This is a genomic window from Vibrio mediterranei, from assembly GCF_900088415.1.
GTDB lineage: Bacteria > Pseudomonadota > Gammaproteobacteria > Enterobacterales > Vibrionaceae > Vibrio > Vibrio mediterranei.
Map to the genome: position 1 here is coordinate 633,509 of NZ_FLLQ01000002.1, position 57,671 is coordinate 691,179.

The following is a 57,671-nucleotide window of genomic DNA, read 5'->3' on the forward strand; positions in this document are numbered from 1 at the left end:
ATGAAAAGCCAATACCAGAGCGAGTACGTCGCGCGTATCTAGACTATCAATTCTTCGTCGACAGCCTGGCTTCCGACTAGCCTAGAACTCGCTATTCATCTTTGTGAGACATGAAATCAACAAGGCTTCTTGCTCCGGCTCGATATGCCTCGTTAAATCTTTAACTAAATCTAAATGCAACTGGTTATGATGACGATGAATCTCTTGCCCTTGCTGTGTTAGCGCCACCACGATGGCACGACGATCATTAGGGTGTGGCAAGCGTTCCATCAGGTTGGCAGCAACAAGTTTATCTACTTGAACCGTTAATGTGCCCGTAGTAATGCCGAGCTTGTCGGCAAGCTCTTTCATTCTCATAGCACCATGAATACCGAGCACTTCAATGGTGTGGACTTGTGCAAGGGAATAGCCTGTCTCTTTGACCACTGACTGTTCCCATGAAGACATCTTGTCGTAAAACTCGGTAAGCAACTGATTTAACGATTCTAAGTTTCGCATTATGTTGAATGTACTTCTAAAGTGAGATGGTCAATCTTATCAAACTTGCTTAGCTTTTGCTTATACTCATCCAATGAAATACCCGCTTGGTCTATAAGCGTAATTGCCGCTGCATGATGATGTCCACTCACCTTCCAAATATGTAAATCCGTAACAAGGGCTACTGGCGCAAGCTCATCTTGGATTGCCTTTCGATATTTATCATCGATATTTTCATCAAGCAGAATCGGGCTTGTTTGCTTGAGTAAGTTCAATGTCCACTTACTGATCACTAATGCACCGACCATGCCCATCACCGCATCGAGCCAATTCCAACCATAGAACTTCCCTAGTACCAAGGCCACAATTGCCATCACGGAAGTCAGCGCATCTGCTAGCACGTGTAAGTAGGCTGCTCGCAAATTATGATCATGGTGATGTGTATGTCCATGATGGTGTGAGTGCTCGTGATGATGAGCATCATCATGGCCATGGTGGTGATGGTCACCTAGCAGCAGCATACTGATGACGTTCACTGCCAAGCCAATACAAGCGACGATAATCGCTTCATTAAACTGAATCGACTGCGGATTAAGCAAGCGATGGACCGACTCAACCAACATTAATAACGCAACAATCCCAAGTGCAATAGCACTGGTGTAGCCACCAAGCACACTGACCTTTCCCGTACCAAACGAAAACCTATCATTACTCTGATGTTTTTTCGCATATCGGTAGGCAAACAAGGTAATGCAGAACGCTGCTGCATGTGTGCCCATATGCCAACCGTCTGCCAAAAGCGCCATAGAGCCATAGACCGTGCCCGCGACAATTTCGACTACCATCGTGGTCAGCGTAAGAAGCAGCACGTAAAACGTACGCTTTTCACCTTGATGATTGTGGCTAGAAAAATGGTGATGATGAGTCAGTGTGTCATTAGCTATTTTCATTATATTGTTTGATTATCAAATTATTTGATTTAAATTTAGTTTGATCATCAAACAATGTCAATCTTCGATTGCAGCAATAACAGCTTCCTTGTTATCGTCAGGATTCAAATCGTGAGGATGCACGACATAGCGACATAATGATTCCAAAACAGATGCCTTGAGTGATCATGGCGGTCCCACCATAGCTAAAGAAAGGCAAGGGGCTACCCATCACCGGTAATATCCCGCTCACCATGCCCGTGTTAATAAAAGCATATAGAAAGAAGCTTAATGCCAACGAGCCTGTCACCAGGCGGCTATATGCATGGTGGCAATGACAGGAAAGCCAGAGCGTACGCAGCGTGATGAATAAATAGAGCGATAGCAGCAGTACACTACCAATGAACCCCCACTCTTCTGCGTAGGCGGAAAAGATGAAGTCGGTATGACTTTCAGGAATAAAACCCAGCGAGCTTTGCGTTGCATTGGTCCAACCCTTACCCGTGATACCACCTGAGCCAATCGCAATATGTGACTGAATAATCTGATACCCAGAGCCCAATGGATCACTTTCGGGGTTAAGAAACTGTAGGATGCGCTTCTTTTGATAGCTCTCGATAACAAACCACCAAAGTATGGGGATCATTGTCGCGACCAAACCAATAAAACCGCCGATGATCTTCCAGCTCATTCCCGCGAAATAGAGTACGAATAGCATGTAAATCACACCAAATATCGCCCCATCCAAGTCTGGCTGAACAAAGATAAGCCCTGCGGGGATGGCGGTCAGTATCATGGCATACACAATCTTCATCCCTGTTGGTCTCTCGCCATCTTGCTGGATAAACCATGCCACCATCATAGGAATGGCTAATTTCACCAGTTCAGAAGGTTGAAAACGGAACCCAGCAATGCTCAACCAACGTTGGGAACCGTTAGTACTATCACCGGCAAATACGACTGCTACCAGAAGTGTTACCGTCAAGAAATACAGATATGGTGAGAAACGGCGGTAATGTTTGGCAGGAATCGACGACATAATCGCAAGACAAGACAGTGAAATAACACATCGAATCAGGTGGTTGGTGATAACGGCTTCGTTATAGCCACTGGCGCTCCATATCGTTAAGGTACTGAGTAACATCAAAGACAGAATCGCTAACACAATAGACAGGTCTATTTGTGGAATAAGGTACTTTTTCAAAATATAGCTCGGTAAAGTGACGCACAATATCGCCACTTGGATTGATAAAATGGTGAAAGGAACAACGAAGAAACCGCTCTCAATTAGTGTTTTTTAGCGGTTTGCCTAAATCCGCGAATAGCTTTACGCAGTCGCCATGTCATAAAGGTAAAAATCGCCGCAAACAGCGTTACAAAGGGAGCAGCCATTAAGACCATAGTGGTCACTCTGCTAATGGGCTCAGGCAACGAAGGTAAGAGAAATCCTACACCCGCCAACAAGCCAATCCACAGCGTGGCACTAAGCCATGAGAAATAGTGAAAGCGAGGAGCATCATGAACACGAATCCCCATAACCATTGGGACTAAAGAACGCACACCCGGCACAAAGCGAGCACAGAACAAAGCGACAAGCCCATGGCGACAAAGTAAATTGTCCACCAAACGCATATTGCTCTCAGGAACTTTCGCTAACCAACCACGAACAATAGGAAGCTTGTTAAGCCACTTACCTTGTAGATAGGCGAGCCAACTACCACCAGCCGCAGCAACGATGAGTAGTGGAAACGCGATAAATGGACTGAGAACACCGACTGCCGACAACGTCCCAACTAAAACGACGACACTGTCGCAAGGTAAGGGGGCAGCTGGAAGAAAGCTACTTTCTAACCCGATAAAAAATGTCACCAACACATAAATTAAAATGGCGCTCTCTGGTGCAAGCAGCGCATTAAAGTCCTGATTCCAAATAGCAATCAAGACATCCTGAGTAGCTTCAAACATAACGACTCCAAAAACCAACAGTTAACTAAGGAAATAACAGCAGGAATGAGGCGTACTTAACGAGAATGGATAAACCGATATTGAAGGTTACTGTCCTGCCATCCGGCTAAGCGTCGACTGTCTGAAAACAAGTAACTTCGTGGCGTGTAACGGGCTCCCCAGCAAGTAGTTATCAGACATGCGAACGCGGCAACGACAAGCAGCCACGGCAGGACTTCTTTTGAGGCTGGCTGTGCTTTGGGAATAGGTATTCGAAACGTCGAGCTGCGCAGCAACTGGTTATCATTAGCAAGGTCAGGAGTACGATCAGGAGTGATGACCGTCGCTTGATATTGAGGCAAATCCACTTCCATAGCATTAACGATCCCGCCCAACAGCAGTATCGGTAACAAGGTCGCAATCAGTGGAAAAAGCTCAATGAGTCGCTTCAAAGAAAAAGCCCAGTAGTGGAATCTGCTTATATGTACTGCTATCCATGCTAAAAAGCAATCTTTGTTATCACTAGACGACAATACACCCAGTTAACTCTCTATTTTCGATAGCTTATTTTTCATCAGATCCAATTGCGTGAAATCTTCGTACCTGATATTTATCCACTCATTGAAATATGGCATTTCCTGCATATTGCTCTATAACTACGAGTAATGGTTTTGCACACACTCAATGGCTGGGCAGTCACACTGTCTCGACCTGGTTTCTAAGGAATCAATATGAAAAAAATCCCTCTTGCTATCATTACCTCACTCATTCTTTCAACCTCTGCTTTCGCTGCTCAAAGCACGATTAATCAAGAAGCTATGGAAACGACAACGGGTGGGTTTCAAGGACCGTCAGCAGAAGACTCTTTAAACACTGTTCAGGAAATCATGGATGCGGGCTGGTTAACCGACGGTAACAAGGTCACCATCGTGGGCTATTTGGTAAAATCAATGGGTCATGAAGTGTATATGTTTAAAGATGATACTGGTGAAATGCCGGTAGAAATCGACGCCGACCAATGGGCAGGACAAACCATCACGCCAAAAGACAAAGTAAAAATCTATGGCGAGATTGAAAAAGGTGACAGTGATGTTGCTGTAGAGGCGGAATCAATTCGAATTATCAAGTAGTCCGTCTAATACATGAATCTTTACGTACTCAGCGCCGATGTACATCGGCGCTATTTATTTTCCTTTTAAATAAAACACTTGCTCGACAGCGCACTCCTTATCATCTCCCCTTCTTATCTCAGTACATCTCTGTTCTAATCCACTTATCTCAACGATAAAAGAGAACCGAACCATGTTTGAATACAGTCAAAAACTCATTTCTGCACTCGATACACTTTTTAAAGCCAATCAATCTCAGATTACTCAATCTTCTCAGCTTTTCGCTGATGCTATTGTCGGCGATAACATGATTCACATCCTTGGCACCGGACATTCGCATATGGTGGGGTTGGAAGGCTTTATCCGAGCTGGAGGGCTTGGTAATGTGAATGCCATCTTAGATTCAACCGTACTGACTTCAGATGGTGCCTTGCGAGGTTCAAAGCTCGAAAAGCTAGAAGGTCTTGCGCAGATCTTATGGGAGGAGCAGAACATTTCGAGTGGTGACGTCATCATGGTGGTATCAAACTCGGGAAGAAATGCGCTACCGGTCGAATTTGCTCAGTTAGCTAAGCAAAAAGGTCACCCTGTGATCGCTATTACCTCCGTCACCCAATCGTCTCAATACCCGAGCCGCCATAGCTCTGGATTAAAGCTGATGGACATCGCTGATATCGTGTTAGATAACCAAGTTCCAAGTGGCGATGGTCTATGCGAAATCAACCAACGCGTTACTGGTGCCTTTTCAAGCATCTCCGGTATGGCGCTGGTCAATACTATTACCACCGAGGCGCAAAAGCTTGCACTCGAGAAGGGGGTAGAGCCGCTGATATTCTCAAGTCAGAATGTCGACGGATTTAACAATGATGATGTCTATGCGCACTTTAAAGGTCGCCTCAAGTCCATGTAATACGGCGTCACATAGTCTATTTTGTCGAGAAGAAACCAACTCACTAATACATTCAAGCCACTGATGAAAAACAATAAATTACAAGACTTGACGATATAGTTATGTAAAATGACCGCACCTATATAAAAAGTTAGCACCAAGACTAACTCGCCTTAGGTATATCAGAATAACAATATAAAAAGGTATCAGTATGAATCGAGTTATTCATGTGCCCGCTCACTTTTGTGAAGTCGGCAAGCATGAAGCTGTCGACTATAGTGACACGCCTGTTTGGACCAAAACGGGTTACTCTAAGTCTGTCATTGACAGCGTTCGCCTCACAGAAGATCTTCAAAAAGCCGTAGAAACTCTTAACCACGACGGCTATGAAGTGATTTCGATTACACCCATTACCAGTGGTGACTATGATTTTAAAGCGCTCCTGGAGCCGGGAGGACGTGGTGATAGCGGATATGGCGGCTACGGTTATGGCTATGGCTTTAGCTATACCCAAGGGCTTATCGTCACCGCCAAACGTATTTCAAGTAATCAAGCACCGACACCCAAACCATACTAGTCATCTCAACTAGGTGAAAGCAGCCTCTGTTTATCGTAGGCTGTTTTGCTCACTCGCCACCAAGCACGTCGCATTGAGAGTTTTCACTTCAACTCTGTACTAGCAAATACTCGCTCAGTGAGAAAGTAGATTTTTAAAGCACGCGAGTTATCAGATACTTAGCCTCGTATATTCCATGCTATGAGTAACACTTGGTGAAGAAAGCGCTTCTTATCTCAGTACTGCTGTTATTTGGCTGTGCTAACCACACGAATCCTCCTGGATCTTCCACATCATCGAACACCCAAAAGCAAGTCATCAATCAACTTTTAAACTACGTGGCAGGTCAAGCCAAAGAAAAGTGGGGAGAGGACGAGTTTGTTCAGGCAGGTAAGCATCGCTACGTGAAATACCTAGACGGCTACCGAACACGAGCGCATATCGATTTTGACCGCGGGAAAATTTACGTATCCACGCTGTCTCAAAGTCACTCAAAACAACATCTGCAAAAAGCCATTGTACAAACGCTACTGATGCCGGCCGACCCAGAACATGCTGAGCTGTTTTCCGACAAACAAGTAGTTCTAAAGGGAAAGCCTTTTCTACTTGGTCAAGTACTCGACCATGATGGTAAGCCGATTGAATGGCAGTGGCGAGCCAATCGTTACGCCAAACATTTGATCGCTACCCAACTGCGCACCAAGCCAATTAAAAATGGCAACGCTTACTATGTCGAGATCTCTATGACGGACGATCACTTGCAGCAGCGCGAGTATCAATACGCGGAGCTGATCCAAAGCGCGGCAAAACGTTATGGCTTATCTGAAGATCTCATTTACTCGATCATAAAAACCGAAAGCAGCTTTAACCCATACGCGGTGAGTCACGCAGGTGCTTACGGTCTTATGCAGGTTATTCCAAAAACCGCAGGAGCGGACGTGTTCAATTTGGTCAAAAACAAACCCGGCATACCTACCAAAGAGTACCTTTTTGATCCTGCTAATAATATTGATACGGGCGCTGCCTATTTTTACATCCTAAAGAATCGTTACTTACGCGATGTAAAGCACCCTACATCTCTCCATTTCAGCATGATTTCGGCCTATAACGGTGGAACTGGTGGGGTACTGGCGACATTTGATAAAGATAGGAAACGAGCGATGAACAAATTAAACCAGATGGAACCAAAGCAAGTTTATACCGCTCTCACCACACAACATCCGAAAGATGAAGCGCGGCGCTATTTGCAAAAAGTTTTGTATTTTCAGAAGGACTTTAATGAGAATGTGTTAACCAAATAACGCTCTTTCTTACAACATTACTTAGTCTGCTCAACAAACGATCATAAGATTAACAAACCTATATTATTCATACAGTTAAAAATGAAAAATTAAAGAAAAAGGACACTGATACTTACAATATTTGTGTCCGAATTTTCTAGCAGTCCACGACCAGACTGATATGATCATCGCAAACCAATGAACCTCCAATTTTCGACATCCTATTTGTTGGTTAATAAGGCCTATCAGACTCAGCATCTAATAGGCCTTTTAGTTTTTGAGAGCTAGAATCGTAAGGGTTAATGAGTCACCAAAAACGCCTGTTTTGCTAGCTCTCTAACGATAATCCGATTAACCGCCAATGAGTGCAGGAATACCTGGTAGTTGACCAACGACCGCCAGCGAACCTACACAAACTACAAATGCCAATCCCGGAATCAGATACTTATCTTTAGCGGATAGTTCTTTTGCTCTCTCTCTATCACCGATAAAGCCCATGTTATCTAGCAGCATGGTAGTGGCCCATCCAAATACAGGATTAACAAACGCACAAGAGAAAATACAGATGCCAGCACTGAGTGAATCTTTGTGCTTATGAATCATCTGCATCCCTGCTTCAAGCAAAGGTAGGAAAACACCAACAATCAAAGCAACACGAAGTACCGGTTCCCACATCGCCAGATCCATTGGATAACCTAATACAGACGCTAAGATACACAAGATGCCAGTTAACAGTGCCCCTCCTGGAATCGGGCGTTTGGCGATAGCAGCAGGTATCATGTAAGTTCCCCAAGATGAGGCAAGATTTCCTCCTCCTAACAATGCCCCCACTCCTTGACGAATTGACGCACCCATCATGGTATCGTCAACATTCATCAATACACCTTTGGCATCTTTTGGATAGTTCAGCTCTTGGAACACTCGGTGACCAAGATAATCTGGCGACCACATTGCCACTGCTAACAAAGCAAAAGGAGTCACAGCAATATAGTGCTCAAGTGTAGGCCAGCCTAGTTGCCATCCCGTATCTTCACCCCACCAGTAGAAAGGACTCAAGTGCGGCAAGCCAGGCTCTGTCGTAAACGCAAACTCTGCCCCCATAATGAATGCTACAATCCCTGCTAATGCCGAGCAGAGAGGAATCGCTAACCAACGTTTATTGACCTTGGCAAGGTAAGCGTAGACCAACACGGTAATCCCAATTACTGCAAAAGAGATATAGCCATGTCCACTACTCGCAGCCCAAGCCTCAGTTTTATTAATCTGACTAATTAAACCAACCGCACCTAAATAAATCAGCAACCCTCCCCGAACACCGACTCCGGTGAGCGCCATCAATTTCGACCCTCCTTTGGTAAAGGCGAGAATCAACCCGAATAGACACACCATAAGACCCAATGCCAACGGATGCCCACCAGCCGCTGCAATGAGGGGAATCAAAGGTATCATCGGTCCATGTGTACCAGCTAAGTTGGCATTGGGGTTCAGAATGGCCGAGAACAAAATAACAAACAACGCACCCGCAATGAGCAGTTCATAACGAACATTTTCCGCAACAAACTCAGGGGACAGCCCAAACTGAGCTGCAAATGCGGCAACCATTGCGGTCACCATGACCACTTTACCTATGGTTGCTGCAATAGCAGGTACCCAATCTTCTATCTCAACACTGTAATCACGAAAGGGTAAGTGGATCCCCCAACGACGAAAGCTCATGATTCTTAGATCGTGGTCTAAAAACTCTTCCCTGCTTTCAAACTCCTGCGCTTTTCGGCGCATGTCCCTATAAAACGTCTTACTACTTCCAGACATACATCTCTTTCCTTATTGAGCATGAGGTCGCCCACCTGAAAAAAGTACATTCAACTTACGCTTGGTATATCAACCTTCAATTGATACGAGACGACATCCCAGCCGCTACCTAGCTTCTTCTTTTTGCGCCAGAAGAGTGAATCTACTGTTTGGGTTCCTCATTGGTGATAGTTAAAAAGCTCATGCGTTTTAACTGAATCCCTGTAACAACAATGGACAAAATGTAAGCAAAATTTACGACCTGTTTTTTGATTTGAATTAGCGTGAAGCCACTCTTAAAGCGGTAAGGTAGTGTTTTTGCAGTAGTTGTGACGAAGTGCACAATGAAATACTTTGTGTATCTTGTTGAAATGAAACAGATTTAATAGGGAGTCTATGAAGATATCGGAGCATGCTAATCGAACCGAAAAGCTGTATGGAATAAGAGCAGAAGATATTCATAAATGGATTGATGGCTTTTTTGACCACGACCGATTTGAGCATGCATTAAGCAAGGGCCGCGTCGCTAATAATGACCCCTACGATCACCGACAGTTTCGTCACTGCAAGGAAGCCTTAGCAGAGGCATATTCAGAGTTTGAAGGGAAATACAGCAGGCAAACTATCCGAGACGTATTCGAGGCTCATATCCGTGACGATTATGACGGATACCTCCCTTCGAGAGCCGACTTCAAAAACGACACATTTAAAGCCAAATACCACGAAGCACGTGAATCAGAAGAGTTACGCGCTGTGCTTAGCGCCAATGAACTCGCTGAGTACTTTGATGGTTTACACGCAAGTAGGCAAGAGAGTAATCGACTCTTTTCACGCTTTAGCTTGCGGATTGTTGCCCCATCTATAGTGGCACTAGTTCTGTTTGTATGCGCTACTTTTTTCATGGTTTTGCCATTTGTCGAAGAGTCGATGATGAATCAAAAACGGCAAATGTTAGAAGAGTTGACATCGTCAGCCGTTAGCATTGTTGATAGCTATATTGACCTCGAAAAGCGTGATGTCTTAACTTTGGAAGAGGCTCAATCTCGAGCAGCTACAGAAATTGCAGCCATGCGATATGGTACTGATAATAAAGATTATTTTTTTATTATAGACTTCCATCCTAACATGATTATGCACCCGTATCGACGAGATTTAACGGGTCAAGACCTCACTGATTATCAAGACAAAGATGGTGTCGCGATTTTTGTCGAATTTACTAAGTTGGTCGCCGCTAAACAGCATGGTTTTCTCGAATATCTCTGGCAATGGAACGACCGCACTAATACCACAGCGCCTAAGCTGACCTACGTGCAAGGGGTCGACGACTGGCAATGGATTATCGGAACAGGAGTCTATTTTGACGATGTTCAACAAGGGATTGATGATCTAAAGCACACATTAATGAAGATTTTTTCGGTCATTTTCTTCGGGCTTTTGGTTTGCCTCGGATTTATCTTATCGCAGAGCAAAGCGATAGAAAATCGCAAAAAAAGAGCTGAGTTAGCACTACATGAGGCGAAAGACCGCTATAGAGCATTGGTTGAGTCATCAAACGAGGGTTATATCTTGGAAACTGAAGGCAAGATAGTCTATTCCAATGATTGCCTGCAAAGAATAACAGGATACAGCGAAACGGAATTACAAGATCACTCTATTTGGAGCCAGCTCTTTCCTGAAAGTCCGCAAAATGTGCACGTACTCCAACACTTACTAGCACTGTTTAACAACGCCGTAGAACCTAATGAGTTCGAAGCACAGCTCCTCACTAAGAGTGGTAACATCGTCGACATTATCTTCAGCTCATCAAGAATTTTTCTATCTGAAAAGCAAGGTCATGTTCTGTCGTTCCGTCCAATCACACGTAAAATCTATAGTGGAAGCTTTGGACTTATTGAACAGGTTAGTCACTATCAAGAGCTAAGCAGTCAAATCGTCAGAGACATCGAGCAAAGTCAATCTCAAGGCCAAACGGTTGAAGCACTCAATCAACTGGCTGAGCTGATTCGAGAGATGATTCAAACGGGTTCTCGTCCCGAAATTTTGCGTCGCACTATTGGCACTGCTTACGACGCCGCTATCCGTCGATTTATCGAGTTAACCATTGATGAGCTCGGCGAACCACCTGTGCCGTTTTCTTTTATTTCTTTCGGCAGTAATGCACGCCATGATATGACGCTTTTTTCTGACCAAGACAATGCAATCGTCTTTGAAACGCCAGATACCGCTGACCTAAAAAGCGTGAGACGTTACTTTTTGCATTTGGCGGAAAGTGTCTGTGCCAAGCTAGATCAAGCTGGATATCGCTATTGTGAAGGGCTCATCATGGCCTCAAATCATCAGTGGTGCCTTAGCCAAAAAGAATGGAATGACAATTTCAGCCAGTGGATTCAATATGCCACCCCTAAGTCGATACTGGAGCTGAACGTCTTTTTTGATATTCGCTCCACCTATGGTGACGAACGTTTGGTCAATGCTATCCAAGATCATATTCAGGTCTTGCTCAAACAATATCCTGGATTTATGTCGGTTTATGCCAAAAACTGTTTAGCACACAAAGTACCTGTTACCCTAACCAAGCAGATAAAGACTGAAAGACAGCAAGGACAACTGACACTTAATCTAAAAGAGTGCTTACGACCTATGGAAATTTTCTGTCGGCTATATGCCCTAAAACATGATATTCGTGAGAGCAATACTGTCTATCGACTAAAGCAATTGGCGACAAAGCATGAAATTGATGCCCTCGCTCTTCGAGAAATGCTCTATGTTTTCGACCATATCTGGCAATTGCGCTTCATGAATCAGATTATTGAATATTCAGATCTGCGTAAGATCAACGACCAGATAGTATTACAAGACCTCACACCTATAGAACAACAGCACTTACAAAGCGTTCTTAACCGCATCGCTATCTTCCATCAAAAAGTACAACAAGATTTCCTATAACTCCCCTTGGTTAGTCTAGTTTTTTCGCTTCATCTGAATAACCTACTAGACTAACCCCTATGAATAGAAATCAGCTTATTATTCCTATACTACTTACGCTGAGTGTCATCTCCGCTGGGAGCTACTGGGTTTATACGTTTGTAAATCATGCTCAGCAAGAGAAGATGGTTCATGCTCAAGAAATCGCCTTTGATAAAGCTCGAGCTATAGAGCTTGAGTTAGCGCAAGCTTTATCTGTAACTAGGGTGCTTGCCTTATTGATATCTCAAGACCAAGGTAACGTCGAGGATTTCGAGTTCTACGCCCAAGGGTTGATAGCTCAACATCCACTCGTTGATAATATTCAGCTTGCCCCGGACGGCATTGTCCAACATATCTACCCGCTTAAGGGGCATGAAGCCGCCATTGGTCATAACTTACTACGGGATCCTGCAAGAAAAGTGGACGCACTACGTGCAATCTCAACCCGAAAATTAACCTTATCTGGTCCATTTCAACTCAAACAAGGTGGGGTAGCCGTAATTGGCAGGTTACCTATCTTTTCACCCCAACAAAAAGCATTCTGGGGCTTTGCATCAGCCTTAATCTACTTTGATACTATTTTGCTCAATGCGGGCCTGCCTTCAGCTGCTGATTCATACTATTCGTTCGATTTGTCCGCTATTGATACCACAACAAGTCAAGTGAAAAGTATTGCAGGGATTAAACTCCCATCTTCTGACCCACAAGATGTGACAACAACCTCCACCATTACCCTGCCAAACCAACAATGGCAATTAGCCATTACATTACCAACATCAAGATGGGAAAAGTTTTTCCCGATGGTGAGCTATCTTGTGATTATTTCTATCGGGATATGCTCCGGGTGGATAACCTGGAAATATTTACAACTTCCAGTTCAATTACAACAAGCGGTAAAGAAAAAAACCAAACAGTTGGAAAATCTGTCATTTACCGACAGCGTGACTGGCATTGGCAATCGTCGCTTCTTTATGAAGAAGTTAGTCGCGGCACAAGCTCACACGCAATCGACCTTAACTAAAGCGGTACTATTTATCGATCTCAATGACTTTAAGATCGTTAACGACAGATACGGACATCTATTTGGCGACAAGGTCCTTAAGCTTGTTTCTCAAAGACTCAAAGCCAATACCGCCCACTCTGATATTACCGCCCGAGTGGGTGGAGACGAATTTGGTCAGCTACTGTTTGATATAAAAAGTCGTCAACACCTACAAGACTATATTGAAGGTGTCATTACCTCGCTGAAAGAGCCTATGAACATCTCTGGTATCCAAGTGACTATCTCAGCATCGGTTGGCGTCGCGCTTACCCCTGAACATGGTCGTCGCGCTACTGAGTTACTTAAGGCTGCGGATATCGCTATGTACCATGCCAAACAGGAAAAATCTGGGTATCAGTGCTGCTTTTATGACTCCAACATGGCGCTAAAATTTCGCCAAATCCCCGACTTCAAGCGCGATTTTACTGAGGCACTTTTACACGAACAATTACGCCTCTATTACCAACCCATATACTGCTTACGCAGCCAACATATTGTGCACTACGAAGCTCTAGTTCGATGGCAGCACCCACAAAAAGGCTTGCTTCCACCCAGTGAATTTTTAGAACTCGCTGAACAGGTTAATTTGCTTGTTCAGCTCGAACAATGGGTGCTAAACAAAGCATGCGCTGATATTGCAGAACACCGTGATCTGCATGCTCAGGAAGTGTGTGTCGCTATCAACATGAGCCCTGGTTTTGTGACAGACTCTGATTTATTACAGCAAATTGATGATTTACTAGCGCTCTATGAACTTCCGACAAAAGCGATCAAACTAGAACTCACTGAGACCAGCGTACTGACAAATCATGACATAGCAATGAAGACCCTCTCTGCATTAGGAGCAAAAGGTATTGAAGTGGCTTTGGATGATTTTGGAACCGGCTATAGCTCATTTTCATTGCTACATGAACTTCCTATTCATACTTTAAAGCTCGATAAGAGCTTTATCGACAAACTACTCATCGATAGTAAAGATTACTGCGTGGTTGCCAGTATTATCGAACTCGCACATAAGCTAAACCTTAACGTCATCGCCGAGGGTATTGAGACAAAAGAACAACAAGACAAGCTAAATTCGTTAGGGTGCGATTACGGACAAGGGTATTATTTTTCTCTTCCTTTTCCTGCATTTAATACTGAATTACACCCTTCAAACTGCGAGCAACATGATTTGTGCGACAAACCTTGCATTCCGTCCCCTTCTCCTAAACAGCTAACCACGCCCATTCCTATATACACTGCCTTCAACAAAGCACAACGTAAGTAAACACTAGACGATAGGAAGACCTGTTAACGGGTTACCGCGAGCCCTTATAATGAAAAAACTTCTGAACTCCGCTGATCAATATGCTAGGATGGCCGACTTTTTATGACGCAGCTCACATTTTGCTCAGCAAAAATCGCGTCCAAATCCACATTGCTCGCTTAATCGCAGCATATAGTGAATAGTGATTATTTAATGCTAAATTCTAATACTGTTGAATCTACTTCAGCAGCTTCAAACTCAGCGTACGATGCTATCCATCCACCTGAACGACTGAGACAGCTCGCAGCCAAACTGGAAATGAACAATCCAGTGTTTTGGATTAGCGGCTCTTTTCTTACCCTATTTGTTCTACTTGCCCTTACCCATCCTGTTACTCTTTCTTCTCTGGTCGATTCTGGTTTCCAGCTAGCAACTCGTTATTTTGGTGCATTTTGGCAAATTTTGTTGTTAGCCAACTTCGTTATTGGCCTTGCACTCTGTTTTGGTCGTACCGGTGATGTTCGCTTAGGAGGTCTCAATACTCCTGATGTAACGAATTTCAAATGGCTATCGATAGTATTGTGTACACTGCTCGCAGGTGGCGGCGTGTTCTGGGCTGCTGCTGAGCCAATCGCACACTTTGTTTCACCTCCACCTTTATTTGGCTCTCAAGATGCCAAAACCAATGCCATCAACGCACTTTCTCAGTCTTTTGTTCATTGGGGTTTCTTAGCTTGGGCTGTTCTAGGTTGTTTATCTTCCATCGTGTTGATGCATCTGCATTACGACAAAGGCTTACCTCTAAAACCGAGAACCTTGCTATATCCGCTACTTGGGGAAAAAGCTATTAAAGGCGGAATCGGCAACACGGTAGATGCACTGAGTATTATCGCTGTTGCCGCCGGCACAATTGGTCCTATTGGTTTTCTGGGGCTGCAAATCAGCTATGCCATGCAAGAGTTGTTTGGCACTACGGACACCTTCATAACCCAAGCCATAGTAGTGGTCGTTGCGATGGTATTTTATACCCTCTCGGCATTAAGCGGAGTCAATCGCGGTATCCAGTTGGTGAGTCGCTATAACATTATTCTTACCGTGGCTCTTATCGTGTTTATTCTTTTTGCTGGTCCCACTGGCTTTATTATCGATAGCTATGTTCAAGGTTTAGGTCAAATGATTGACCAATTTGTTCCAATGGCACTGTATCGAGGAAACCCTGAGTGGTTAGGTTGGTGGACCGTGTTCTTTTGGGGTTGGTTTATTGGCTATGCTCCGATGATGGCGATTTTTATTGCCCGCATTTCCCGTGGCCGCACTATCCGCCAATTAGTACTTGCCATTAGTATCGCCGCACCACTAGTAACTTGCTTTTGGTTTACCATCGTCGGTGGTTCTGGGCTTGCCTTTGAATTGGAAAATCCTGGTGTGATTCAAGCAGGCTTTGAGGGATTCAATATGCCAGGAGCACTTTTAGCGATTACACAACAGTTGCCATTCCCGACGCTGATCTCCATTTTATTTTTGATTCTCACCACAACTTTTATTGTCACCACGGGTGACTCGATGACTTACACCATCACCATGGTGATCAGTGGAGACAAAGAACCAAACGCGACGATTCGTGCTTTCTGGGGAATCATTATGGGTGCCGTTGCCATTGTTCTGATTTCGTTAGGCAGCGGCGGGATCTCTGCCTTACAGTCATTTATTGTTATCACGGCAGTGCCAGCCTCCTTCATTATTGCGCCGAGTCTTTGGTATGCACCAAAAATTGCCAATCAGATGGCAAATCAGCAACGACTTTGACGCTATAACAAAGTCACTAGTAAGCTAAAACGATTTCACGGCAAGCACTTTACGCTTGCCGTTTTTCATTTCACTTATCTGTATTCCGCACTCCCTATTCATTACAAATATTTGCCCCCACTTTTGATACATTTCATCATTAGATACATCAGAGTTATGTCAACTTGTTTCACCTTATTACACCGCGTTCAACAGCATTCCATTAGTCTTTGTTAAATATGGAAAAATTTACCGGCTGTCTTTATTAACCGTCACTTAAACGTCTTTTAACTCAAACACATTTATCAGATACCTCCACCGCTTTAGGCTGCGCCCCCTCCGTTGCCAAAGGCTTGTTTAGGTTCTTGTCTAACCCCCTAGCACCTAAACATCTTTGGTAACGACCAATTTATTATTACTGCTTAGGGCTTGTTATGAATACCAAAACTAAAATCGCATTTCTTCTCGCTTCAGCGCTGACACTCAGTGGCTGTGTCGGTAGTAATGCTGTGACCGAAAAACTGATGGGCTTCAACGTTAAAGTCGTGGATAACCGTTACGCACGTGCAGGCGTTAACTTCCTGCTATCTCCTGTCTATGGTTTTACGCTAGTGGCTGACTTGTTCGTTGTGAACTCCATCGAATTCTGGTCTGGTACCAATCCAATTAACGGTAAGCCTCATGTGTTTGATACAAAGACAGAGACCTATTTAGAAGTGAATGACAAGGTGGATTCTAGTCTGCACGATGCACCGATTGATCCACTGACCATGAGCACGCCTAACTCAGGCACCATTCGTTACCTCGATGAAAATACGATTGAAATGGAAGTGACCTTGGCGGATGGTCAGCAATCGAAAGTGATAGGTGTAAAAGAAGGCGACAAGATCAGTTACTACATTGATGACCAACTAGTGTCTCAAACAACGCTTGATGCGCTAGAGCATGAGTTCTCAGAATCGTAGGAAATAATCTCTACCTTTCCTATAGTTAACTAAGTAACCATGGAAGGTTACCTACTTTAACTCACGGCAAATTCTATGACTCAATACAGTGACAAGATTGATTTAAACCTTTTTCGAACTTTTGCTACCGTGTACAAACATGACTCGATTAGTCGTGCAGCAGAAGAGCTCAACGTCACTCCAGCATCAGTAAGCCAATCAATCAAAAAGCTTTCCACTGAACTCAACACCTCGCTATTTATGCGTCGAGGCCGCGGTATAACTCCAACCCTACAAGCGCATCATTTAATAGAACGCATTGCCCCTCTGCTTCATGAATTCGATGTGATTACCAATGACTGCCTTTATGGTGTTCACCAATCAACACCACGAAAGGTGGTGGTGCAAGCACCTGAACCCATCATATTTGAGCACATAAAAAGCACAGAGCTTGCCAATCACACTGAAACTCGTTTTCGTCTCGAATGGTTGGATATCCTTTATAGTAATAGCGATAGCTACGAGACTTTAAAATTCAAACACGCCGATGCCATCATAGATATTTTCCAGCTCGCTGAACCGAACATTTGCAACGACCTATTATTTGAGGATGAAATTGTGGTGATCGCGTCGAAAAACCATCCACGAGTAGGCTCCACCATCTCACCAGAGCAGTTTGCCGAAGAGTCGCACATCATATTGAATTACCAATTTGGAGAGTCTTCGCTGTTTGAAATGCTATATAACTCACCGCCACCCAAACGACGTATCTTGAGCACGCAAACCTCTTTAACGTCCATGCTGTCGCTTACTTCAGAAAGTGAAGCACTGTGCCTCTGTACCAGACGATTCGCTGAGCAGCATGCGACTCGGCTACCCATCAAGATCTTGCCATTTCCGGGTCCGGTAGAACCTGTCAAATTCTGGCTTATCTACCCAGCCCAAAGCCGAGATTCACACGCGATAAAATGGCTTCACTCCACACTGGTTGATTGGATAAAGCAGTAATGAGCTCTGGTCATCAAACGGTGAGTTAACGCTGACTGAATTGTGCTTGTAAAAAGGGTAACAACAAAAGGCCGATGACAGCCGAACAGACCGATATCACCACAAAGAACCCAGTCCAATGGAACTGCTCTAATACCATCGCAAGTGGGTAGCCAGCAAGAGCTGCGCCCATATAGGCAAACAGTCCAACAAATCCTGTAGCCGCACCTGCTGAGTCTTTATGTGAACACTCAGCCGCCGCCATACCAATGAGCATCTGCGGTCCAAATACAAAGAAACCAATGGCAAAAAAACCAGCAGACTGAAACACAAAGTTGGTTAATGGCATTAACCAGAGCGCGGCAACAGACAGGAAAATCCCCATTGCGAAAATCAGGTTCATTGGTCCACGATTACCGCCAAATAGCTTGTCTGAGCCCCAGCCAGCTACTAAAGACCCCACAAAGCCGCCGACTTCAAACAAAGATACTGATGCATTGGCGTTGATTAAACTGTAATGATGCTGCTCAGTCAGATACAAGTTACCCCAGTCATTGATCGCCGTGCGCACGATGTAAACCAATACGTAGCTAAAAGCGAGCAACCAGATGTATTTATTGTTGAGAACATACGACCAGAGAATCTGCTTCGGCTTCAGCCCTACTCCGTCGTTTTCTTGAGCCAATTCTAACTTATCATTGCGCCATTGGCCTACGGTAGGCAATCCCATTGACGTGGGTTTATCACGCAGTCGCCAACAGAGAAATAAACCTATCAGCACGCTTATTACGCCCGGAATAATAAACCCCTCACGCCAACTATAATGAAAGGTTAGAAAGCCCACCAGCAAGGGAATCATCGCACCACCGACATTATGTGCCGTATTCCAAAGCGACCAGAAAAATCCTCTTTCGGTTCTGGAGTACCAGGTGGTCAAAAGCTTGGAACAGGACGGCCAGCCCCAACCTTGGAACCAAGCATTAAGAATCCATAAACTCGCGAGAACAAACAGCGAACTCGACAAACCAAAGACAATGTTTACCACTCCACTGGCAATAAGCCCGATACCCATAAAGTAACGAGGGTTGGAACGGTCTGAAATAATACCTGAGACAAATTTTGATAGCCCATACATCAAATAGAACATGGTGCCCATCATGCCGATGTCTCCCTTGTCTAAACCAAGGTCGGCAATAAGTGCAGGCGCGGTGTAATTGAAGGTTTTTCGGGTGAGATAAAAACCGGCATAGCCGAGATACATTCCCAGCATGATGTGAAAACGCCAGTACCGATAGCGAGTATCGACACTCGCGCTCTCTTGATGTTTCATCTGTTGTTCTGCTACTTTGACTGTCATGAACTACCCCGCTACACCAATGGAAGTCGTGCATCAATTTCGGTGCCACGTTGTGTTTCATCTCCGTCAACAACGCTGCGAATCTCAAACTGGCCACCTAACGCTTGAACACGCTCTTTCATGCCTTTAAGGCCAAACCCTTTTTGGCTATCTTGAAGCGGAAAGCCAATACCATCATCAGCAATCTTTAGCGTGATTGTCGCATCAATGACGAGCTCTATTCGCACCTGTTTGGCTTGAGCGTATTTGAGAATGTTATTCAGCGCTTCTTGGCATAAACGGAACAAAGTCACCTCCATCATATCCGAGAGCACTCGCTGGCTAACATTGTCGACAGTAAACTCAACTTCAATACCAAGCTGTTCAAACTCCATCTCACGCACCATTTGCTGAATGGCGGAGATCACGTCTAAATCATCCAAGGTTTTTGGTCTTAATCGAGTAAGCAGCCCTTTTGTGGTGTCATAGACATTCAGAGACAAGGATTCAATGGTATCAGCGCAACCAATGCTCAAATCAGGATTGTTGACGCGCTTAATAATGCTCGCTTGCGTTCGAATAGCAGTGATATTCTGACCAATTTCATCATGCAGTTCGCGAGCAATGTCCTTACGCACCGACTCTTCCGCTTGCACCAACTGTTTCGCTAAGTGCTTGTTGCGAGTAAGTTCAGAGCGAAGCTGATGGTTTAAATCGCGCTGTCTCTGCACCGCCATTCCCAGCAATATTCCCGTTAATGATTGAGCACTTATTGATAACAGTAGGTCCGTGACTTCCAGCTGTGACACCCCACTACGCGCCGCTATTAATGCACAACTATTAAGAAGCGTACCTAGCAGAGCACCCTGCCATCCATAACGAAACGCAAGCAAGATGATGGGTATTGCCAAACAAAACGGAGCAAAGCGCCTAAGCTCGTCAGGCAGCCCGACTTGCAGAGAAATGCTCACCGCAAACAGTGCAATGAACAGCAAAATGGGCTTATAGTGAAATTCGATTGGTTGATGGATGAGGTTAGATGTCAAAGGTCGCCACGTACTTTGAAATAGGTAATTCCAAATGAGGTAACAGCTCGGCACCAGCATAAGCCCCGCCGTAATACTCACCAAACCGACGAAACTCAGAGAGTCACTATGACTGCCGACAGCAAGCATATTAATCAGTGCGCAGGCAACAATCGCTGCGGCTTGAATAAGTAATCGTCGCCACTGAGCACCTTGATAATAACGCTCAGCAACCAAGGCAACAGGAATACTTAGCGCACTAGCAACCAAAATGGCCGACCACTGAGGCTGCGCAAGCAAAATAGCCAGAGAGATGGTTAAGCACCACTCAGCAGCATAAACGGCACCCCAGTATTTTTTAGCGGCATGCAGGGTAATCCCAAGCCTAAGAGCGAACGGGAAAAACAGAATTGCCAACTCAGCGTCGTTAACGAAGTAATAGGAAATCACCCATAAACAAAACCAACTGCACAGGGTTATCAGCCATGCACTGGCGCTGGCAACGAGGTAAGTTCGCATTACAACGTCGCTTCTGCCCTAAACAACTTGGCAAGTTCCACATTGTTTTTGACAGCAAGTTTATCCAGTGCATTAGCACGATGGACATGAACGGTTTTGTGACTTAATCCAAGTTCGGCCGCTACCGCCTTCACATCGAGTCCCGTCGCCAAGAGCTCTGACACTTCATATTCACGTTTAGTAAGTCGAGATAAGGCTTGTTGGAACGGTCTTGGAGAAGCAAGTTTCATGGCAATATCCGGGGTAAGATAGCAACCACCGTTGGCACTGGTTCGCACAGCTTGAATCAGTTCATCAGGACTGCAACGTTTGGTCAAATAACCAAGTGCACCTAATTCCAATGCCTTTTCCACCATAGCAGGAGAGTCATGCACACTGAGCATCACACAGGCAATGCCCTTGGGCATCGACTCTAGTAACGCGAGACCACTTTCGTCCGGCATCGAGATATCCAGAATACATACCTGCACACCACTGCCCGGCAGCCCTCTTTTAGCTTCTTCAACCGAGCTAAACTCACCGACTACATTAATGTCTTCCTCTAGATTGAGTAATTGAGCAAACCCAGAACGTACGATGATGTGGTCATCCACTAAAACAACATTGATCATGATGAAGTACCGACTAGAGAAAGGCGAAAAATGGGGTAACTTAACGCCGACGCATCGATTAAGCAAATAGCGTTTGGTTCTAAAAAAAGCGCTATCTATGATTCCAATGGCTCAGGCAAACCAAATGCGAAATCGTAGACAGCGCTTTTCAGGGGTATATTAAGCCGTAACTTGTTGTAACTGCTTCTTAGCTTTACGAATTTTCTTCTCTTCTGCGATAGCTACGAAGACAAGTAGACCGATACAAATCGCTGCAGATGTATCCAGTGCCGCAAAGGTACCTTTCCATCCTGTTAGGCCAAAGATAGGCGTACCATCGGCAATCATACCTAAACCTAACTTCGCGAAGCTGTCACCAATGAGGTAAGCAAACGTACCTTTCACGCCGTCGGCAACGCTGATGGCTTTCTTAGGCACGAAACCTACTGCCGCTACACCAATAAGTAGTTGAGGACCAAAGACTAGGAAACCTAAGACAAATAGCGATGCAAGATACATAAATTCACTTGTCGCATGTTGATAGAATTCCAAGCTTACGATGATTAGCGCTAATGACACACACGCAACCAGAGCGCGACGACCATTCGCCAAATCAGACAGATAACCCCAAAGTAAGGTACCCACTAACGCACCGACTTCGAATAAAGTGAAGCCAGAGATTGCCGTTTCTTTGGATAGACCAAGTTCTTGGTAGGCATAAACTGTTGACCATTGGTCGATACCGATACGCACGATATACAAGAAGATATTGGCAAAACACAGTAGCCAAATCACTTTGTTTTTAAGTACATACTCAACAAAGATTTCACGTTTGGTCATTTGGTTTTCTTCAGCGGCTTCGTCTTCTTCACTCACTGCTTCATCAAATAACTCTTCTACTTTACCTAGACCGTAAGCTTCTGGAGAGTCACTACCGTAACGAAGACCAAAGAAACCAACCACCAAAGCAATCAGAGATGGGAACACAAACATACCAATAACGTGTCCATCAAACAGGTAGTTAGCACCGAATAGCGCAACACCCGCCGCACCTGCACCACCTACGTTGTGCGACATGTTCCAAAGACCAAGGTATGAACCACGCTTGTTACGTGGCGTCCACTTAGTAATGGTTGAATAACTAGAAGGTCCACCGGTACTTTGGAAGAAACCACTTAGTGCATAAAACGCAATCATTAGGAATAGACTAACGCTGCCGCCACCCATACTGAAGCTGAAGCCAAGCATCGCAAGACCTGAAAGGATCAGCATAAACGGAAGGAACTGTTTGGTGTTCTTGCCATCGGCATAGTAGGACACCACGGTTTTACCAATACCGTAAGTGATGGAGAAACCAAGACCAATCAAACCAAGTTCAGTCATGGAAAGCCCATAGTTCGAAATCATATCGTTTTGCGCGATATTGAAGTTCTTACGAATCAGGTACATGGTCATGTAACCGATAAAAACCACTAAATAGGACTGTAAGAATGGTTTAAACCACATTTTGCGTCTTTGTTCGACGGGAAGATCCAACGTCGGCTTACGCACTTGCTCTAGAAATTTCAACATGATGAATCCTTAGACTCTCAACATAAGGGGCAGCACTACCCAAAGAGCGACCCATCGCCGGTCTTGGTATGGTGCAAAAAGTAAATTCGTTTGAGGATCAGCGCTAATAACGCTGAAAATCTATGAGCAAGAGTGTAAGAATTGGCCGAGATAATGGCTTGAGAGGCGGTCTTAGGAGTACTAGGAAAAATTCCTAGTACTCGCTAGTTATCAAAGAATACGTGAATCACATCACAGATGTAGGGTTATACTAAGGCGTGTTTAATGCAAGTAAGTGCACGTTGCAACGTAGTCTCTGGACAACCAAGGTTAAGGCGAACAAAGCCCGAACCTTCTTTACCAAAGGCCGTACCCATACTTGGCACCACGCCAGAGTCGATAAAGCGCTGCTCCAGATCGCTGTCAGTAAGGCCAAGTGCTCGGCAATCCAACCACGCTAAATAGCCCGCTTGAGGAGGTAAAAACTTCACCCCTGTACCTGAAAGCTCCAACTCTACAAAGCGTTGAAGTCGCTCGATATTTCGTTCTAGATACTGCTTTAATTGCTCCAACCATTCAGCACAATGCTGATAGGCAACGGTCGCGGCGACCATAGACAAGCTATTAAACACATCCATGCCATGAGCATCTAATCGCCTAACAAAGCACGCTCTCAGTTCCTCATTAGGAATAATGAAATTAGAGATACGCAGTGACGAAAGGCCAAAGGTCTTGCTCGCTGCCGTTGCCACTATCAAACGTTGATTTAGGCTTTGCGGCAGTTTCAGCGCCGAATAGTGTTGTTGGCCGGAAAGCGTAAGATCGCACCAAATTTCATCACTTAACAACCACACTTGATAGCGCTCGCAAAGCTCTGCAAGCTTTAGCACATCTTGCTGTGACCACACACGCCCCGTTGGGTTATGAGGATTACAAAAGATCATCGCCTTTGCACCTTGAGCAAAGCACTGCTCAAGGTGTTCAAAGTCAATACTGTACTCGCCATTCTCAAGCGTTAATGGATTTTCCTTCACTACTCGGTCGTTGAACTCAATGATTTTGCGAAAGGACCCGTAGCCCGGAGACTGCATGACAATCTGGTCACCAATATTGGTAAGCATTTGCAGTGCGATCGATAACCCAGGCAACACACCATGGACCGTTGTGACCCACTCCTTATCGATATGGGTGTCATGCTGAGTAACAAACCAGTCAATGATGGCTTGATAATAGTCAGCATCTCGCTCTGCATAGCCAAAGACACCATGCTCAGTGCGCTGCGTTAGCGCATCTAATACCACTTGTGGCGCTTTGAAATCATAGTCTGAGACCCACATAGGGAGTAAATCCGATTGATGCAATCCTAGCTTCTGACCCATAAAATCCCATTTAAGCGAGCCAGTGTTACGACGTTCTAACGTTTGGTCGAAGCAATTCATTCAGCAGTTACCTTATTTTGTTGGGGTAGCAACAGTTTGTAATTCTGTATTATCTGTTGATTCTGGCTTCGCTTTCGCAATACCAAAACCAGTAAAACCGTAAATAAGCGCGAAGATAACGCCGGTATAGCACTGAATCGCCCAAGGTAGATAATCAAGCGTTGCCACGCCTAGCGTGCCCGCCATGTAAATACCTGCAGCGGTCCAAGGCACTAGCGGTTCAATAATTGTGCCTGCATCTTCGATAGTACGAGAGAGGTTCTTGGTATCTAGACCCATTTTTCGGTAGGCGTTTTGGAACAGTTCTCCCGGAATCAATAGCGCTAATTTGCCGTCTGATGTCGTGAACACAACCGTAATCGTCGCGATAACCGTTGAAGTAATCAATTGACCCGTTGAGTGAATCAGATGCAGGAAGCGACCAAGCACCACGTTCAATGCGCCAGTTAAGCTTAAAATACCTGCGAAAGAGAAGGCACAGAATACCAACAAGATAGTGCTCATCATTGAGAACAGACCACCACGGTTAAGCAGCTTCGCTACATCCGGAATGATGCCTGATACTTCGTGGCCATTCGCTTCAAACATTGATAGATTAAAGCCATCAACATACGCTTGGAAACCTTGTTGTAGCGAGAAGCCTTGAAGCAGCATGCCAAGAGCTATAGCAATCGCCGACGCTGCAAGCATGAGCGGTAATACTGGCTTTTTAGTAAGAGCACCCCAAAGAATCATCACTGGTGGAATAATAAGAACAATGTTGAGGTTATAAAGGCTTTCAAGGCCCGCTAAGATCTCAACAACTTTCTCTGGTTCGCTCACTCCTGCCACATCGGCACTTTGACCAGCAAAGAAAAACACGGTTGCGGCAATCACAAAGCCTGGCAAGGTAGTGTAGAGCATATGTTGGATGTGTTCGTACAAGGTTGTGCCTGATACCACTGGAGCAAAGTTGGTTGAATCAGACAGTGGAGAGATTTTATCGCCGAAATAAGCGCCAGAAACTACTGCACCCGCAGCGGCTGCAAGCGACACATCTAGGCCAGCCGCAACACCCATTAGTGCAACACCAACAGTACCTGCTGAACCCCAGGATGTACCTGTACATACCGATACTACGCTAGTCACGAAAAAGGCAGCGATAAGGATGTATTCGGGACTGATCACTTTAAGTCCCCAATACACCATATAAGGGATCGTGCCGCTCACCATCCAACTGGCGATAAGGCCGCCAACAGAAACAAGAATTAGGATGACTGGCATCGCCTTGGCAAGCTTCTCAACAATAGCGCCAATAATGTCATCCCAGTTGTAGCCCATCTTCCAAGCGATGAAACCAGTAAATGCCGCAGAAATCAGCAGCAAGACTTCAATTCGTAGTCCTAGCGCTCCGTAGCCGATTGCCAAAAGCAAAAACATCACCGCGATAGGGGCGAGCGCTAAACCAAATGAGGGCAGAGGCTTTGAATTTGTCATAATGTATATCCTCAAAAACTGTGTAGGGTTTGTTCGCAGAGATAATATCCTTAGCCTCATTCCAAAATTGAGAACTAGATGACTGTTTCATGTAAGCGCTTACATGAGATTATCTGATGTGAACATTCTCACGTTTTTTCATTGATAATTACCTTTTTAACGACTTGACGGTCTGTCTTTCGACTAAATTGGCTTCAAAACGATGGTTATGGGGAGGAGTATAGGCTGATTTTTTGAGGTTCAGTGCTAGCTTCGCGGCATGCACCGACATCTCGTCGATAGGGTTGTGCATTGTGGTTAAACGAGGATAGAGATAGCGTGCCAACAACACATCATCAAAACCCACAATAGACATATCGTCAGGTACTACCACGCCTTGTTCGTAGAGACTTGCCATCAACCCCGCCGCCATGACATCATTAAACGTCACCACAGCAGTAACTTCTGGGCACCGCGCCATCAACGCCTTTCCTGCCGCTTCACCACCAGACTCACTGAAATTCTCGTTAATAATCCAGCTAGGCGGTACTTCAATGTTGGCGGATGACATGGCGTCTTTATAGCCTTGAAGGCGATCGGTTCTATCTTCTATCGGCAGATCGCTGGTGACGTAGGCTATCTTGCGATGACCTAAAGCAATCAAATGCTCCACCGAGACCTTTGCTCCAGCTCGATTATCCACCCATACCGAGCGATTCGAGATCTGTGGAATAGTGCGATTGAGTAGAACCATAGCGGGAGCTTGGGCAGCGTAGCGGAGCAAAGTGGCATCATCAAGCATTTTGGCATGCACAACCATAGCTTCGCAGCCTTGGCTAATAAGAAAGTCCAAGCCTTCTTTTTCACGTTCCGTATTGTGACCGCCACTCACCACTACCAGTTGATGGCCATTAAGACGTACCACCTCTTCGACATTTTTGGCGATTAGTGCAAAGAAGGGATCAGCCAAGTTACCTGTGAGTAGACCTAGTGTGTTATTGCTTCGTTTCGCTAACGCAGCGGCTCGAGGGTCACGACGATAGTTAAGCGTTTTAATCGCTTTCTCCACCCGCTCCAACGTTACTGGTTCTACGTAGTGAGAGCGGTTAATTACCCTCGATACTGTCGCTGTCGAAACCCCTGCTAACTCTGCTACGTCTTTCATGGTTGCCATGACTGCTTTCCTTAACGCTCTCTATTGCGAACTCGATGCTAACGTTTCTTGCTCTTGAATTGACTCGCACGGGTCTTTTTATTGGTGCGTCGATTGGCTTGCTTGTCTCGTTTAGGGCGCTTGCTTTCTCCTGTCGAGGGTTTATCCGTCACTGGAAAGTCAGCCAGCTCTTCCAACACTAAACTTCGTGATGTGAGTTGACGAATCGCCTCAAGATATTCGGTTTCACCATGGCAAACTAGCGACAATGCCTGTCCCGTTTTTCCTGCTCTGGCGGTGCGCCCAACTCGATGCACGTATACAGATGGGTCACTTGGCAACTCATAATTAATCACGACGGGAAGATCATCTACATGGATGCCTCGAGCTAAAATATCGGTAGCAATCAGTACTTGAATCTCACCTTGTTTGAAAGCCTGTAGGGTACGTTCACGCTCCGTTTGCTCTTTATTACCATGTAAGGCGCCACTAGTAATACCTGCTTTATTCAACTTCTTACAAAGCGCATCGGCATTGTCTCGTGCACCAATAAACACCAACACCTGAGGCCATTGATGCTCAGTAATTTGCTTAATCAGCACATTGGCTTTACTGCCTTTATTTACCAAATACAATGTCTCTGCAATCTGCTCCACCACACTATTGGTTTTATTGGCTACAACTCTGATTGGATTGTTAAGCAAAGTCGTGACTTTTGCTTCCAACTGTTCTGGTAGCGTTGCTGAGAACATTAAGGTTTGTTTTCTGTTGCTCAATCCATTGAGTATACTCTGAATGTCTGGCCAAAAACCCATGTCGAGTAAACGGTCAACTTCATCAAGCACAACAGTTTCAATACGTTGAGTGTCCACCAGCTGTTTATTCATGATATCGAGCAAACGTCCAGGTGTTGCCACTACAATCTCTGGAGCAGCATTAAGCTGACCCACCTGCGGCTCTACATCCTCGCCGCCGCAAACCACAGCGACTGAATAACCTAATAGAGCGACGATAGGATCGATGGTCTCTGTTACCTGTTTCGCCAATTCACGCGTAGGCACTAGTATCAAGGCTTGCTTTATCTCGTTGTTAAGCAACTGCTCTATCAGCCCAAGGCCAAAGGCTAAGGTCTTACCGCTGCCAGTTTGTGCAAGAGCCAAGACATCGTGCTGTGCGGTAATAGCAGGAATAGCGAGGGTTTGAATATGAGTAGCATGAGAGAATTCACTAGGAATGGCATCAATTAATGCCGAGCTTAACGTTAACTCAGAAAAAGACATGATAGGTTTACACGATCGCAGAAATATGTGCGGATGATAGGAGGAAAGCGTGTGGAACTCCAGTTTCTGTATCAATAAAAGTGTTGATCGTTGAAGTGTCAACGTTAGTAAGCGGCTAGCAAAAACGAGCCTGCTCGAGTCAATGAGCAGGCTCTGATAACTATTAAGACGCCGTTGCGTACTGTTCTAGTTCTGTGTGAGATGCCGTAGTAATGAACTCACCATCTAGGTAGAAATCAACCGAGTCTTTACCGCTCACACCTACAAGTGTGCGTGCCTTACCAGAATCATCAATGAAGTCCATCTGCGTTGTATTATCATCTAGCATGGATAACTTAACAGGTGCAGTAGAGAGCTTCTTACCTACCTTGTGATTTACTTTGATGTAAGCTTCAGCAGGAGTGTCCGCTACCGCCTTTTTCTTAGTTAGTGGGTTGGTACCAGTCCAAAACTCAATCGAGTTAATCACGAATAGATCCGCTGCCGCTGTAATGGCATAAACCGGTGACATCAAAGTGTATAGGCCAGCACGAGCATAACGGTTGTCCACACCTTTTAGGTTAACTTCATACATCACCATACTCGTTGTTGCCATCTGGCCAATACAGCCAGTTAGCATAGTAGACATTAGTGCAGCAGCAATCGTGGTTTTAATTAATTTCATTTGTTTCGCGATCCTCTCGCATCATCACAATAGATAAATGATGAGCAAGTTGATTAAAGTGGATTATTACAGGAGAGGCGCCAGGCGAGCGGCTCATCCCATTCACACCATTAATAAAATGGCGCGCGATTATAGCCAGACTTTAGAGCATCGCAAGCACTTAAAAACTAGAGATTTATTGATAAAAACAAAGGAATTAGAAAGAGAAGAGCCCAAACAGCCAAAACAATGTCAAATAGGATAAATTTACATTTATATTCAACTAATTAAAAAACAAAAAGGCTCAATTAAAACCTGGGGAAAAGGGAAGATTTTTCGTTTTAAAATCATAGGAAAAGAGGGTTGCAGTCCAATTCTTACAACCCTCTTAATGAAGACTTACAACATGACTAGGCTTGCGGTACCAAGGAACGCAAAGAAGCCGACCACATCGGTAACCGTCGTTAATATGACTGAACCCGCTAAAGCAGGATCAAGCTTGAGCTTATCCAGAACCAGAGGAATCAAGACACCGAACAGCGCTGCTGTGATGATATTGACGACGATAGCCAACGCTATGGTCGCACCAAGGATCGAAGACTGGAACCACAGTCCAGCCATCGCTCCTATGATGATCGCCCACAGTAGACCGTTAATTGCACCAATGCCCAACTCATTCTTGATAAGAGCAAATCGGTTACCGGAGGTAATCTGGTTGAGAGCCATAGAACGCACGATCAAAGTTAGTGTCTGGCTTCCTGCGATCCCCCCCATAGAACCGACAATAGGCATAAGGATCGCAAGGGCAACAACCTGCGAAATGACGTTTTCAAACAAGCCAATTGTCACTGAAGCTAAAATAGCGGTAAGCAAGTTAATCCCCAACCAAACCCCACGCTTTTGCGAACTTTTCAATACTGGTGCGAACAGGTCATCGCCTTCATCCATACCTGTACCGGCCATTAAACGCGTCTCGTAGATTTCTCGTTGCGTGCTAAGAGCAAACTTCCAGTCAATCTCCCCTACCAACAATTTACGTTCATCAAGAATAGGCAATGCACTGAAGGAGGAACGCTCCATTGCTTCCACCGATTCGGCCAATGTTAGCTTGGCACTAAGCGTGGTGACGTGCTCCAAAACCAATTGTTTGATTCGCGTTTTAGGATCACTTTTTAAGACATCGCTATAATCCACCATCCCACGAAAACGTTTTTGTTTATCAATTAGATAGATATGCTCTGGCTGCTCATAATTGTATTTATCAATCAACAGCTTGGCTCTGTCTACTGAGATACTAAAAGGAATCGTAATGACTTTCCTATCTGCCCAGCGGCCAATCTGATCTTCTTCATATTCATTGGCTTGGTCATAAAGCTCTAGCTCATCCTTTTCAAGTAAAGAGATAGCTTCGGCAATGATGTCATCAGGCAGTGAGTCCGCCCACTCGATAAGCGAAAGGTTATCCAACTTCGCCAGCGTAAGCTTAAGCTCAGTTTCCGATAACGCATCCAGAATAGAAACACGTACTTCCGCACGAGTCTCTGTGAGCACTTCGATATGCATTTCCAGCGGCAACTCACGCCACAAACGAACCCTTTGCTCTATAGGAAAGGCTTCCAATATCAATCCCACCGACGACGACTCCATCCCCTGCTCTATAAGTTCATTAAGCACACTTGGTTGCTCATGCTCCTCAGCTTGAGAGATTTGTTCGATTTGTATGGATAGATCTTGGAATTCGCTCACTCGTGGCTCCACATGGTGCTATACGTTGTTAGTCTCGTAAATTTGTTCGATAAATTAGCGCGTTAGAGTTGAAAAACTCTGTGATAAATGTGCTGAATAGAAAGAGGAAATCTTAGCTCGTCACAGATGAATAATCTAGCGTGCTCTTGATGAATTCAGAGGCATTATTGAACAATTAGACTTAAGAAGAGTAAAGGCATGTCGCTATCTATGAAATAACCACACGCCTTTGAAAGGATTACACTTGAGGCGTTAACTGATAACTGATTGATTGGCAAATAGCGACTAACTCGTTCTTTGTCGTTTCAATACTATCTACAGCATGATGAACTGCATCAGAGTCTAAAGTGACATATGGAACAGTCAACACAGCCAACATCTCACTGCCGGTAAAGATCGGCACACTGATATTAGTAATACCCGAAATTTGTGGACTGGGACCAATAAAGTAACCTTGATTCTTGGTCTGATTGAGTAAAGCGTTCGCTTGTTCTATTTCGTAATCAGTTGCACCACTCTGCTTAAGTATTTTCTCTCTTTTGAGCTCATCACTAAAGCTCAACAGTACGATTCCAGAGCCGGATGAACATACGTCTAACTTAGCGCCAATCTTGAGGCTAAAGCCCATCTTATATGGACTCTCTTCCCTTCCGATCACCACCAGATGCTGATTGTCATACCATGAAACGTGGCATGATTGATTGACTTTTTCACTCACCATTTTCATTAATGGCTTGGCGATATTTAGCAGTTGAGACTGAGGTGGATACTGATTAGCAACGGTAAACATCTGCATAGAAAACATATATTTACCGCTATCTTCATTAAAGGTCACATAACCACGACGAGCCAATACAGAGAGTACTCGGAAAATCTCTCCCACACTACGACCGACCATCTCTGCGATCTGTTTCTTTGACATGGGTTCAGCTGAACTTGCTAGCAACTCCAGTATATCCAACCCTTTCTCTAAGGCTGGGGCGTTATACTCCTGCCGAACAACTTTTTCCAAGTACCTGCTCCTTATTTCACTAAGCCCATCATTTGTGGGATCGTCATCGAAATTGCCGGGATATAAGTCACTGCCATTAGTACCAAAAATATCACCGCAAAGAATGGTAGCAGCGTTTTGATCACATGGTCAATTTTGATATCGCTAACCTTACAACCAGTAAATAGTATTGGTCCAACTGGAGGTGTTATGGTGCCAAGTGACAAGTTAAACACCAACAAAATACCAAACTGGACTGGATCCATACCCAAATTCATACAAATCGGTAGAAAGATGGGTGTGAAAATTAATACCGCTGGCGTGGGATCCATAAAGGTCCCTACAAATAATAAAATCACATTGATGATTAGAAGGATCACAATCGGGTTATCGGTTAACGACAACAAAGCATCGGCTATAGCTCCAGGAATTTGCGTAAACGCCATTACCCACGACATGATTGACGAAGCGGCTATCATAAAGATGACAATCGCAGTTAACTTGGCAGTCGACAACAAAATACTTGGGAGCTGCTCAACTTTCAGAGCCTTGTATATAAACCCAAGTGCCAAAGAGTAAACAACCGCAATAGCTGAAGCTTCTGTCGGTGTAAAGATACCTGCGAGAATACCTCCTATCACTACCACCACTAATGACAAACTAGGTATTGCATCAATGAATAGTTTGGCGCGCTCAGAAAGGCTCATCACATGTTTCGACATATATCCACGGCGATAGGCCATAAACCCTGCCACTAGCATAACGCCACCACCCCAGAGTAAGCCGGGCAAATAACCGCCCATAAAGAGTGCTGAAATAGATACCGAACCAGCGACAGTCGCATAAACAATTAACGTGTTACTTGGTGGAATCAACATTCCGGTTGGAGCAGATGCAATATTTACCGCTGTTCTAAATGGCGAGTCGTACCCTTCCTTCTCTTGAATAGGGTTCATAATGCCACCAATCGCCGCGGCCGAAGCAACGCCAGAGCCGCTGATTGAACCAAACAACATATTCGAGACCACATTAGTTTGGGCTAATGCTCCAGGAAAATAACCCGTTACTATGCGCGAGCAATTAATGAGTCGTATGGCTATGCCACCATTATTCATAATATTGCCCGCTAAGATGAAAAACGGTATCGCGAGCAATGCAAAACTATCCAAACCCGTGAACATACGTTGGGCGGCTGTCGTCGTAGCACCTGCTAATGGCAAAATACTGACCATGGCAACAAATGAAGGCAATCCAATACTAATACCTATCGGCGCACCTAAAACGAGTAGAATGATAGCGCCGCCAAACATAATAAGGGCAGCGAGGGTAGCAGCATCCATATGTCTATCCTTTTACACTAAGTTGCTGAAACTGATGTATTAGTTTCAGTTGGTTGATTACGAAATAAACAAGAATAAGCACTCCGGCAATAGGCAATGCCGAGTAAATAACACCCATTGGCACTTCTAAGGCCGAATCTAACTGCCACATTTGACGAACGGACGCTTTGAATCCGCCTTGCCACATAACCACGAAAGCAAATATAGCGATTGTCCATTCAGTGAAAATATCAACCAGTATGCCTATTTTCGGCGAGAACTTATCTCGTACATAGGTAATAGCCATATGTTCTCTCAAGCCAAACACATAAGCCCCACCAATCAGCACCAACCAGACAAACATGTATCGTGACAGTACTTCACTCACCGCACTTGGACTATTGAAGACATAACGAGTAACGACCTGATAAGTAACAAGAACTGTCAAGAATGCCATAATAGCGATACAAGCTCGTTCCACTACCCAATCGATGATTTTCTTGAACTTATCTGTCCAGACTAACAACTTTTCCACTAGACTTTTCCTTGCAAAAAAGGAGTTAGGCTTGGCGCCTAACTCCTTCTTAATTAGCTCAGTTCACTGATCGCCTTAGTTAATTCTTTCTGTGCGTCAGTTTTAATCAATTTTTGCTGTAGAGGTTTGCAGCTTTCCTGGAATTGTCTCACGTCGACATCAATAAAGGTCGCACCATTCTCCTCCGCTAACGCACGAGCTTTACCAATTTGAGCATTCCATTTAGCAAACTCGTCAACAGTCGACTCTTTAGCTAAACGGCGAATCGTCGCTTGGTCTTCCTTCGACATTGAATTGATGAAGTCGTCGCTGATAACAACTAAGTCAGGCACCATCAAGTGAGAAGTTTTGCTAAAGTAAGGAGCCACTTCATAGTGCTTCATATCGGCATAAGTAATTTCATTATTCTCACCGCCGTCAAGGACACCTTGTTGAACCGCGGTATACACTTCACCTTGACTCATCGGAACACCAGTGCCGCCCATGCACCCTAGCATCTCTACCATAGTATTCGACTGCATCACGCGGATTTTCTGACCTTTCATATCCTCGACGGACTTAACGTTATGCCCCTTGGTATAAACGTTACGAGAACCAGCGGTATAAGCCGTCAATACTTCAAAACCAAACTTTTTGGTAGAGGCAAATAGCTTGTCTAGAGCTCCGGAAGTAAACACTTTTTCTTGATGCTCAATACCGGTATAAGCGAAAGGCATGCCGATTGCAGTGAAGGTATTGTCATAGTTTTCTACCAACGGGTTTGCTACGACTGCCATTTGCACTGCGCCAGCTTGAACCAGCTCCAACGACGCACGTTGATCGCCGAGCAGTGCATTGGGATAAATAGTAACTTTGTAACGACCATCCGTTTCCGCTTCTAACTGTTTACCAAACTCTTCCAAAGCCAAATATTGAGGGTGCTTGTCAGATTGGTTAAATGCCGCTTTGATTTCCGTTGCTGCAAATGTCATTGATGATACTGTGACTGCTGCGCCCGCTACGGTAGTAAGAAGTACATTTTTCAGAGTTTTGTTCATGTTAATTTCCTATTAGTATCAACTAAGCCAATGTATCCATTGGAATAAAGTCCATATCGTCGAATGTTTGATTTTCACCTAACATTCCCCAAACAAAGCTATAGTTTTGCGTACCACACCCCGAATGAATCGACCAACTTGGTGACAGTACGAGTTGTTTATCTCTAACTAGAATGTGACGAGTTTCAGTAGGTTCGCCCATCATATGAAACACGGCTTGTTCCGGTTTGATATTGAAATACACATACGCTTCCATCCGACGTTCGTGAGTATGTGCAGGCATCGTGTTCCAAACGCTACCCGGTGCTAAATGAGTGATTCCTAAACATAGCTGACAGGTTTCTATCACATCCGGGTGTAGGTATTGGTTAATGACGCGCTGGTTTGCCGTCTCTATTGAACCAAGTTCTACCACGCGAGCCTCACTCTGAGGAATTACCCTTGTGGGTAGCGATTTGTGCGCTGGTGCACTTAATCCGTAAACTGTCGCGTCACCTTCTACTTTCTCTATCTCAATTGTCTTTGAGCCTAGGCCGACATAAAGCACATCCATAGCATTTAAATTGAACGTTTTTGTATCTACGGTTACTTTTACGGCCCCTTCTAAGCAAGCTAACCCAAGCTCTCTTCGTTCAAGAAAAAACTCGGTACCGAACGACTTACTATCTATCCACTCCTCTAAAATCAATGGGTTATCTTGAGGACAAATCCCTAAAGCAACCGCTCGGTCAATATGGCTATACGCCACCGATACCCGAGATGGTATGAATAGCTCGTCGATCAAGAACTCATCACGCAGTTGTGCAGTGGAGTACTTTTTCACGTCTCTGGGGTTCGCTGAATACTTCGTTAACATAACTTTCCTTAACCGTAATTTATGCTTTTAATAGTAACAGTCGTTCTTATATGATCAATATCATTCACATACGAACAACTATAGACGTGATCACTGATCCTTAAAATTGGAAAATTAACGGTTAAATCTTGAACTAGATCTGGTTTTGAAACTGCGTTTTAAAAACAAAAGGAGAGGCATTTGATGTGAGTAAATTAACTTTGAATGTTAAGCAGAGATGAACGCTATGGCGTGGCTGGCGAGAGCACAGCCACGTTACATTGATCATAAGAAGTGGAGATCGTAAATAGTTGAACTTACCAGTGACGCTGTCTTGGCTCAAATTGTGGCGATGTTTTCTTTTTCAAAGCCTGCTGTACACGAACGAAATTTCTCCCCAGCATAATGCGTATCTGGCTATAAGTTTCATACGCCAAAAGTTTCCATGCTGGTGCGGTCCAATAACGAGTGTACATATGCTTCATAGCGGCAGTCACATCCGGGGATTTTTGGGCGATTTGAGTGCAAAGTGCCAATGCCTCTTTCATAGGGTCATCGCTAACTTCAGTCACTAGTCCCATAGATAATGCTGTTTTAGCGTCAAGTTCTGTAGCACATATCGAGATTCGCATCGCTTTGTCCTTCGGCATGATTTCTCTAAGTGCAATGGACCCGGCCATATCTGAGGTTAATCCCATCCGCGACTCCATGATTGACAGGTTGGCATTAGGCGCACAGAATCTAAAATCGGCTCCCAGCGCGATTTGCATACCCGCTCCCCAGCAATATCCTTCGATTACAGCAATAACAGGAACGGATAGCTTTCGCCAATTACTGCTCACTTGTTGTGCACGATTTGATTGGCCAGGAAGCCACTTAAACAAGAGTCTTGCAGCAAAGCTCTTGTTTTTCATCATAGATTTGAAATCGAGTCCTGAGCTAAAGTTGCCTTCACTTCCCGTCAGGATAACTGCCCTCAGCGTTCGGTCGTTACGAAGCGCTTTGCTCACATGAATCAACTCATTAAACATAATCATGTCGACGCCATTAAGCTTATCCGCCCTGTTTAAGCTGACAATCACGACATGCTCGTCCCTAGTTACTTTAATGCGTTGATAATCCATCCTTGTATCCTCTGTCTAATCGTCTATCGCATCCGATATGCGAACTCTAATAGTTATCTCAAAGTGTAGTCGGCAAACCATTAGAATTAGAATCAATACTCTAAAATGAGAGATCATCACGAAAAAACTAGATACTTGGATCCATGTTGTTTATCGAGTAATTGTGAGCGAGGTTCATTCTTAACAATACTAATTGATAGAATTATGAGATTGCTCTAATTAGTCGTCGAGTATTCTTGTGAACTGCAACTACGATGTTTGAATGTCTTAGGCGTAACGGATAAATAGGAAACACCGTCCATGATTAAGGATAATCAACCACGTTCTGAACACCAATCTAAACCTAACAAGCTCTCTGAAAATAGCCGTGACCCTTTATGGCTTACTGTCAGCTACACCGTCTTTACCTACCTACTTCTTAGCTACGTACTACCTCATTATGTAGGAACAGAAACTGCTGTCGGCACGGCGCTTGTTGGGCTTCTTGCCGAATATGCACTGTATGTTTCTTCACTTTGGCTATTACCAGAGCTGATCGTTCTATTAAGATCTTTCAAATCAGAGTCCGACATAGAAACCGTACAGAAAACCATTTAACTCAAACGTTATATCACTCGCAAAAAACTATTTTAATGATTAAGTATTAACCAAATAAAAATAAGTTCGCACGTTTACAATAGGTTACGACTGGCACGTTAATAGCCCCAAAAAACTGTGAGCAAGATCAACTTGATCCTGTAAATTCATAGTGTTACTGTGGCTTCGATGACGAAAATATGACCACAAGGAGTGTGCTTTGCCGAATATTCAAGTGAGTCGTTGGCGTGTTGAATCCTGTCCAGAATCATTGGAACAGAAAATCATCTCTGCCGTCGCCTACCAAGAAATGAAGGGAACTATTTCTGATTTTGAGTTGTGTCAGATATTCGGAGAAACCGTTTGGAAGAGCGGAGAGAATTACCATACACATGCTGTTTCTGTGTTAATCAATGAAGCAGAAAGGTGCTGTCGAGTCATTCCAAGACTACCGGTTGGGTAGTCTGTATTGATAACCTAATGTATTGATATTAAAAAGGGTCTACCAACTGGTAGACCCTTTTTGTATTCTTGTTACTTATTATTAGCTCTGCGAATAGATAGCTTCCAATTTTTCATCTTTGCGCTTCCATACATCGTTGAGCCAATTGTGGAAGCGACGTTTGAAGACTTTGTCGTTGAAGTAATCACCGTTGAGGTTTTCGTCCATCTGATATACATCGATTTTAACGACAACTTTCGTCAACTTACCCTTCAACAAATCATTAAATGGGTCTTCTCGATTTTCTGGATACGCCAATGTGATATCAACGACCCCATCCAACAAATGGTTCATGGCGTTAAGTGTGAACGCTACACCACCTGTTTTTGGCTTCAATAGGTGTCGATAAGGTGTTTTAACCGTCGCCAACTTTTCTTCGCTATATCGCGTCCCTTCAACAAAGCTGATCATCGTTGTTGGCACGTGCTCAAACTTTTTACAAGCCTTGCGAATCGCATTAAAGTCATCATTGCGTCGTTCGGGGTGCTTAACCAGATAGGCCTGCGAGTGTCGCTTCATAAATGGCATATCCAAGCCCCAACAAGCAAGACCAACAAAAGGCACATACAGTAAGCTTTGTTTTAGTAAAAATTTGCACATTGGCATTCTGTTTTTCATCACGGATGTGATGATAACAATGTCAGCCCAGCTCAAATGGTTAGACAACAACATATACCATTGATCTGGCGTCAGATCGTCACCACCTTCAACGTCCCATTCAATGTTGTTGTTCAGGTTTAGCAGCCATAAGTTAATCGTCGCCCAAAGCCACATCTGTTTGTTAGATAGGCTGGTCATCAATGTCTGAACGAATTTCAGTGGCAGTAGTAATTTGATGATCGAGAATGTGCAAACTACGAATGCAGTCACAGCCGTATTTGCCATTACTAGAAAAGAATTGATGAAGAGACGTAGATTGCTGAACATACCAATTGTTACAAAACTAAAAGAGGCCGCAATCATAGCAACTTTTGACTAAACGTATAGTAAAGCTTTGTCATTCAAACGTGCCTTTCTAAAGGCACGTTTATTTTATTGTTTAATTACAATGTGTTATTAAACCCAACCCGCTAGTCGTCCGACCAGGTAAAGTGAAATACCGGCCATCACACCCGCTACAATGTCGTCAATCATGATACCTAAGCCACCATGAACACGCTTATCGAGCCAACCGATTGGCCATGGTTTTACCATATCGAAGAAACGGAATAGCACAAAGCCTGTCAGTAACCATTTCCAATCGTCAATCGGCAATTTGAGTGCCGGGACTATCGCCATGGTGATCCAAAATCCAGCGAACTCATCCCATACGATGGAGCCATGATCATGTACGCCCATATCATCTGAGGTCACTTGACAGATTTTTATACCGATAATACAAGACAGTAAAACCGCGGTAAGATACATGCTCAAAGGCAATTGTGCTAACAGTAGATATAACGGAATCGCTGCCAGTGTACCCATAGTACCGGGTACAACAGGCGATAGACCACTGCCAAAGCCAGTCGCAAGCAAATGCCAAGGGTTTTTCAAAGAGATTAAGTCAAGGGGGTTACTCATTGGCTCACCTTAAAGTGGTCGAATCCACCCAACTGCCAGTCAAGTGGTTGGTCGTTAGAATGTAGATCAAGATAGCCTGTGCCCGTTATTTGTCCAATACAGGTAAATGGCGTATTTGATAGCGCGATCTCTAGTTGCCCTCTGTTGGCTTCCGGCACCGTAAAGCAGAGTTCATACTCTTCACCGCTTGTTAATGCGTACTGCTTTGCGATGTCATCAGACTCAACGAATTGCTTGAGTTCAGACGAAACAGGCAGCAAGTCGACATCAATACGGGCGCCAACGTCTGAGCACTTTAAAATATGCCCTAAGTCAGAAATAAGGCCATCAGAGATATCAATCGCGGCAGAAGCGATATCGCGAAGGGTAATGCCTGCAAGCACTCTCGGCGTCGCCTCAAAATGGCGCTTTTCTAATTCACGGTTGAGCTCGGTATTCGCGCTGATGTTTTTTTCCAGAATCACATCAAGGCCGGCTTTGGCATCACCGAGGTGACCTGTCACATATACCCAGTCTCCAGAACTTGCCCCACTTCGAGTCAAAGCTTTGCCTTGTGGCAGTGTGCCTTGCACAGTAAGCGTAATCGCCAGCGGTCCTTTTGTGGTGTCGCCACCGATGAGCTGGATACCGTAATAGTCTGCTAACGAGAAAAACGCATTGCAAAAACGTTCAAGCCAGCGTTCGTTCACTTCTGGTAATGAGATCCCCATGGAGACCCAAGCAGGTGATGCACCCATTGCAGCTAAATCACTGATATTCGAGGCAAGTGCCTTATGTGCAATCCAAGCCGGATCGGCGTCAGCGAGAAAGTGGGTACCGGATACTAAGGTATCAGTGCTAATGGCGATGTGGCTGTCAGCTGGAGGGGCAACAATGGCACAATCATCACCTTGTGCTAAGACCACGTCTTTGCGTTGCTGCTGTTTATGCGCGAAGTACTTGTCGATTAAACTAAATTCACCGGACATCTTGTAGGCTTTGTGCTGGAAAGGTGAGAAGAGTATATAAAAAAGGCCAGCAATTTGCTGACCTTTTTACGAATAGACAAACGTTAATCGTTACTTTTTGCGAACGTGAGGTGCTGCTTTATCTAGAACACCATTAACGAACTTGTGGCTGTCTTCTGCTGCGAATACTTTCGCAAGCTCAATAGCTTCGTTGATAACCACTTTGTAAGGTACGTCTTCGCGGCTCGTCATTTCGTACATAGCTAGACGAAGAAGCGCAAGCTCCATCATGTCTAGATCTTGCATTGGACGAGAAACGAACGGACGTAACTTGCTGTCTAGTTCCGTGTGATTCAACGCGACACCCGTGAGCAAATCACGGAAATATACAACGTCAGTCTCTGGCGCAGTCAACGCAGGCTCAGCAGCATGATGTTCTTCTTCATCATACTTACCACCTGATAAGAACTGTTCTTCAACAGTGGCAACATTTTCTTTAGTAATTTGCCAAGAATAAATTGCTTGCAGAGCAAATTGACGTGCATTACGACGTGCGGCTGGTTTCACACTGGCCCCCATTAGGAATCGATTTCAGAAAGAACGTTGATCATTTCAAGCGCGCTTAGTGCAGCCTCTGCACCTTTATTACCAGCCTTGGTTCCGGCACGCTCAATTGCTTGATCGATAGTATCAACAGTCAATACACCAAATGCTACTGGTAGGCTATATTCCAGAGACACTTGCGCAAGACCTTTATTACACTCACTACAAACATAGTCGAAATGTGGTGTACCGCCACGAATTACTGTACCCAAAGACACGATTGCATCAAACTTACCTGTTTTAGCAACTCGCTGAGCAACCAATGGTAGCTCTACCGCACCAGGGCAGCGAACAACAGTGATGTTGTCTTCACTTACTTGGCCGTGACGTTTTAAAGTATCGATAGCACCAGATAATAGGCTTTCATTGATAAAACTATTGAAACGAGAAATTACAATAGCAATCTTTGCGTTCGGTGCTGGGAAGCCACCCTCGATAACTTTCATATGCTTTCCTTATAAACTATGTTCATCGCGCGAGAATCGCCGGATTCTAGCACAACTCAATTATTAATATCCACCGCTAACTTTAGTCAAACACTGCTTTCACAATACTTGAAATCGGTTGCGGCGCGACGAAAAAGAAAAAGCCTTTGCGTTTCATAAGCAAAGGCTTGGATAAATTACTCAGTAATGTATTCGGTGACACTCAGACCAAAGCCACCCAGTGCGTGATACTTTTTATCCGCCGAAGACAGAAGCTTCATTTCATGTACACCAAGATCCGCGAGAATCTGCGACCCTACGCCTACTCGGCGTGATGTGCCTTGTTTTTTAGCCATGGTCGGTGCTGAGCCATTGTCTTGTTGCTCAAATACCTTGATCTTGTGAACAATAGCCTCGGTGCTTTCTTCATTACCAAGAATCACCAGTACACCACCTTCTTTTCCAATGCGCTTCATCGCTTTGTCCAAAGTCCAGCTACGATCGGAGTTTCTATTTGAGCGTAAGATATCAGTGAAGGTGTCTTGCAAATGTACGCGAACTAATGGAGTGCTAGCCGTCAAATCACCAGCACACATCGCGTAGTGGATTTGATTGTCGATAGTGTCACGGTAGGTCACTAGCTCAAAGTCACCAAATTCAGTCGGCAAATGACACGCAGCAACGCGCTCAATTGTGGTCTCGTTATTGTTACGATACTCGATAAGGTCGGCAATCGTTCCGAGCTTAATGTTGTGTTTTTCGGCGAAAATCTCTAAGTCGGGACGACGCGACATAGTGCCATCGTCATTAAGAATCTCGACAATCACAGAAGCAGGCTCAAAACCCGCGAGTTTTGCCAGATCGCAGCCGGCTTCAGTATGACCAGCGCGAGTTAACACACCACCATCTTGAGCCGCCAGTGGGAAAATGTGTCCTGGTTGCACTAAGTCTGCAGCCTTTGCGTCTTTTGCAACTGCGGCCTGAACTGTACGTGCGCGATCTGCCGCAGAGATACCAGTGGTTACGCCTTCCGCAGCTTCAATAGACACAGTAAAGTTAGTGGTGTACTGCGCGTTGTTGTCTTGAACCATAGGTGGTAAGCCTAGTGCTTCACAACGGCTCTTTGTCATGGTTAAGCAGATCAATCCACGTCCATGAGTCGCCATAAAGTTAATGGCTTCTGGTGTGATATGTTCAGCGGCCATAATAAGGTCACCTTCATTCTCACGGTCTTCATCGTCCATTAGGATAACCATTTTCCCAAGGCGAATGTCTTCAATGATTTCTTGCGGCGTACTAATTGGCATTTCACATTCCTGTATTGGTTCGTTGGGCATCAAGCTTTGCGTCAGATTTTAAGCGAAGCCGTTTTGTTGTAGGAAGTCCATGGTAATTCGAGACTCAGATTCGTCACTGGCTTTCGATTGCAGCAATCGTTCCATATAACGAGCTAGGACATCCACTTCTAAATTAATTTTTCGGCCAACATGAAAGTTGTCGATGGTCGTTTCTTCAGATGTATGAGGCACAATCGTCAGTTTAAAGGCATCTTTGCGAACGTCGTTGACCGTCAGACTGATACCATCTACGGTAATAGAACCTTTTTCCGCTACATACTTGCCTAGCTCAGATGGCATCTGCACCCAAAACTCTATGGCGCGACCAACTTGTTGTCGGTCCACAATTTCTCCAACACCATCCACATGCCCAGACACGATGTGCCCGCCAAACCGTGTCGTTGGTAGCATCGCTTTTTCTAGGTTTACTTTGTCGCCAACGCTGTAGTGAGCAAAGCCTGTTTTCTTTAGCGTCTCAACGGATAAGTCCGCATGGTAACTGTTGTCTGTGAAGCTGGTGACCGTAAGACAGACGCCATTTGTCGCGATGCTGTCTCCTAGTTTTACGTCACTCATGTCCAGTTTGCCCACTTCAACATGAATACTGATATCTTCTCCTTTTGGAGTGATACCCTTCAGTGTGCCAACCGCTTCAATAATTCCTGTAAACATTGTTCTACTTCTGCTTTAGTTGTGGTGTGGCGACAATACGAATGTCGCTTCCCACCATACGAATATCTTTTATATCGATCTCGATGACGTCTTGCATCTCAGTCAATCCAAGTGCCCCAATAAGCCCTCGCCCATCGGCCCCCATAAGCTTAGGTGCTAAATACACAATAAGCTCATCAACGAGCTGTTGTTGAATCATCGAGCCTGCTAGCGTTGCCCCAGCTTCTATCCATACATGATTAATTTGTTGGTCTTTAGCCAAGCCTTGCAGTGTTTCAGCTAAATCTAGTTGATTAGCTGAGTTCATTGTCACGTTAAGATCGCCACCAGCCTGAGCCACTCGAATAATATCACCCTCAGATTGGAACAATTTCAGCTCTCTCGATAGTGCATTTTGTCTATCCAAAATCACGCGAGTAGGTTGGCGTAATTCATCAGGCTTAATTACATCAGTGACATGACTTGGCAGCTCATCCCAACGCACATTTAAAGAGGCGTTATCTTCTACGACTGTTTGACTCGTCGATAGAATCGCGCCTGACTGGGCACGATACGCTTGAACGTCTCGACGTGCTTCGGGGCCAGTAATCCACTGGCTTTTGCCATTGGCTAATGCCGTTTGTCCATCAAGGCTGGCTGCCATTTTAAGTTGGACAAATGGCATGCCCGTTTCCATTTTCTTCAGGAAACCAGGATTAAGTGCTCGAGCATCTTGTTCCAGAAGACCAACGGATACCTCAATACCGGCTTCACGAAGCATATTGAAGCCTCGACCAGCTACTTGCGGATTAGGATCAGACATGGCACAAATAACTTTAGACACTCCTGCTTTTATCAGCCCTTCAGCACATGGAGGTGTTCGTCCATAGTGTGAACATGGCTCCAATGTGACATAAGCGGTCGCGCCCTTAGCTCGCTCTGCTGCCATTCTTAAGGCATGAACTTCCGCATGTGGCTCACCGGCTTTCTTATGATAGCCTTCTCCCACTACCTCGTTGTTTAAGGTAATGACGCAACCTACATTTGGGTTAGGCGCAGTGGTAAAGCGCCCTCTTTTCGCGAGCTCTATGGCACGGCTCATCATTTGATAATCAATAGCGCTAAATTGGCTCATAACTTTCCATATCTATGGCTAAATGAATCTGGGTCGATCAGTCTTCGAGACGAGCGATTTCTTCTCCAAACTCTCGAATATCTTCAAAGCTTCGATAAACGGAGGCAAAGCGAATATAAGCGACCTTATCCAACTCTTTTAACTGAGTCATAACAAGGTTACCAATCATCTCACTTGGTACTTCACGCTCTCCAGTCGCACGAAGTTGTGACTCAATATGACTGATAGCAAGTTCAATAGCGTCTGCACTTACCGGACGCTTTTCTAAAGCACGCTGAATACCGCCAACCATTTTATCTTTATTAAACGGTTCACGATTGCCGTTAGACTTGATGACTTTAGGCATCACCAGTTCGGCCGTTTCAAAGGTGGTGAAACGTTCACTACATGCCAAACATTGACGACGACGACGCACTTGGTGGCCATCCGCTACCAACCTTGAGTCGATAACTTTTGTATCATTTTCAGTGCAAAAGGGACAATGCATAACACCTCCTGTGGTTGATTTCCCAGTTTAGCGAAAATTCACCTATTAAGAAATCCACTATTTGACCAGTTAAGCCCGTTATCTATGGTATTGCTGAATGGCTTCACACTCTTGCCAATCAAAAGCATCAATAAGACTTTGCCAGACCGCATCAAAGTTTGCAGAAATGGTTATTTCCTGCTCAGTAATAGGATGAACAAACTTCAGTTCAGAAGCGTGTAGCAATAGGCGGTGCGAATCGTAGTGTTCGCGAAACAAACGATTGTGCTTGCCATCACCATGACTAGTATCACCAATAATCGGGTGACTCAGATGGTGCATGTGTCGGCGCAGTTGATGTTTACGACCAGTCTTAGGTTTCATCTCTACCAGGCAATAGCGACTGGTTGGGAATTGCCCTGTAGTATAAGGCACTTCAACCGATGCCAATGGCTGATAAGCGGTTACTGCAGGCTGCGCTTCCTTGTCTTGAGAAGCAAATTTATCGGCGATTTTGTCAAGCTCCACTTTAAGAGGGTAATCGAGAACATCACCCTCAGTGATCCAGCCTCGAACGATGGCATGATAGGTTTTCTCAATGTTGTGCTCAGCAAACATCGGCATAGCCTGTGAAGCGACTTCACTAGACAGAGCAAATAACAACACGCCAGACGTTGGTCGATCTAAGCGATGCAATGGGAATACATGTTGGCCAATTTGGTCTCGTAATGTCTGCATGACAAAACGTGTTTCGTTTTTATCAAGCCACGAACGATGCACAAGCATACCCGCAGGTTTATTTACCGCGACTAAATATTGGTCTTGATAAACGATCTCTAGTGGTTCCACGGCAGGTAGAGTCATGGTTTCGGTCATTTGGCATTATCATCCAGTTTTTTTAATACAAGGATTATTTCTTGATACTCAGGGCGCAGCTTCCATACCTCTTCAAAGTAAGGAGTGATCTCAAAGCCCTTCGGTAATGGCTGTCCCATCTCTATCATAGATTCAATACGCTGAATAAAAACCCATTGTAGCCACTCATGGGGTTCCAAAGTATCGACAGAGAAAGGTTGTTGGCTGCTCATCGCACTAGCTGTTGGCTCTTGGGTTTGCCACAGTGCATGTTTTTTAAGCAACTCTTTTAGCTCTACGAGCAATAGCTTCATGGTAAATAGGCCGTTCGTTAGATTGCGGTCTCATCATTCGATGAAATTGGCAACCAATGACTTGAAAATTCGCGATAGAATACCATCTATTGTTCTATACCCAAACCGTACTAGGAATTACTCCATGGATACCATTCATACTTTGTCGGACCTTCTGGTAAACAGTGGCTGCCAATATCACATTTATGATATTTCTCGACGAGTTCAGCGCATCGACAATGATCAATTTGCCAACGTTGAGCAAGCAAGCCAACCGTACCCTTATCCGATTCAAAGACAGGCACAGTTTGCGATTGCCTACTGGAACGCGGAGAAACAACCTTGGATATGGTTTCTGAAGTTTAACCTCGATGAGCGCGGTCTACTTAGTCAGGCTGATGTGGGTCAGTTTCTTAAGTTTGTGATGGAAGCGATGGGGACTCGGCTGAGTAAGGAAATGAGTGAAGAGCAACAACAAAAGCTCGCGAATAACCCATTTACGTTCAAACCAAAAGACGACAAGCTTGCCGTGTTTCATAGCGTACTTCGTGCTGAGTTAGCACTACCAACCAGTCAATACTACACGCATGCGCAAGAATATTTTGCCGGTAAACTGGGATGGGATAATTGGCAAACAGTCGGTCTACAAGGTATTACTGACATTGCCGCTCGTCTCAGTACTGACGATAACAATCGACTAGTAAGAACCAGTTTACGACATATTGCTAACGAGCCGAGATATGCTCTGCTTGGAGCCTTGGAGCATATTGCCCTTCCAGCAAAACTTTCTGATACCTTATTTGAATTGGCACAAAAAGAGGTGGAGACAGAGTATGCCGATCTGTTCCTACTATCCGCATATGTCCGTGCCTTATCTGGAGGAAAACCGGAACAACTTGAGTCGCTGATTACTACCATTTTGGCCAGTGCGACACTCAGTCATCAAGAAATTCTCATCGCAATCGCGGGTCGCTCTTGGTTACCGTTAACGACACCAGCGCTGGCAGAGCAATTTCTGATTAGGCTGGCACAAACAGGAAACCAGACTCTGTTCAACCAGCTGTTCGCCGATCTGGTTATGATGCCAAGTTTACGTTTGGTTCTGCTGCCACTGTTGCACTCTAGTCCGTCCCCTGAACTAGCACAGGCTTTAGTTGCGCTTCAGCAAAGTGCCACGCAGGGCCGGATGCACTAAGGAGACCTAACGGTGATCGACAATTTACTGATGATCTTAGCATTGAGCTTATTTTGCTTTTTGTTTTGGCAACAAAGACGACAAGGTGAAATTGCTAAAGCTGCGGTAAGTAGGCGTTGCAAGGAATTGGATCTGCAGATGCTTAGCGTGTCGTTCGGCGCACACAAGCTAAGAGATGCCAACGGTAGATGGGGTTGGCATACTATTTATGAATTTGAGTTTTCAGCCCTGGGCGATGACTACTATCAAGGAAAGCTGTTGATGAAAGGCTTTCATGTTCTGAATTTTCATCTGCCACCGCACCGAATGTAGATTGAAAGATCAAATACGGGCCGTGTTCATCTTTTGCATGGCCTATTTGCTCAAAGCCGAGCTTCTTAAGTAGTCTGATGGAAGGTTCATGGTCAGTATCGACATTCGCCGTCAATTTACTCAATCCCAAGGTGGCAACCACGTCAGGAATAAACGCACGCAACACTTCCGTGGCAATACCTTTATTCCAATACTGTTTATCAAAGATATAGCCCAGTTCCCCTTCACTACTCGCATGCCTGTCGACAAATATATGACCTAGATAGTCCCGGGTTCGAATGTCCAAGACTGCCATGGCATAAATATCAGGGTCGCTTAAGATCGATTGAAAAATAGTGCGTGCTTTTGCCAGCGTGTGAGGGCCATTCATGTGCTTTCTATTCTTAGCACAGACGTTAAGCATGAGAAAATCCGACTCGAGATGGTCGGTATAGGGGATTAATACTGTCCGTAGCGTAGCGATCGTCATAACGTTATTACATTCCTTTGATTTCGCGTGCAGACTATAACAAGTGATTCCATGAGATTTATTGATCTCAGATATAAGAAAAGCCCCAACACTTGCGTATTGGGGCTATAGTCTTACTCGCAGCAGTCCGGCTACTAAAAATGCTCCATGCATCATCCGTAATAGTGGCTGAATCCTTCAGCTATATCCATTCGTCGCCGTCCTAGCGGTGTCCATCTCATCCAATGACGCTAACCATCCCAGTCAGCTCGCTTCACTTGTTCCTTGAGCGGTGTCCTTGACCATCTTCCTGATGGGGTTCCTTCACTCTTCCTGAGTGTATCCTTTTCCTTTTAAATCATCTTCCTGATGATTGTTCGCATCCCGCGCTATCCTAACTTCCTTGCTGGTTACGGTTCCCTTGGTAACCAAATCTTCTTCCTGAAGATGACCTTCCAATGTCTTTCCTGTTCCGTGTCAGCATCCTTCCGACAAGTTCTAATTTACGCGATTGCCGTTTTTGAGCAATGCAGAAAATTCAATTTTTTCCGCAGCAAAATGTTTAATAACAGTTAAAAATCAATAAATACAAATACTTAATTTTATTTTCTTCCAGATTTCTCGCGCTTTTATCTCTTTCTCTCACAACTGCTGTGAGAGATCTCGCACAAGCCTCTTCCGTTTTAGCGCGCTTATTAATGAAGCCATCAATGCCAAAGTGTGACGAGAATCGACTTTTGCTTTTCTGTACCCCGACCAAAATCACAGGTACTATTTAGTTATCCCTTATTGAATGGAAAAAAACATGCTAACGAAAGATGTCTCCGCAGAAATTGAAGCGGCTTTAAACTCATTGCATGCTGAGGGCAAGGAACCAACAGTCGCTTTGGTAAAGGCGCGTTTGAAGACCAAAGTGCCTATGCCTGCACTAATCACTGTAATTAAGTCCTGGAAGAGTAGCCAACACGTTCCTAAAGTTGAAGTGGCTGCTGAGCCTGAGATTCAGCCATTGGAACTCAGAGTGAAGGAATTAGAACAACAAGTCGCGCTACTGACGGAAAGACTGACCAAGCTGGAGCAGAACAATGGTTAAGATTTGGGTGGATGCCGATGCGTGTCCAAAGGTAATTCGCGAAACCATTTGTCGAGCAGCAGAGCGAACCGGATTAACCTGCACATTCGTGGCGAATCACGCGGTGCCTGTACCAAAACGAGAGAACATTCACTCACTCACTGTGCCTTCAGGGTTTGATATCGCTGACAATGAAATTGTAAGGCGTGTTAGCGAGGGCGATTTAGTCATCACATCAGATATCCCGCTTGCAGATGAAGTCATCACCAAGAATGCCCTAGCGCTGAGTCCACGTGGCGAGATGTACACTAAAGATACAATTAAAGCACGACTCAACATTCGTGACTTTATGGATACCATGCGCTCGAGTGGCGTTCAAACTGGCGGGCCCGCACCGTTAGGACAAACTGAACGACGCGAATTTGCCAATAACTTAGATCGCTTTTTGGCAAAAGCGAAGCGATAGCGCACTTCAAGTAAGTCGTCGGTGCGAACAGAAGCACACAAACAAAAAAGTCAGAGCTTATAGCTCTGACTTTTTCAATTCATCATGCTTGTGGTTAATTACGCACGTGGCAAGTAATCAGCCTTTCCAACCCACTTGTAGCTGGTTAGTTCTTCTAAGCCCATTGGACCGCGAGCGTGAAGCTTCTGAGTAGACACGGCAACTTCAGCACCTAAGCCAAACTGCGCTCCATCGGTAAAACGCGTAGATGCGTTAACATAAACCGCTGCCGAACCTGCTGAGTTGATGAACTTTTCTGAGTTCACCAAGCTATTAGTCATAATAGCGTCGGAGTGACTAGCATTATGTACTCGCATATGGTGAATCGCTTCTTCCACATCCGCGACCACTTTCACACCTAGCGTAAAACTCAGCCACTCAGTATCAAAATCGCCTTCGCCTGCACTTCTTAAGTCTGCAGCGCCAGCTAGAATAGCCTCCGCCTTTGGCTCAGCAACTAAGCTCGCTTTACCTTTGAGACGCTCGGCAAGCATCGGTAAGAACTCCGCCGCTACCTTCTCATGAACTAGTAGGGTGTCCAATGCATTACACGCAGATGGACGCTGAACTTTAGAGTTTTCTACCACATCTAAAGAACGTACTAGATCAGCAGACTCGTCAACGAAAATATGACTGATACCAAAGCCGCCAATGATTACTGGTATATTACTGTTCTCTTTACACATTTTGTGTAAACCGGCACCACCTCGAGGAATGATCATATCGACATAATCATCCAACTTAAGCAGTTGTGATACAAGCTCACGATCTGGCTTTTCAATATACTGAACCGAAGCAGCTGGTAAGCCCGCTTTATCTAACGCCAATTGAATGACTTTCACCAGTTCCATATTGGAGTAGAACGTCTCTTTACCGCCACGCAGAATGCTTGCATTACCTGTTTTTAGGCAGAGCGCCGCAATATCGATGGTTACGTTTGGACGCGCTTCATAGATAACACCTACTACACCAAGTGGCACGCGACGACGAGACAGGCTCATGCCGTTCTCAAGGATTTTGCTGTCAATTTCACTGCCAACAGGATCTGACAAGGTGATCACATTGCGCACGTCATCAGCAATGCCTTTCAAGCGCTGCTCGTTTAACAGCAAACGGTCCAAAAGTGCTTCAGTAAGCCCAGCTTGACGGCCAAGCTCAATGTCTTTAGCGTTTGCCGCTAGGATTACGTCAGCATTCGCTTCTAGCTCATCAGCAATGATCTGTAGCGCATTGTTTTTTTGAGCAGTCGATGCAGTAGCCAGAGAGAAGCTTGCTTGCTTGGCATTCTGACCGAGTTTAATCATATCCATTACTTATCCCTTTATTCTTAATCTTGAATGACAACCATATCGTCGCGGTGAATGACTTCAGCACCATAGTCATAGCCTAGAGTCTCACCGATTTCTTTACTGTGTTTACCTGCAATTTTCGCTAGGTCAGTATCGGAGTAGCCACAAATTCCTTTTGCAACCAGTGCTCCGTCTTTGGTTGTCACACGCACCACTTCACCTCGAGCGAAGCGGCCTGAAACTTTAACAACACCTTTTGCGAGTAAACTGCTGCCTTTGCCAATCACAGCATTGACTGCCCCCGCATCGATGACAATGTTACCCGTTGCTGCCGGGCCAGCAAGAATCCAACGTTTACGATTCTCTAGTGCTTCTGGAAGTGGTAGGAAGCGTGTACCTTGGGGCTCATCTGACAACGAATCAAACACCACGTTCTCAGCACTACCAGCAGCGATAATAACTTCAATACCGGCACGACGTGCAATATCCGCTGCCTGAAGTTTGGTTGCCATACCGCCTGTGCCCAATGTCGTTCCACTACCGCCAGCAATCTTACGAAGCGTTTCATCAATCGTAGTGACTTCGCGAATAAGTTCCGCATTAGGATCCTTGCGAGGATCAGCGGTAAACAGGCCACGCTGATCGGTTAACAGCAGCAGTTTGTCTGCACCACACAAGATACCCACCAATGCTGACAGGTTATCGTTATCACCAACTTTAATCTCGCTAGTCGCAACCGCATCATTCTCATTCACAACCGGAATAATGTCGTTTTCCACTAGCGCATTGATGGTGTCACGTGCATTCAAGAATCGCTCGCGATCCTCAAGATCTGCGCGTGTTAGCAGCATTTGGCCGATTTTAAGTCCGTAAATCGCAAATAGCGACTCCCAAACTTGAATCAACTGACTTTGTCCCACAGCCGCTAATAGCTGCTTGCTCGCCATTGAATTGGGAAGTGCGGGGTATCCTAGGTGCTCTCTGCCTGCGGCAATAGCACCAGAAGATACCATAACCACAGAATGACCAAGCTTTTTCAGCTCAGCACATTGTCTAACGAGCTCGACCATATGCGCTTTGTTTAGCGCTAGGGAACCACCTGTAAGAACGCTTGTTCCTAACTTCACCACTACAGTTTTTTTGTCTGTAGCTTGACGATTAATATCAGTTGTCATCTCTGTTTGTTGGACACGAAAGTTAAATAAGGAGTGATGTTTTAGCAATCAAACATCATTTATACAAGTAAAAAGTGAGAGGATTGGAAAAGCAGCAAAAAAAAGCCCCAATCGAGACATTGAGGCTTTGTAAACGTTACACGAACTCTACAGAGTCATCATGTATTGCTACATCCAACGAGAACTTTTCTTGAAGCGCAGAAACCAACTTTTCATGGAACACTTCTTGTGTTCGAGTAATCTCTTGAGTTGCTGATTCCGGAGCCGACTCTAGGACCCACTCACCTACTTGGTTATAGCGACCAATCTGATACGTTGCTTCAAATTGCTCGTCAACTAGGCTCAAATCAACCCACCAACCCCAAAACTCTCTATCTTCTGGAGACTTAGTATCATCAACACAAACGGAAAGGCAATCAAAGTGATAAAACCCTTCTTTGCATAGAGGCTCTCTAAGATAAGGACCAATCGCTTTTAGAGCAGTGAGCAAACGATAATGCGTAGGGTTTTTAGCCGCTTCTGACATGAGGAAACTCCATTTATAAGTAAAATTAGTTATTGAATTGAAATAGCGTTAAATTTTCCGAGATATTTATTGTTTTATCATATATTTGATTACACGCTTATTTCATATTTAACTAATTTACCACAAATGTCACCTCCAAAGTTCGTCCTCCAACCACTTAATCGCCATTTCGAGCGATTGCTCATATCCTTTAGCAATACCTTTCGCAGGTATTTGTTTTGCCTTGCCGTAATCACTGAACATGGCTACCAAGCGGTTGTCTGAATGTGGTGAAACCATATCACCTTCTAGGCTCATTGCTAAGATCGGCACTTTCGTGCGACGAGCACTGAGGAAGCCTTGTATCTTGAGTGACCAAGCCATTAGCTGCCCTGACAAACTATTGATATCAATAGCATCTTTGCCTAATCGAGAGCCTAGCATATCCAAATACATCTTAGGCATGTTCTGGATTTTCTTTGGACTCGTCAGCAAGTCATGGATAGGTGCGCCAAGTGATACACAGCCTTTAATCTTATTGGGTTCAAGAAAAGACAACCTAACCATCGCGTTGCCACCAAAACGGAAACCTAATAGACCTACTTTGAAATGATCGACCCATGGGATATTTGGTAGCTCGTTTAGCACAGCTTGGTGTAAGCAAGACGTGTCTTCCGTTAGGGGCCAATGAGAGCTGTGACCGATAGAAGGCATATCGACGGTTAACATCGCGATGCCTGCGGGCGCAAGGTAATCGCGGAACAAACGCCACATGTCTGTTTGTAAGGAGTCGAGACCAGCACTCACTATAACAACAGGTTGTGGTTTATCTGTGCTAACTAGATGCAGATTGGCAATAATACGTTTGTTCTTATAAGGAACCTCAATTTGCTTAATAATGTGACTAGTGCGTTTTGCTGCCTCATTGTAAGCCGTATTCGCTAGCACCTGCGCCTGTAACGCAAGATTGTCGTTCTTTAGATGAGGGTAACCTGCAATGCTAAAACAAAGTGAGGCTTTAAATAACTCTTCGGCCGAATCATCACCAGTCACATCATTAGAACGCTTTTGATGCAACATACCAAGCTTCGTCCACTCATAGTTCCAGTTACCACCGTGATAGCCCATTACGGTATCCAGCCACTCGTCAACCGTACGAGAATGTTTTGATGAGGCAATGGTCGCTAACACACTTTCCTGTTCAATAGGATCAATACCCTGCCAAACCCATTGCAACCGTAGTAGGTTTCGGTACCAAGAGGTGGGGTTCTCCGCTCTGCGCTCCTCAAGCAGCTTATCGCTACTCGGCATATATCTAATCAGACGGGAGGTTTCTTTTGCCTGTTTGTTTTTCTCGAACAACGTCTCAGAGATATTCTTGCTGGTTTCTTCAGACATGTCATAACCTTCTAATGGAACTTTGTCCTATATAGTAATAAAAAAAATGACCCAATAAAGGGTCATTTTTCGCAAATACAGATTGATGTATTTATTTTTGTTTACGGTTGATTGGCTCAACGTAAGACAGCACCATATCCCATGGCTGCTCAATCCAACAGTCCTGAGCGATGTCAACGATGTATTCATCAACAAGCTCAACACCCGCAGGTTTCGCACATACTGTTACAAATTTAGCTTTAGGGTACATCTCGCGGATCTTACGAGCAGTGTCGCCACTGTCTACTAAATCATCAACGATTAGATAACCTTCACCATCATGCTCAGGTGCTTTTAGCACTGTCATGTCACGCTGATGATCGTGATCGTAGCTAGAGATACATACCGTATCTACGTAACGAATACCTAGCTCACGAGCCAGAATTGCAGCAGGAACCAGACCACCACGGCTTACGCCTAGAATGCCTTTCCACTGTTCTGCTGGCATTTGACGCTCAGCAAGTTGACGGCAATATGCGTGCATATTGTCCCATGTGATGATGAATTTGTTAGCCATAGTAAAAACCTAATTAAAACGTGTTCGTGCGTTATGCAGCCAAAATGTACTTCATGATAAAGATTGCCGACATTACCCATACACTTAGAGAAACGTCACGTCCTTTACCACTCAATGCTTTGATCGCCGCGTAAGCAATGAAACCTAACGAGATACCTTCTGCAATAGAGAATGTAAAAGGCATCAGCAAGCAAGTTACAACAACCGGCGCAGCTTCTGTAATGTCTCTCCAGTCGATACCAACTAGACCAGACATCATAAGAATTGCTACGTAAAACAGAGCACCTGCAGTTGCGTAAGCTGGGATCATACCCGCCAAAGGCGAGAAGAATAAAGCAAGTACAAACAAAATGCCAACAACAACTGCAGTCAGACCTGTACGACCGCCAGCAGCCACACCTGCTGTACTCTCTACATATGAGGTTGTGTTTGACGTACCCAGTAGTGCACCTACTGATGTCGCTGTTGAATCCGCTAGAAGCGCTTTGTTCAAGCGTGGGATTTTGCCATCTTTGCCAATTAAATCTGCTTTTTGAGCAACGCCAACCAGCGTACCTGCAGTGTCAAACAAGTCGACGAATAAGAAAGCAAATACCACTGAAATCATGCCGATCTCAAACACGGCTGAGAAATCTAATTGCATGAAGGTAGGCGCAATGCTTGGTGGAGCAGACATGATACCGCCCCACTGCACGTCACCAAAGATAAGACCAAGACCGGTTACCGCCAAGATAGCGATCATTACTGCACCTTTTACACCACGGTGTACAAGTGCAATAGTCAGGAAGAAACCAACTGCAGCGAGAGTTGCTGGCAATGACGTGATATGACCAAGCGAAACCAGTGTTGCTGGGTTATCGACAACAATACCCGCGTTTTTCAGCGCGATAAGTGCCAAAAATAGACCAATACCTGCAGAAATACCGGTTCTAAGCGACATTGGAATGGAGTTAATGATCCACTCACGAATTTTGAAAACACTCAAAAGGATGAACAAGACACCTGAGCAGAATACTGCCGCTAGAGCCACTTGCCATGTGTAACCCATACCTAGCACAACAGCGTAGGTAAAGAACGCATTCAGTCCCATACCAGGAGCCTGTGCGATTGGATAGTTAGCTACGAAGCCCATGATGAAACAGCCAATAGCAGCCGCAAGACAGGTAGCAACGAATACTGCGCCGCGATCCATGCCGGCATCAGCTAGAATTGCTGGGTTAACAAAAATAATGTAAGCCATCGTCAGGAAGGTTGTTAAACCTGCGATGATCTCAGTGCGCACATTGGTGCCATGTTCACTGAGTTTAAACAGCCTTTCGAGCATAATCGAATCCCTAAAATGTAAAAAGTAAACGGTTGCGTAAACGATTGGCGCGAATTATAAGGTTATCAAAACGCAAATTCCACCTAGAATTTTGACTCTAAACCAAATAATTTTAAGTTGATATGAAACCTATTCGGTAACAATAACTAACAATTTGATGTAGTTACTCAATCGCCAATAGAATTCAGTGTAGTCAGGCTATTTACCGTTCGTTCACTATTTGAACGTTTTTTGAGATTGAGACGGTAGTTTGGGGAGATAAAAGACAAAAAAAACGCCACTCAGTTGAGTGGCGGTAGAATAATTTGGTCATCAATTGGGGTATATAACCAACGAAAAATTCTAAATATAGGGGTATAAATCGTTAACTATCTACCAAAGTAGACATTGTACGCGAAGTCTTTTGTGTATACGTTTTGAGTTGTCCAAAACATCGCGCTTGCTAAACCTTTCATAAACATCACCTTCTAACAAAACATCATTGTGCATTAATTGCTTTGAATCTCGGTTCCTTGGAGGCGATAAATCGGGCTCTTTCCGTGAGCAGTATCGTTGAGTCTCTCAACTGTTTAAAAGAATACCATATCGGATTTTTATTACAAGCATAAAAGCGATCCAAGTCACAATAATTTTGATGATGACTAATTTATTACTTAAAACTGTAATTAAATTACAAAAACAGCACCATCAAATATGCACCTAAACTCATTCAAGTCTGGTAACTAAGCTTTATCCCCGTTTCTACAAGATACTTCAGGTTTGACTACTACCTATTTACAACTAATGATATCCTTTGCTTTATCTTAAATAAGCTAGAAAACCAGACGTTCCCTTCAAAATAAGGGGCATCTGAGGAACAACTATCTAGCAAAGCCCGTCAAAAGGAGAGTTCCGTGTCTGAATTCCATTCTGAAATCAGTAAGTTGTCACCAGCACCTGTCTGGCAATTTTTCGATAAAATCTGCTCTATCCCTCACCCATCTAAGCATGAAGAAGCTCTTGCAGAGTACATTGTCGGCTGGGCAAAGGAGCAAGGTCTTGAAGTAAAACGTGACAAAACTGGCAACGTCTTCATTAAGAAGCCTGCTACCGCAGGAATGGAGCATAAGAAAGGTGTTGTGCTTCAAGCGCACATCGATATGGTACCGCAAAAGAACGAAGATACTGATCATGACTTTACCGTTGACCCAATTCAACCTTACATTGATGGCGAATGGGTAACTGCAAAAGGCACAACACTGGGTGCTGATAACGGTATTGGTATGGCAACGTGTTTAGCTGTGCTTGCTTCTAATGACATCAAACACGGTCCTCTAGAGGTATTGCTGACTATCGACGAAGAAGCTGGTATGACTGGCGCGTTTGGTCTTGAAGCAGGTTGGCTGGAAGGTGACATCCTACTTAACACGGATTCAGAGCAAGAAGGTGAAGTCTACATGGGCTGTGCTGGCGGTATCGACGCAGCAATTACTTTCGAGGTAAATCGTGAAGCAGCTCCTGAAGGTTATGTGGCGCGTCAGCTGACATTAAAAGGTCTTAAAGGCGGACACTCCGGGTGCGATATCCATACTGGTCGCGGCAATGCTAACAAGCTGCTGGCTCGCTTCCTTGCTGGTCATGCTCAAGAGTTAGACGCACGTCTTATTGAGTTCCGTGGCGGTAGCTTACGTAACGCCATCCCACGTGAAGGTTTTGTCACCCTTGCACTGCCAGAAACGAATCTAGCAAAGCTGGACGAATTATACAGCTTCTATACTGAACTGCTGAAATCTGAGCTTGGCGCTATCGAAACCGATATTGTTACCTTTAACGATGCAGCTGACTTAGCTGATGTATTTGCGACAGAATCTCAAACTCGCTTCATTGCAGCACTAAACGCTTGTCCAAATGGCGTGATTCGCATGAGTGATGATATTGAAGGCGTGGTAGAAACCTCGTTAAACGTTGGCGTTATCAGCACTCAAACAAATAAAGTAGAAGTACTTTGTTTGATTCGCTCTTTAATTGATTCTGGG

58 protein-coding genes (2 of these 58 running past the window's edge) are annotated in these 57,671 nt (G+C 44.7%); 18 read left to right on the forward strand and 40 right to left on the reverse strand.

From position 1 onward, the window contains the following. On the forward strand, positions 1–80 hold the end of the coding sequence (locus VME0621_RS09010; RefSeq protein WP_062458014.1) for a hypothetical protein. It extends 292 nt beyond the left edge of the window; 80 of the gene's 372 nt are visible here — the last part of the coding sequence; its start codon lies off the left edge, out of view; the stop codon is at positions 78–80. 1 nt (position 81) lies between these two features. Here VME0621_RS09010 and VME0621_RS09015 read toward each other — a convergent pair whose 3' ends face one another. From VME0621_RS09015 to VME0621_RS09035, 5 genes are all read right to left on the reverse strand, one after another. Further along, positions 82–498: a MarR family winged helix-turn-helix transcriptional regulator gene (locus VME0621_RS09015; RefSeq protein WP_006069917.1), complete on the reverse strand. Its 417-nt coding sequence runs from the start codon at positions 496–498 to the stop codon at positions 82–84. Beyond that, entirely contained in the window at positions 498–1,427 is a 930-nt protein-coding gene (gene dmeF / locus VME0621_RS09020; RefSeq protein WP_062458017.1) for a CDF family Co(II)/Ni(II) efflux transporter DmeF, read from the reverse strand. The genes VME0621_RS09015 and dmeF overlap by 1 nt, the downstream gene beginning before the upstream one ends. Positions 1,428–1,524: 97 nt before the next feature. Then, positions 1,525–2,610 (reverse strand): rod shape-determining protein RodA, encoded by a 1,086-nt coding sequence (gene rodA, locus VME0621_RS09025; RefSeq protein ID WP_082795493.1) that lies wholly within the window; start codon positions 2,608–2,610, stop codon positions 1,525–1,527. A gap of 83 nt (positions 2,611–2,693) precedes the next feature. After that, positions 2,694–3,371 carry a DedA family protein gene (locus tag VME0621_RS09030; protein WP_006069914.1) on the reverse strand — a complete coding sequence of 226 codons (678 nt, stop codon included), beginning with the start codon at positions 3,369–3,371 and terminating at the stop codon, positions 2,694–2,696. Positions 3,372–3,427: 56 nt separating this feature from the next. Then, positions 3,428–3,802 carry a hypothetical protein gene (locus tag VME0621_RS09035; RefSeq protein ID WP_062458020.1) on the reverse strand — a complete coding sequence of 125 codons (375 nt, stop codon included), beginning with the start codon at positions 3,800–3,802 and terminating at the stop codon, positions 3,428–3,430. Positions 3,803–4,081: 279 nt separating this feature from the next. On the opposite strand from VME0621_RS09035, the gene VME0621_RS09040 reads away from it, so the two are divergent. From VME0621_RS09040 to mltC, 4 genes are all read left to right on the forward strand, one after another. Beyond that, the gene (locus VME0621_RS09040; RefSeq protein ID WP_006069912.1) at positions 4,082–4,480 is read left to right on the forward strand and encodes a YgiW/YdeI family stress tolerance OB fold protein; all 399 of its coding nucleotides are present in this window, start codon (positions 4,082–4,084) and stop codon (positions 4,478–4,480) included. Positions 4,481–4,652: 172 nt separating this feature from the next. Next, on the forward strand, positions 4,653–5,369 hold the full coding sequence (locus VME0621_RS09045; protein WP_038229314.1) for a sugar isomerase domain-containing protein: 717 nt from the start codon (positions 4,653–4,655) through the stop codon (positions 5,367–5,369). A 190-nt stretch (positions 5,370–5,559) separates the two neighbouring features. Next, a complete protein-coding gene (locus tag VME0621_RS09050; protein WP_051868255.1) occupies positions 5,560–5,925 on the forward strand; it encodes a hypothetical protein in 366 nt (121 codons plus the stop codon). Between the two features lie 194 nt (positions 5,926–6,119). Continuing rightward, positions 6,120–7,205: a membrane-bound lytic murein transglycosylase MltC gene (gene mltC, locus VME0621_RS09055; protein WP_082795494.1), complete on the forward strand. Its 1,086-nt coding sequence runs from the start codon at positions 6,120–6,122 to the stop codon at positions 7,203–7,205. 330 nt (positions 7,206–7,535) lie between these two features. On the opposite strand, the gene VME0621_RS09060 is transcribed toward mltC, so the two are convergent. After that, positions 7,536–8,996, reverse strand: a complete 1,461-nt coding sequence (locus tag VME0621_RS09060) for a DUF3360 family protein (RefSeq protein ID WP_062458027.1) — start codon at positions 8,994–8,996, stop codon at positions 7,536–7,538. A gap of 375 nt (positions 8,997–9,371) precedes the next feature. Between VME0621_RS09060 and VME0621_RS09065 the strand changes: the two genes are divergently transcribed. The 5 genes from VME0621_RS09065 (at position 9,372) to VME0621_RS09085 (ending at position 17,970) form a co-directional block, all read left to right on the forward strand. Then, a complete protein-coding gene (locus VME0621_RS09065; RefSeq protein WP_062458030.1) occupies positions 9,372–11,921 on the forward strand; it encodes a DUF294 nucleotidyltransferase-like domain-containing protein in 2,550 nt (849 codons plus the stop codon). 59 nt (positions 11,922–11,980) lie between these two features. Beyond that, a complete protein-coding gene (locus VME0621_RS09070) occupies positions 11,981–14,254 on the forward strand; it encodes a putative bifunctional diguanylate cyclase/phosphodiesterase (RefSeq protein ID WP_062458033.1) in 2,274 nt (757 codons plus the stop codon). A 192-nt stretch (positions 14,255–14,446) separates the two neighbouring features. Next, positions 14,447–16,039, forward strand: coding sequence for a BCCT family transporter (locus tag VME0621_RS09075; RefSeq protein ID WP_062458036.1), 1,593 nt, complete (start codon positions 14,447–14,449; stop codon positions 16,037–16,039). Positions 16,040–16,452: 413 nt separating this feature from the next. Continuing rightward, the gene (locus tag VME0621_RS09080) at positions 16,453–16,983 is read left to right on the forward strand and encodes a DUF3332 family protein (RefSeq protein ID WP_062458040.1); all 531 of its coding nucleotides are present in this window, start codon (positions 16,453–16,455) and stop codon (positions 16,981–16,983) included. Positions 16,984–17,058: 75 nt separating this feature from the next. Next, positions 17,059–17,970 carry a LysR family transcriptional regulator gene (locus VME0621_RS09085; protein WP_062458043.1) on the forward strand — a complete coding sequence of 304 codons (912 nt, stop codon included), beginning with the start codon at positions 17,059–17,061 and terminating at the stop codon, positions 17,968–17,970. A 25-nt stretch (positions 17,971–17,995) separates the two neighbouring features. On the opposite strand, the gene VME0621_RS09090 is transcribed toward VME0621_RS09085, so the two are convergent. The 9 genes from VME0621_RS09090 to VME0621_RS09130 form a co-directional block, all read right to left on the reverse strand. Further along, positions 17,996–19,306: an MFS transporter gene (locus VME0621_RS09090; protein ID WP_062458047.1), complete on the reverse strand. Its 1,311-nt coding sequence runs from the start codon at positions 19,304–19,306 to the stop codon at positions 17,996–17,998. Between the two features lie 11 nt (positions 19,307–19,317). Further along, positions 19,318–20,829, reverse strand: a complete 1,512-nt coding sequence (uhpB, locus tag VME0621_RS09095; protein ID WP_031494266.1) for a signal transduction histidine-protein kinase/phosphatase UhpB — start codon at positions 20,827–20,829, stop codon at positions 19,318–19,320. Then, entirely contained in the window at positions 20,829–21,440 is a 612-nt protein-coding gene (uhpA, locus tag VME0621_RS09100) for a response regulator transcription factor UhpA (RefSeq protein ID WP_006069894.1), read from the reverse strand. Before uhpA ends, uhpB begins: the two co-directional genes overlap by 1 nt. Positions 21,441–21,599: 159 nt before the next feature. Next, the gene (gene uhpT / locus VME0621_RS09105) at positions 21,600–22,991 is read right to left on the reverse strand and encodes a hexose-6-phosphate:phosphate antiporter UhpT (protein WP_038229303.1); all 1,392 of its coding nucleotides are present in this window, start codon (positions 22,989–22,991) and stop codon (positions 21,600–21,602) included. A gap of 245 nt (positions 22,992–23,236) precedes the next feature. After that, the gene (locus tag VME0621_RS09110; protein WP_062458052.1) at positions 23,237–24,409 is read right to left on the reverse strand and encodes a MalY/PatB family protein; all 1,173 of its coding nucleotides are present in this window, start codon (positions 24,407–24,409) and stop codon (positions 23,237–23,239) included. A 12-nt stretch (positions 24,410–24,421) separates the two neighbouring features. After that, the gene (gene nhaC / locus VME0621_RS09115) at positions 24,422–25,885 is read right to left on the reverse strand and encodes a Na+/H+ antiporter NhaC (protein WP_062458056.1); all 1,464 of its coding nucleotides are present in this window, start codon (positions 25,883–25,885) and stop codon (positions 24,422–24,424) included. 148 nt (positions 25,886–26,033) lie between these two features. After that, positions 26,034–27,038, reverse strand: a complete 1,005-nt coding sequence (locus tag VME0621_RS09120) for a LacI family DNA-binding transcriptional regulator (RefSeq protein WP_038229300.1) — start codon at positions 27,036–27,038, stop codon at positions 26,034–26,036. A 38-nt stretch (positions 27,039–27,076) separates the two neighbouring features. Continuing rightward, complete coding sequence (locus VME0621_RS09125; RefSeq protein ID WP_038229298.1) at positions 27,077–28,297, reverse strand: DEAD/DEAH box helicase; 1,221 nt, start codon at positions 28,295–28,297, stop codon at positions 27,077–27,079. A gap of 163 nt (positions 28,298–28,460) precedes the next feature. Further along, positions 28,461–28,961 (reverse strand): DUF3332 domain-containing protein, encoded by a 501-nt coding sequence (locus VME0621_RS09130; RefSeq protein ID WP_006069888.1) that lies wholly within the window; start codon positions 28,959–28,961, stop codon positions 28,461–28,463. Positions 28,962–29,001: 40 nt separating this feature from the next. Here VME0621_RS09130 and VME0621_RS26810 point away from each other — a divergent pair, with 40 nt between their 5' ends. Beyond that, positions 29,002–29,205, forward strand: a complete 204-nt coding sequence (locus VME0621_RS26810) for a hypothetical protein (RefSeq protein ID WP_031494690.1) — start codon at positions 29,002–29,004, stop codon at positions 29,203–29,205. A gap of 134 nt (positions 29,206–29,339) precedes the next feature. On the opposite strand, the gene VME0621_RS09140 is transcribed toward VME0621_RS26810, so the two are convergent. From VME0621_RS09140 to VME0621_RS09170, 7 genes are all read right to left on the reverse strand, one after another. Further along, positions 29,340–30,686, reverse strand: coding sequence for a magnesium transporter (locus tag VME0621_RS09140; RefSeq protein ID WP_038229294.1), 1,347 nt, complete (start codon positions 30,684–30,686; stop codon positions 29,340–29,342). A gap of 238 nt (positions 30,687–30,924) precedes the next feature. Next, positions 30,925–31,698 carry an IclR family transcriptional regulator gene (locus tag VME0621_RS09145; protein ID WP_062458059.1) on the reverse strand — a complete coding sequence of 258 codons (774 nt, stop codon included), beginning with the start codon at positions 31,696–31,698 and terminating at the stop codon, positions 30,925–30,927. A gap of 11 nt (positions 31,699–31,709) precedes the next feature. After that, positions 31,710–33,017 (reverse strand): TRAP transporter large permease, encoded by a 1,308-nt coding sequence (locus VME0621_RS09150; RefSeq protein WP_031496093.1) that lies wholly within the window; start codon positions 33,015–33,017, stop codon positions 31,710–31,712. A 4-nt stretch (positions 33,018–33,021) separates the two neighbouring features. After that, complete coding sequence (locus tag VME0621_RS09155; protein WP_006069884.1) at positions 33,022–33,531, reverse strand: TRAP transporter small permease; 510 nt, start codon at positions 33,529–33,531, stop codon at positions 33,022–33,024. A 53-nt stretch (positions 33,532–33,584) separates the two neighbouring features. Then, entirely contained in the window at positions 33,585–34,568 is a 984-nt protein-coding gene (locus VME0621_RS09160) for a TRAP transporter substrate-binding protein (protein WP_006069883.1), read from the reverse strand. Positions 34,569–34,590: 22 nt separating this feature from the next. Further along, entirely contained in the window at positions 34,591–35,424 is an 834-nt protein-coding gene (kduI, locus tag VME0621_RS09165) for a 5-dehydro-4-deoxy-D-glucuronate isomerase (protein WP_062458062.1), read from the reverse strand. Between the two features lie 296 nt (positions 35,425–35,720). Then, a complete protein-coding gene (locus VME0621_RS09170) occupies positions 35,721–36,527 on the reverse strand; it encodes a crotonase/enoyl-CoA hydratase family protein (RefSeq protein WP_062458065.1) in 807 nt (268 codons plus the stop codon). 300 nt (positions 36,528–36,827) lie between these two features. Between VME0621_RS09170 and VME0621_RS09175 the strand changes: the two genes are divergently transcribed. Both VME0621_RS09175 and VME0621_RS09180 read left to right on the forward strand, forming a co-directional pair. Further along, positions 36,828–37,124, forward strand: a complete 297-nt coding sequence (locus VME0621_RS09175) for a hypothetical protein (RefSeq protein ID WP_062458068.1) — start codon at positions 36,828–36,830, stop codon at positions 37,122–37,124. A gap of 199 nt (positions 37,125–37,323) precedes the next feature. Further along, positions 37,324–37,566, forward strand: a complete 243-nt coding sequence (locus tag VME0621_RS09180; RefSeq protein ID WP_038167169.1) for a hypothetical protein — start codon at positions 37,324–37,326, stop codon at positions 37,564–37,566. Positions 37,567–37,647: 81 nt separating this feature from the next. On the opposite strand, the gene yihG is transcribed toward VME0621_RS09180, so the two are convergent. The 11 genes from yihG to VME0621_RS09235 all read right to left on the reverse strand — a co-directional run bounded on the left by yihG (position 37,648) and on the right by VME0621_RS09235 (position 45,898). Then, entirely contained in the window at positions 37,648–38,532 is an 885-nt protein-coding gene (gene yihG, locus VME0621_RS09185) for a 1-acylglycerol-3-phosphate O-acyltransferase, YihG family (protein ID WP_038221894.1), read from the reverse strand. A gap of 129 nt (positions 38,533–38,661) precedes the next feature. After that, entirely contained in the window at positions 38,662–39,165 is a 504-nt protein-coding gene (gene pgpA, locus VME0621_RS09190; protein ID WP_062458071.1) for a phosphatidylglycerophosphatase A, read from the reverse strand. Then, positions 39,162–40,133, reverse strand: a complete 972-nt coding sequence (thiL, locus tag VME0621_RS09195; protein WP_062458073.1) for a thiamine-phosphate kinase — start codon at positions 40,131–40,133, stop codon at positions 39,162–39,164. The genes pgpA and thiL overlap by 4 nt, the downstream gene beginning before the upstream one ends. Positions 40,134–40,223: 90 nt before the next feature. After that, complete coding sequence (nusB, locus tag VME0621_RS09200; protein ID WP_006069876.1) at positions 40,224–40,691, reverse strand: transcription antitermination factor NusB; 468 nt, start codon at positions 40,689–40,691, stop codon at positions 40,224–40,226. Continuing rightward, a complete protein-coding gene (gene ribH, locus VME0621_RS09205) occupies positions 40,691–41,161 on the reverse strand; it encodes a 6,7-dimethyl-8-ribityllumazine synthase (protein ID WP_004415274.1) in 471 nt (156 codons plus the stop codon). Before ribH ends, nusB begins: the two co-directional genes overlap by 1 nt. A 176-nt stretch (positions 41,162–41,337) precedes the next feature. After that, positions 41,338–42,447 (reverse strand): bifunctional 3,4-dihydroxy-2-butanone-4-phosphate synthase/GTP cyclohydrolase II, encoded by a 1,110-nt coding sequence (gene ribBA, locus VME0621_RS09210; RefSeq protein ID WP_031493350.1) that lies wholly within the window; start codon positions 42,445–42,447, stop codon positions 41,338–41,340. A gap of 48 nt (positions 42,448–42,495) precedes the next feature. After that, positions 42,496–43,149, reverse strand: a complete 654-nt coding sequence (locus VME0621_RS09215; protein ID WP_038229276.1) for a riboflavin synthase — start codon at positions 43,147–43,149, stop codon at positions 42,496–42,498. A gap of 4 nt (positions 43,150–43,153) precedes the next feature. After that, a complete protein-coding gene (ribD, locus tag VME0621_RS09220) occupies positions 43,154–44,263 on the reverse strand; it encodes a bifunctional diaminohydroxyphosphoribosylaminopyrimidine deaminase/5-amino-6-(5-phosphoribosylamino)uracil reductase RibD (RefSeq protein WP_062458076.1) in 1,110 nt (369 codons plus the stop codon). Positions 44,264–44,300: 37 nt separating this feature from the next. Then, positions 44,301–44,750 (reverse strand): transcriptional regulator NrdR, encoded by a 450-nt coding sequence (gene nrdR / locus VME0621_RS09225; RefSeq protein ID WP_006069872.1) that lies wholly within the window; start codon positions 44,748–44,750, stop codon positions 44,301–44,303. 78 nt (positions 44,751–44,828) lie between these two features. Next, positions 44,829–45,605: a tRNA pseudouridine(65) synthase TruC gene (gene truC, locus VME0621_RS09230; RefSeq protein WP_062458078.1), complete on the reverse strand. Its 777-nt coding sequence runs from the start codon at positions 45,603–45,605 to the stop codon at positions 44,829–44,831. After that, entirely contained in the window at positions 45,602–45,898 is a 297-nt protein-coding gene (locus VME0621_RS09235) for a YqcC family protein (protein WP_062458081.1), read from the reverse strand. Before VME0621_RS09235 ends, truC begins: the two co-directional genes overlap by 4 nt. 124 nt (positions 45,899–46,022) lie before the next feature. Between VME0621_RS09235 and VME0621_RS09240 the strand changes: the two genes are divergently transcribed. Both VME0621_RS09240 and VME0621_RS26120 read left to right on the forward strand, forming a co-directional pair. Then, the gene (locus tag VME0621_RS09240) at positions 46,023–47,072 is read left to right on the forward strand and encodes a DUF3549 family protein (RefSeq protein WP_062458084.1); all 1,050 of its coding nucleotides are present in this window, start codon (positions 46,023–46,025) and stop codon (positions 47,070–47,072) included. Between the two features lie 12 nt (positions 47,073–47,084). After that, a complete protein-coding gene (locus VME0621_RS26120) occupies positions 47,085–47,384 on the forward strand; it encodes a DUF3301 domain-containing protein (protein ID WP_081875866.1) in 300 nt (99 codons plus the stop codon). Here VME0621_RS26120 and VME0621_RS09245 read toward each other — a convergent pair. After that, entirely contained in the window at positions 47,275–47,853 is a 579-nt protein-coding gene (locus VME0621_RS09245; protein ID WP_062458085.1) for a GNAT family N-acetyltransferase, read from the reverse strand. The two genes, VME0621_RS26120 and VME0621_RS09245, sit on opposite strands and share 110 nt — an antisense overlap. A 784-nt stretch (positions 47,854–48,637) precedes the next feature. Here VME0621_RS09245 and VME0621_RS09250 point away from each other — a divergent pair. After that, positions 48,638–48,925 (forward strand): hypothetical protein, encoded by a 288-nt coding sequence (locus VME0621_RS09250; protein WP_006069864.1) that lies wholly within the window; start codon positions 48,638–48,640, stop codon positions 48,923–48,925. Beyond that, entirely contained in the window at positions 48,918–49,370 is a 453-nt protein-coding gene (locus VME0621_RS09255) for a YaiI/YqxD family protein (RefSeq protein ID WP_038229268.1), read from the forward strand. Before VME0621_RS09250 ends, VME0621_RS09255 begins: the two co-directional genes overlap by 8 nt. A 98-nt stretch (positions 49,371–49,468) precedes the next feature. On the opposite strand, the gene VME0621_RS09260 is transcribed toward VME0621_RS09255, so the two are convergent. The 6 genes from VME0621_RS09260 to VME0621_RS09285 all read right to left on the reverse strand — a co-directional run bounded on the left by VME0621_RS09260 (position 49,469) and on the right by VME0621_RS09285 (position 55,656). Beyond that, the gene (locus VME0621_RS09260; protein ID WP_062458088.1) at positions 49,469–50,719 is read right to left on the reverse strand and encodes a glutamate-5-semialdehyde dehydrogenase; all 1,251 of its coding nucleotides are present in this window, start codon (positions 50,717–50,719) and stop codon (positions 49,469–49,471) included. 17 nt (positions 50,720–50,736) lie between these two features. Continuing rightward, complete coding sequence (gene proB / locus VME0621_RS09265) at positions 50,737–51,873, reverse strand: glutamate 5-kinase (protein ID WP_082795499.1); 1,137 nt, start codon at positions 51,871–51,873, stop codon at positions 50,737–50,739. Between the two features lie 136 nt (positions 51,874–52,009). After that, on the reverse strand, positions 52,010–52,399 hold the full coding sequence (gene crl, locus VME0621_RS09270; RefSeq protein ID WP_006075710.1) for a sigma factor-binding protein Crl: 390 nt from the start codon (positions 52,397–52,399) through the stop codon (positions 52,010–52,012). 129 nt (positions 52,400–52,528) lie between these two features. Then, positions 52,529–53,776 (reverse strand): esterase FrsA, encoded by a 1,248-nt coding sequence (frsA, locus tag VME0621_RS09275; RefSeq protein ID WP_062458091.1) that lies wholly within the window; start codon positions 53,774–53,776, stop codon positions 52,529–52,531. A 91-nt stretch (positions 53,777–53,867) separates the two neighbouring features. Continuing rightward, positions 53,868–54,332 carry a xanthine phosphoribosyltransferase gene (gene gpt, locus VME0621_RS09280; protein WP_038229262.1) on the reverse strand — a complete coding sequence of 155 codons (465 nt, stop codon included), beginning with the start codon at positions 54,330–54,332 and terminating at the stop codon, positions 53,868–53,870. A 31-nt stretch (positions 54,333–54,363) separates the two neighbouring features. Continuing rightward, on the reverse strand, positions 54,364–55,656 hold the full coding sequence (locus VME0621_RS09285) for an NCS2 family permease (protein WP_031494607.1): 1,293 nt from the start codon (positions 55,654–55,656) through the stop codon (positions 54,364–54,366). A gap of 893 nt (positions 55,657–56,549) precedes the next feature. Here VME0621_RS09285 and VME0621_RS09290 point away from each other — a divergent pair. After that, positions 56,550–57,671 carry the 5' portion of an aminoacyl-histidine dipeptidase gene (locus tag VME0621_RS09290; RefSeq protein WP_062458094.1) on the forward strand. Its footprint extends 348 nt past the window's final position, so 1,122 of the gene's 1,470 nt are visible here — the first part of the coding sequence; its start codon is at positions 56,550–56,552; its stop codon lies beyond the right edge, outside the window.

Coding starts and splice junctions, on each gene's coding strand:
- VME0621_RS09015 (WP_006069917.1), bottom strand. CDS start 498: ATGCGAAACTTAGAATCGTTAAATCAGTTGCTTACCGAGTTTTACGAC.
- dmeF (WP_062458017.1), bottom strand. CDS start 1,427: ATGAAAATAGCTAATGACACACTGACTCATCATCACCATTTTTCTAGC.
- VME0621_RS09030 (WP_006069914.1), bottom strand. CDS start 3,371: ATGTTTGAAGCTACTCAGGATGTCTTGATTGCTATTTGGAATCAGGAC.
- VME0621_RS09040 (WP_006069912.1), top strand. CDS start 4,082: ATGAAAAAAATCCCTCTTGCTATCATTACCTCACTCATTCTTTCAACC.
- VME0621_RS09045 (WP_038229314.1), top strand. CDS start 4,653: ATGTTTGAATACAGTCAAAAACTCATTTCTGCACTCGATACACTTTTT.
- VME0621_RS09050 (WP_051868255.1), top strand. CDS start 5,560: ATGAATCGAGTTATTCATGTGCCCGCTCACTTTTGTGAAGTCGGCAAG.
- VME0621_RS09060 (WP_062458027.1), bottom strand. CDS start 8,996: ATGTCTGGAAGTAGTAAGACGTTTTATAGGGACATGCGCCGAAAAGCG.
- VME0621_RS09065 (WP_062458030.1), top strand. CDS start 9,372: ATGAAGATATCGGAGCATGCTAATCGAACCGAAAAGCTGTATGGAATA.
- VME0621_RS09070 (WP_062458033.1), top strand. CDS start 11,981: ATGAATAGAAATCAGCTTATTATTCCTATACTACTTACGCTGAGTGTC.
- VME0621_RS09075 (WP_062458036.1), top strand. CDS start 14,447: ATGCTAAATTCTAATACTGTTGAATCTACTTCAGCAGCTTCAAACTCA.
- VME0621_RS09080 (WP_062458040.1), top strand. CDS start 16,453: ATGAATACCAAAACTAAAATCGCATTTCTTCTCGCTTCAGCGCTGACA.
- VME0621_RS09085 (WP_062458043.1), top strand. CDS start 17,059: ATGACTCAATACAGTGACAAGATTGATTTAAACCTTTTTCGAACTTTT.
- VME0621_RS09090 (WP_062458047.1), bottom strand. CDS start 19,306: ATGACAGTCAAAGTAGCAGAACAACAGATGAAACATCAAGAGAGCGCG.
- uhpB (WP_031494266.1), bottom strand. CDS start 20,829: ATGCGAACTTACCTCGTTGCCAGCGCCAGTGCATGGCTGATAACCCTG.
- uhpA (WP_006069894.1), bottom strand. CDS start 21,440: ATGATCAATGTTGTTTTAGTGGATGACCACATCATCGTACGTTCTGGG.
- uhpT (WP_038229303.1), bottom strand. CDS start 22,991: ATGTTGAAATTTCTAGAGCAAGTGCGTAAGCCGACGTTGGATCTTCCC.
- VME0621_RS09110 (WP_062458052.1), bottom strand. CDS start 24,409: ATGAATTGCTTCGACCAAACGTTAGAACGTCGTAACACTGGCTCGCTT.
- nhaC (WP_062458056.1), bottom strand. CDS start 25,885: ATGACAAATTCAAAGCCTCTGCCCTCATTTGGTTTAGCGCTCGCCCCT.
- VME0621_RS09120 (WP_038229300.1), bottom strand. CDS start 27,038: ATGGCAACCATGAAAGACGTAGCAGAGTTAGCAGGGGTTTCGACAGCG.
- VME0621_RS09125 (WP_038229298.1), bottom strand. CDS start 28,297: ATGTCTTTTTCTGAGTTAACGTTAAGCTCGGCATTAATTGATGCCATT.
- VME0621_RS09130 (WP_006069888.1), bottom strand. CDS start 28,961: ATGAAATTAATTAAAACCACGATTGCTGCTGCACTAATGTCTACTATG.
- VME0621_RS26810 (WP_031494690.1), top strand. CDS start 29,002: ATGAGCAAGTTGATTAAAGTGGATTATTACAGGAGAGGCGCCAGGCGA.
- VME0621_RS09150 (WP_031496093.1), bottom strand. CDS start 33,017: ATGGATGCTGCTACCCTCGCTGCCCTTATTATGTTTGGCGGCGCTATC.
- VME0621_RS09160 (WP_006069883.1), bottom strand. CDS start 34,568: ATGAACAAAACTCTGAAAAATGTACTTCTTACTACCGTAGCGGGCGCA.
- kduI (WP_062458062.1), bottom strand. CDS start 35,424: ATGTTAACGAAGTATTCAGCGAACCCCAGAGACGTGAAAAAGTACTCC.
- VME0621_RS09170 (WP_062458065.1), bottom strand. CDS start 36,527: ATGGATTATCAACGCATTAAAGTAACTAGGGACGAGCATGTCGTGATT.
- VME0621_RS09175 (WP_062458068.1), top strand. CDS start 36,828: ATGATTAAGGATAATCAACCACGTTCTGAACACCAATCTAAACCTAAC.
- yihG (WP_038221894.1), bottom strand. CDS start 38,532: ATGTTCAGCAATCTACGTCTCTTCATCAATTCTTTTCTAGTAATGGCA.
- pgpA (WP_062458071.1), bottom strand. CDS start 39,165: ATGAGTAACCCCCTTGACTTAATCTCTTTGAAAAACCCTTGGCATTTG.
- thiL (WP_062458073.1), bottom strand. CDS start 40,133: ATGTCCGGTGAATTTAGTTTAATCGACAAGTACTTCGCGCATAAACAG.
- nusB (WP_006069876.1), bottom strand. CDS start 40,691: ATGGGGGCCAGTGTGAAACCAGCCGCACGTCGTAATGCACGTCAATTT.
- ribH (WP_004415274.1), bottom strand. CDS start 41,161: ATGAAAGTTATCGAGGGTGGCTTCCCAGCACCGAACGCAAAGATTGCT.
- ribBA (WP_031493350.1), bottom strand. CDS start 42,447: ATGCCAATTAGTACGCCGCAAGAAATCATTGAAGACATTCGCCTTGGG.
- VME0621_RS09215 (WP_038229276.1), bottom strand. CDS start 43,149: ATGTTTACAGGAATTATTGAAGCGGTTGGCACACTGAAGGGTATCACT.
- ribD (WP_062458076.1), bottom strand. CDS start 44,263: ATGAGCCAATTTAGCGCTATTGATTATCAAATGATGAGCCGTGCCATA.
- nrdR (WP_006069872.1), bottom strand. CDS start 44,750: ATGCATTGTCCCTTTTGCACTGAAAATGATACAAAAGTTATCGACTCA.
- truC (WP_062458078.1), bottom strand. CDS start 45,605: ATGACCGAAACCATGACTCTACCTGCCGTGGAACCACTAGAGATCGTT.
- VME0621_RS09235 (WP_062458081.1), bottom strand. CDS start 45,898: ATGAAGCTATTGCTCGTAGAGCTAAAAGAGTTGCTTAAAAAACATGCA.
- VME0621_RS09240 (WP_062458084.1), top strand. CDS start 46,023: ATGGATACCATTCATACTTTGTCGGACCTTCTGGTAAACAGTGGCTGC.
- VME0621_RS09245 (WP_062458085.1), bottom strand. CDS start 47,853: ATGACGATCGCTACGCTACGGACAGTATTAATCCCCTATACCGACCAT.
- VME0621_RS09250 (WP_006069864.1), top strand. CDS start 48,638: ATGCTAACGAAAGATGTCTCCGCAGAAATTGAAGCGGCTTTAAACTCA.
- VME0621_RS09255 (WP_038229268.1), top strand. CDS start 48,918: ATGGTTAAGATTTGGGTGGATGCCGATGCGTGTCCAAAGGTAATTCGC.
- VME0621_RS09260 (WP_062458088.1), bottom strand. CDS start 50,719: ATGGATATGATTAAACTCGGTCAGAATGCCAAGCAAGCAAGCTTCTCT.
- proB (WP_082795499.1), bottom strand. CDS start 51,873: ATGACAACTGATATTAATCGTCAAGCTACAGACAAAAAAACTGTAGTG.
- crl (WP_006075710.1), bottom strand. CDS start 52,399: ATGTCAGAAGCGGCTAAAAACCCTACGCATTATCGTTTGCTCACTGCT.
- frsA (WP_062458091.1), bottom strand. CDS start 53,776: ATGTCTGAAGAAACCAGCAAGAATATCTCTGAGACGTTGTTCGAGAAA.
- gpt (WP_038229262.1), bottom strand. CDS start 54,332: ATGGCTAACAAATTCATCATCACATGGGACAATATGCACGCATATTGC.
- VME0621_RS09285 (WP_031494607.1), bottom strand. CDS start 55,656: ATGCTCGAAAGGCTGTTTAAACTCAGTGAACATGGCACCAATGTGCGC.